The organism is Enterobacter sp. 01-M-03-SI-ECC, from assembly GCF_047530215.1.
Taxonomy (GTDB): domain Bacteria; phylum Pseudomonadota; class Gammaproteobacteria; order Enterobacterales; family Enterobacteriaceae; genus Enterobacter; species Enterobacter chengduensis.
Map to the genome: position 1 here is coordinate 1 of NZ_JBLKDA010000008.1, position 56,861 is coordinate 56,861.

Below are 56,861 nucleotides of genomic sequence, written 5' to 3' on the forward strand. Positions count from 1 at the left end.
TTACAACGAATGGCATCCGCATAGTGCACTGGGGTATCGTTCGCCACGGGAATATCTGCGGCGACGAACCAGTCATGGGTTAAGTGATAAAAAGTGTATGGAAATATAGGGGCCAATCCAAGTGATTCGATGAATAATATCCACCACTAAGCTTTACATCAGATGCATCGTTAATATAAATAGCCGTTCCTGCAACAAGCTCAGGAGTTGCACGACCGGCTGAAGGCGGAAGCGTGGCGTGTAGATAAAATCGGGGAATTACCGACAAGGACGTTTGAGGAGTGTTGCATCAGGTGGATCCGGGAAAAGGAGCATAAGCGGTCACTGGATGACGACAAAACCAAAATCGAATATTTCCTTAAGCATTTCCCAGGCCGGGACGTTTCAACCATCACGGCTGAGCAGGTTTACGATGCCGTCTCAAAAATGGTTAACCGCAAGCATATTCAGGTTTGGGAGTCGAGAAGGGATGCAGCTATAAGCAGAGGAAAGGAGCCGCCTCCGTATGTTGAAAAGCCAGTGAGTCAGGCAACAAAGAGCCAGCATCTGTCATTTATGAGGTCGCTATTAAAGACAGCAGCGAATGACTGGGGATGGATAAAAACGGCTCCGGTGATTAAGACCAATAAGCCAATCAGCAAGCGCATTCGATGGCTAACAAGAGACGAGGCAGAACGGCTTATCTCCTGTAGAGTCTATAAAGCCAGTCGTGATATTTGCGCTGGCAACCGGACTGCGCCGCTCCAACATCATTGATCTGGAGTGGCAGCAGGTCGATATGCAGAGAAAGGTTGCATGGGTAAATCCGGAGAACGCGAAGGCGGGCAAGGCTATCGGCGTGGCTCTGAATGATACCGCATGCAGGGTATTAAGGGATCAGATTGGAAAAAGTTCGAGGTGGGTATTCGTTCACACCAAACCGTCTACTCGACCAGATAAAACTGTCACTCCGGCGGTCCGGAAGATGCGCGTGGACGATAACAGCGCCTGGCGAATTGGTCTGGCAAAGGCGGGGATAGAGGACTTCCGTTTTCACGACCTACGGCATACCTGGGCGAGCTGGTTAATTCAGTCTGGCGTGCCACTTTCTGTTCTGCAGGAAATGGGCGGCTGGGAATCGATCGAAATGGTCCTTCGATACGCCCACCTGGCACCGAACCATTTAAGCGAGCATGCACGGAAAATAGATGCCATTTTTGGCAACCATGACACAAATACGACACAAGGAGAAAATCAGGCTGGTTTGAAACTGGCGTAACTTACTGATATTAAATGGCACGCCCTGTAGGATTCGAACCTACGACCTACGGCTTAGAAGGCCGTTGCTCTATCCAACTGAGCTAAGGGCGCACTGAGAAGAGTGAACTTCGCGGTGTGAAACGCGAGGAATTATACGGTCAATGGCAGGTGAGTCAATGCCTTTTCCGTTTTCAGGGGTAATTACCGCTAGCCGATTGTAAACAAGGCTATTTTCTCAACATTTCCTCCTGTTTCACCGTAAGATTTAGCGCTGCGAAAAGGCTTAGTTGCATTTAAGTAACGCCTGCTGTTTTCCTGAACGTCCGCTCGTCACACTAGAGCCAGGTATCCCAGCCGCCTGGAGGCTGACAGAAAACAGGATAATGGAGTGACTGCGCATAACCCGATCGATACGCCCCCCCGGTTACAGTACATTTCTCAGGACATCGTCGGCATTAAGCTTGAGCCCATCGTCTCCCTCACCTCCTTGCGCCAGGCTGGCGTGGAGGTACTGAGCGTTCTGTCCGACAGGCGGCACAGCGAGGACTTTTTTTGCGATCGGTCCGCCGACTGGTCGATAACGCTGCTTGAAGCACAGCTGGCCGCGCTAAAAAATACGCCGTACGCTCATAATCTTTTTATTAATCTGCCGATAACCGTCCTGACAGAGCCTGCTTCTTATCAGCGACTTATCCGGATGAAAGGCGCGCCGCTCAATATTGAGCTGGTCGACCTCGCCTCTTTTGCGGCGCAGCCCGTCGCGCAGAAGCAGCAGGTCGTTCAGAATCTGCAGCAGCTGAGCAGACAGGGACACGCAATCTGGCTGGATGACGTGGATGACGTCTTAGTGCGGTCGTTTTTATCCTGCCGACTCCCGTTAAGCGGCATCAAGATAGATAAGGAAGCATTCTGGCGTTTACGCGACACCCCTGCCCTGAGGCAACTGGTTTCCCTTTGCTTTCAGCTGGCGGGGAAAGTGCTTATCGAAGGTATTGAGACTGAACGCGATCGTACCTGGGCACTGCAGGCAGGCGCAGACCTCGGCCAGGGATATTACTGGCCGTCCTGGACATGGCCGGAGGATTAAAACGCCATTTCCAGGAGGGAGGCCATGCGAATGACAGTGCGCCGTTACCGGCGGCGGCGTACAGGAAGTGATGCACTGGGATTTACGCGCTCACCTTTTGCTCCCCCCTTTTTCGACCGGCTCGAATTTTTGAGCCAGTCCATCAGCCAGCCCCGCAAAACAGACGCCCCGTTTATCCTTCTGGTGACGGAAGATCACTACCTGCGCACCGGTTTTCTCAACGGGCAGTTTCCCCTGAGCAGCTGCTGCGACTACGCCACGCTGGACGACGCCCTTGTCGCGCAGGCGCAATGGCCCTCCGCCCGTCTGGTTGTGGATATTGAAAGCCGGTCTACGGGGCTTCTCGATAAACTGGATCAGCTGAGAAGGCATAGCCTGTTTCCTCCTTTTCTTACGCCCTGGCTGTTAGTCCGCGCCGATAACTACGACACCCGCCTCTTCTGCAAAGCGGCGGGCCCCTTCCATGTGCTCGAACGCCAGCTGAACGCCGCGGCGCTCCAGCACAGCCTTCTGGATACGCCTCCTCCACAGGGATCCGACAAAGACTGGTTCTCGCGTAATGAATGGCCGATCCTGCAGGAACTCTCCCGGGGCAAGACGTTACGTCAGATTGCCCTAATGCAGAATCGACCCTATAGCCGCATTATCTACCGTCTCAGCTGCATCCTGGTGAAGCTCGGGTTGAGTCATCGGCAGGAATTGCTCCACCTTCTTAACAACCTCTCTGACTGCACATTTTCACTCACGTCCTAACCCCTTATTTCCTAAAGCGCTTTAGGAATTTACTTACCATTCGCGTTTCAAAAATGTTAATTTTTAACAAAAAACTCGAATTTATAACTATTCCTAATTTACGGGCTCGAACCTTGTGAAATGCCACGAATTGAACAAACGGCAGCACTTTCCTCCATCCGTTAAGTGAATGCAGAGAGCGTTAATAAGATGATAATGATGTAAAAACAAGCAGCTTAGCGACATCTCCCGGGAGGAAAAAACGAAGCGGATAGCATCTTCTCCTGTACGGAAGACGCGGACCTCCGGGTCAACTCGTGCGCTTTCAGATGAAGGTATGACGGCCTGCGAGGGCAATTGTTAACCTCATCAGCGTGGGTTTATCCCGCCAAATGATACGTATTTTTGTTAACAATTGATCAACATACAGAGATATCTGTTATTTTTTGTTATTACATAAAGATGAAAATATGCGGTAAATGAGATAACAGGATATTTCCGCTAAAATTAAAAAAATAGCGATTCAGATCCAGAAGATAATACAAACACATAAGCGGATATTAATTTACAGGGTTTTCGGAAAAAACTTACCCTGTATAATAAGAAGCGTACCAAATCTGAATAAGAAAAATCTTTTTGCCAACACCAGCCAAATGAGATGACCGCGCTGAGGCATAGTTCTTTTCATTACGTAAACAAGGATGCTTTCGCTCTTTCCAGGGAAATACTACGGTATAGGGATCTGCACTTTATATCCTTCCGGCATTTCGAGAGTTTTACAAACTCTGCATAACGCTTTTAACAATCTGAGGCATTAAAAATGAAACCGGCATCCGTTATCATTATGGACGAACATCCTATCGTCAGAATGTCGATAGAAGTCCTGCTACAGAAAAATAAGAATATCACAGTCAAACTTAAGTCTGGCGATAGCCATGAAGTCCTTGACTGTATCCGCAATCACCCTATCGATCTGGTGATCCTTGACATTGAACTCACGGGCACGGATGCATTCTCTTTACTCAAGAGAATCAGAAACTTAAACAAAGACATTAAGGTTCTGTTCCTCTCGTCTAAATCAGAGTTATTTTACGCGGGTCGCGCCATTCGCGCCGGGGCAAATGGCTTCGTCAGTAAACGAAAAGATTTGGGTGAGATCTACAACGCCGTAGAAATGATCCTGATGGGCTATTCCTTTTTCCCGTCGGAAACGCTGAACTTTATAAACCATTTGGGTTCAGGGAAAGGGATGGGTGTCGATATGCCATTATCGAATCGCGAGGTCACGGTATTACGTTACCTGGCGAATGGATTATCCAATAAGGAAATTGCTGAACAGCTGCTATTAAGCAACAAAACCATTAGCGCGCATAAATCCAATATTTATTCCAAGCTGGGTGTGCAAAGCATCGTGGAATTAATTGATTACGCTAAAGCGCACGAACTGCTATAACCTGAATTCACTCCCTGCAGCTTATCTGAGCTGCAGGGAGTGCGGTCAGCGCTAATTATAGTTAATCATGAAGGTGGCATCTGCATCGGCCCGTCCGGGCTGAGGGTTATCGGCAGTGGCAATATAATTGGCATAAAACGACAATGTTGCATTCCCCTGCGCATCCACCGGGACCGCTTGGCTGGCCTGCTGGAGAGCCAGACGCGTTTTATCCGCATCCCTGATCTCAACGGCGACATGCGTTGCCGTACTGGCGTCATTTAGCGCCAGCAACCCGCTATTGCTCCCATCAGCTTTCCCCGAAAACGTAATGGACGCCGCGCCCGGCGGACAGCCGGTCAGCTTTAGCGTAAACGGCATAGGCTGCGTACGGCTCCCGGTGGTACCGAGCTGTTTCGTGGGCCAGGTGCCCAGCGTGACGGTTTTATCGCTGTCGCTGCCCTCGGCAACGCAGGTAAAATCGACAATATTGCCGTAGAGACGAATGTTAATCTCGCCCAACGCGGTGTCCGCCTGAGCCTGGGTGCAAAGCGCAAAGAGCGCCACGGTAATAAAACGGATCCCGTTTCGCATACTGGCTCCTTAGTCGTAATCCACGCGCAGATAACCGCGCGAGGTGAAGCGCCCTTCCGCGGGCTTATTGCCCGTCACGCTCACCGGCCAGACCCGAATGCCCACCTGCGCCTGCGCGCTGTCGTCGAGGCGGAACGGTATTTTGCTCGTCAGGTTGTTGGGCGTGAGCGGCGCGCCGCTCTCGTTGGCAATGATGAACCCTACGTCCGGGTTATCCGACACCAGCGCATTACTCGAGACCTTTTCAGCCTCAACGCGCATCGTCAACATGGCGTTCGCCTCTACGTTGGTGCATTTAATCGCGATGGTTTTACTCTGCGATGAAACCCCTTCCGGCTTGTTGCCCGCGCCCGCCTTGCTGAACAGGGAGGCGCCAATGTCTCCGAAATCAAACTCCACCACGTTACCGGCGTTAATAGCGCAGCTTTGCGGCACCTGGATGGTTCCGCTGTAGCTGATGGTGTAGACCGGTGTGGTTAACGGGTCAGAGGCGGTGGTGGTCACGTAAACGCGGAACATCGTGGCGCGCGGGATCACCACCATGTTAATAAAGCGCCGGGTCACCTTAAGGCGGAAGACGAGGCTGGAATCCTGCACGCCAAACGGTTTGTTTTTGGAAACGTTGGGATGGCTCCCCATCTGGATATAGTTTTTGGGCGGGTAAAACACGCCAGCATAGCTGTCCGTGATTTTCATGGCCCCGTCCAGATAGTCGTTAAGCTTCAGATACTGATAGCCGTCGCTCGTTCCCGTCACCGGGTAATCGGTCACATAGCTACGCCTGGTGGTATTCCCGGTCGTGCCCTTCGGGCAGACGGCATTCACCCCTACCCACTGCGACTTCTCGCTGAGCGTCACGACCTGTCCGACCTGGTTATTCGAGCTATTAAATTTATCCGTCAGGTCGTAATGCACTTCGGTCGGCACGCCTTTTTCATTGACGCACACGGTCGCTAATGCGTTTGTCGCGGGCAGGAGCGCCAGAAGCGACAAGGCAAGAATGTGGATTTTATTCACAGCGAATCCCCTTCAGTGTGATTGCCTGCTGCAGGCTCTGTTCAGACAAGCTGTATGGCGCACGACACTGGGACTGCGCCCCGTCGCCCCACTGGATCAGCAGCTCGCCTTCCAGCGGCAGCCCGCTCAGGTAAATTTGCCCGTCATCCCCCACCATGCTGGTGACGCCGCTTTTGATCTCCCGAACTACCGCGCCGAACGGCACGGGCTGGCTGCCGCGCGTCACCGTCAGCAGGGCACGCACGCCAATGCGGGTATCGAAGCTGGCGCGCACCAGCGCGCCTTTGGTCGGCACCACGCTGCTCACGTTGTTTTCGATATCGGTGTTGTTGCTCATGGTGTTGGTATCCAGCGCCACGCGGTTGTACCGGTAGACGGTGGCATACGGCATCACCGCGTAGCCCCGCCAGTCGGTCTTCACGCCGGTCTGGTTTTCAATGCTGACGCCCGATGCCCCCGGGGCTTTGATCAGCACGTTGGTGTCGCCCAGCGGCTGGCTGAAGGTCACGCCGTCAGCATGGCCAACCACGCCGCCGGAGAGCTGCCAGTTGAGGTCGTGCTGGTCGCGGGAATAGTTGTACCCCACGCCCAGCGTGCCGTAGGTCGCCTGCCAGTTGGCGCTGGCGCTTCCGCTTGAGCCGTTGGTGCTGGCATGCCCCTGGGTCACGCTGTAGTTGAGGTTGCGGTCCTCCAGCAGCGTGCCGCTGACGCCGGTTTGCCAGCTGGTGTCGCCATCGCTGTTTCGGCTGGCGGATGCCGTGGCGTAGGCGCGGTCAATCGCGCTGTCCCGACGGTAGCCCTGAGGGGTAAAGATACTGAACGGCACGGAGACGTTAAACGAAGCGATTCGGTCGGTGCCGTCGATCCCGACGGATTTGTTCCACGACCACGAAACGGAGTAGTTAATTCCCTTCACGCCACCCGCGTAGCCCAGCTGGTACCAGAGGTTCGTCTCGTCGGTTCCCCAGTAGGTCTGCTCGCTACCGGAGATGTAGACCGAGCCGTAATCCCCCAGCGACTGCGACACGTTGAGCTGGAAGCGGCCTTTTTTATTCCACGTCAGGTTGTGATAACTCTGCACGTCCGGCACATCGTTATCGTTCTGGCTATCGGCATACTGATAGCCTTCCATTGTGCGCCAGGCCACGTCGTCGAGGGTGTAAAACCCTTTTGTCGAGTAGCGGTAGCCCAGCAGCTGGAAGTTGGTGCCGAAACCGTTAAGGGACTTGGCGTAGAGGAAGCGCAGCGACTGCCCTTCGTGCTTGCTGTCGTCCGCGAGCTGGCTGCGGGCGTGGGTGATATCAAGCGAGACCGCCCCCCAGTCGCCCAGGTTTTTTCCGGCCCCGACGGCCACCGCGGTATAGCGTGACGCCAGCTGCGTCCCGCCGTAGAGCGTATAACCGTTGGCAAGACCGGTAATCAGGGTGCCCTGGGTGAAGAACGGCGTGTCCTGATCGCTGTTGCCGCTGCGGTAATCCCCCGCGACGAGGTCGTACTTCCAGCGCCCCTCACGCTGCAGGAGCGGCACGGTGGAGTAAGGGACGGTATAGCGCTGCTGGCTGCCGTCCTTCTCTTCCACCGTCACGTCCAGGTCACCGCTTGAGGAAGTTGGGTTGAGATCGGTAATCGCAAAGGCGCCCGGCTGGACATAGCTTTGATAGATAACGTAGCCATTCTGACGCACCACCACTTTGGCGGGCGTCCGGGCGATCCCGCGCACGGTCGGCGCGTAGCCCTGCAGGCTGTCCGGGTACATGCTGTCGGACGAGAAGAGCCGCCCGCCGCGGAACCCCATGCTGTCGAAGACGTCATTCCCGGTATTGCTGTCGCCCAGCACCAGCTCGCTTTTCAGCGGGATAACGGTGCGCTGCGCCCAGGTGCCAATATTCTGCCACTCGCTGCGCCGCTGCCCGTTCGTCTGCGTGTAGCGCCATGCGCCGTTGTTACGCAAGCGCCACGCGCCATAGTTCAGCCCGCTTTGCAGGTTGAGGTAATAGCTGTCGTCTTCGCTTCCCCGGTTACCGGTGAAGCTGTAGTTCACCAGCGCGGCGGGGATGCCTTCATCCCACTGTTCAGGCGGAATATAGCCCCGGGCGCTGTTTTGCAACGCCACCTGCGGCAGGCTGACGTCCAGACGCTGTGAGGCAAAGTTGAATACCGTTTCGCTGCCGGGTATGGCCGTGGTTAACGGCACGCAGGTTTCGCCCTGCACCTTAGCCAGCTCGGGAAACGCCGCCACGTTGACGCCAAAGCGATCGAGCATCGCGCGCGTAACGCACGGTGATAGCCCGCCCGCTACCGGCGGCGTGTTTTCGGCCTGCTCAAAACGCACGTCCTGGGTACCGATAAACTCATCGTTACGCCAGATATCCACGCGATAAACGCCGGGCGCCTGCTGGTGTCCTTGTTCAAAACGCGACAAATCCGCCACGCTGGCGGTGTCGTCGGACAAGAAGGCCGGGTTGAAATAACTTTCGCTCCAGCCAGCCTGCGGCCAGAGCGCAGCCATCAGCGCCAGCGCAACCGGGCAGTAACGTCTCTGGTGGTTTTTCATCGCCCTGACTCTGCTCACAGGTTGACGCTACGCGCCGGGGTGATGGCGCCGTAGTCATTCACGCTCTGCCAGGAAAGCGAACCGCCGGCACCGGCCGGCAACACCTGCTGTGCCGAGCTTTTCGGCGCCACCATCAGGTTTTCCAGCTTCTGGCCGCCCAGCGTCAGATTGACGAGAGTGATGTAATACGGCGACGCGTTGCTGACTTTGAGATGATTACCCGCGCGTTCAAACCGCAGCTGGGAAAGCGCCTCTTCTGGCTGCATCGCCAGGTTGTTTGGGCGCACAAACAGCTTGATGCGGGACAGGATCGCCAGCTGCAGCACGTTATTGTTTTCCGTTTTCGCTTTGTTCACCGACGGGATGGCCTTCACGTTCATGTAAAACAGCGATTCGCGATCGGCAGGCAGCGCGGGCCCGGCGTAAATAATACGCAGCGTGTTTTCACTGTTTGGTTCGCTAACAAACAGGGGCGGGGTGACGGCAAAGGTCTTTTCTTTTTGCCCGCTCGCATTTTCAATCCACGCGTTAATTAAATAGCGTTCCTGCTTGTTGCTGTTGGTGATCGCCAGCGACGTTTGCTTTGCCTCTGCGGGATAAATAACGCGCGTGGCTCCCAGCGCAATACCGCCGGATGCATTAGCGCAGGTAGAAACCATCATCAAAATAAACGATAAAAACAATCCTGGTTTAATTAGGGTATTCATCACTACCGTACCTTTAATAATGTGTTCGCAGGTGTTATGGATAAATCAACGTAAACCAGACATCCGACTGAATTTTGCCTGGCTCGAGGTGTTCGGAAATAGCCCGATAGCGGGCGCTAAAATGGAACGCGAGCTCGGGGGTATCGATCGGCAGCCAGCTGACGGCCGTGGCGTTTGGGATAATCTGACGTTGCTGTTCGTCAAAGAGCGCCAGCCCTACGCCGCTGCTGACGGGTGCTTCACCCGGGCGCGATGTCGCCAGAAAAACCTGCGGATCTTCTGCGGGCGTGACGCCCTGAAACTGGATCCCCACGGTGCGCGATACATCAACGCTGCAGTCCAGCAGCCGCACGGTAAAAGGCACATTCACCGTGGAAAAGCTGCCCACGCCGGAAAATGAGTTGGTTCGGTACTGCCCCATGTCGATGCGCATATTCTGGCTGTCGGGCGCCACGGCGCAGCCGCCGTTCACCAGTTCACCTCTGAGATGAACCTTGCCGCCCTCGATCACCACGGTATGCGCCGATGCCGGGCAAGCCATCGCAAGGGTTAACAGCAGTAGTGTTCCAGTCCTTGTCATCCTTCGTTCCTGGCAATAGCGTATGACGGGCCTCGTCCCTGAGGCCTGAACATCCCTGTGCGGAGGAATTATTCGTATTTCATTACGAAGGTGGCGTCAGCGTTCGCCTGGCCTGGCGCGGTAGTGGCAGCCGTTGATTTATAGCGCGCGGTGAACTTCAGGGTGTTTGTCCCTTCGATCAGCGTCTGCGCAGCAGAGAAGGTTGCACCGTCTGGGGTCAGCACGCTGGATTTGCTGTCGAGGATCTCAATGCCCACGCCTTTCGCGGTGTTGTCGTTGTTACCGGAAGTGACGGCCAGCAGGGTTTTGTCCGTTGGGTCGATCTGACCGGTGAACGCAACCGCTGCCGTTTGAGCAACCTGCGGATCGCAGTCATTCAGTTCAATGTTGAATGGAATATTCGAGGTGGTGTCGCCCACTTTGGTAAATTTCGCGGTACGATATTGACCCAGATTAACGGTCTGCTCGGAAGAATCAGTATTTACTGAACAAGCAGCATTAACCAGCTCCCCTTTAAAATGTACGGTACCGCCATTGACGGAAACCGCATCTGCATGAGCGGCACCCGCGACCAGGGCCAAAGTTGCAATAACAGTAGAAGCAATGTTGCTGAGTTTCATGTCTATTCCTTTAAAATGTAAATAACCCTTCCCGCCAATAATCGGGAATAAGAAATACGTTCAATTGAAAAATTGAAAGCTTATTTCGGAGGAGACAAAGTAGCTCAGGAATAAACGTTTAAATATGTCAAAACGCTGCCATTTCGCCAGGTCACATCCTAATACTGCCTAAGAAATTGACCATCCCCTAAGAAGGGTTTTTGCGCCTCGCTGATAAAAACGCGTAAAGGGTGACTGACAGCGACGCTCGCTTCTGACAAAATACAGGCCATCCCCCCTTTCAAACGTTACAGACGGAATCTTCTCTCTGATGGCAGCAAAGATTATTGACGGTAAAACGATTGCGCAGCAGGTGCGCTCTGAGGTCGCGGAAAAAGTGAAGGCGCGTAAAGCGGCCGGAAAACGCGCCCCCGGGCTCGCCGTTGTGCTGGTTGGCAGCAACCCGGCATCGCAGATTTATGTCGGCAGCAAGCGCAAAGCGTGTGAAGAGGTCGGCTTCGTCTCCCGCTCTTACGATTTGCCGGAAACCACCAGCGAAGCAGAACTGCTGGAACTGATTGACACCCTGAATGCCGATAAAGAGATCGACGGTATTCTGGTTCAGCTGCCGCTGCCAGCCGGTATCGACAACGTGAAGGTGCTGGAGCGTATTGCGCCGGATAAAGACGTGGACGGTTTCCACCCGTACAACGTGGGTCGCCTGTGCCAGCGCGCGCCGCGCCTGCGTCCGTGCACGCCGCGCGGTATCGTGACGCTGCTGGAGCGCTATAACATCGACACCTACGGCCTGAACGCCGTGGTTATCGGCGCGTCCAACATCGTGGGCCGCCCGATGAGCATGGAGCTGCTGCTGGCCGGCTGCACCACCACCGTCACCCACCGCTTCACCAAAAACCTGCGCCACCACGTCGAGAACGCCGATCTGCTGATCGTCGCGGTCGGCAAGCCGGGCTTTATCCCAGGCGAGTGGATCAAAGAAGGTGCAATTGTCGTGGACGTCGGGATTAACCGTCTTGAAAGCGGCAAAGTGGTCGGCGACGTGGTGTATGAAGACGCCGCCGCGCGCGCGTCTTACATTACCCCAGTACCGGGCGGCGTAGGCCCGATGACCGTAGCCACGCTGATTCAGAATACCCTGCAGGCGTGCGAAGAATATCACGACGTAGAGGACGCGTAAGATGGCGACTTTTTCATTAGGAAAACACCCGCACGTTGAGCTGTGCGATCTGCTCAAGCTGGAAGGCTGGAGCGAAAGCGGCGCGCAGGCGAAAATCGCCATTGCCGACGGGCTTGTCAAAGTGGACGGTGCGGTGGAAACCCGCAAGCGCTGCAAGATTGTCGCGGGCCAGACCGTGAGCTTTGAAGGTCAGAGCGTGACGGTTACGGCCTGAGCCGTTTGATGCCCGGTGGCGCTGCGCTTACCGGGCCTACGTACTCTCTCCGCCACCCGGCAATTTCTCTCCCCCTCCCCTCACACCCATTAAGCTTATTTATCGATCCACTTCAAATAATCACTATTTCATCTGTTGAAACGTGAAAATTCAGTTGCGCGTTTTTCACTCTTTGCCCACGATAAGTAGAACGTTCTACTAAAACGTTCTACTTACAATAACAGCGCCTAAAAAAGCGCTACTCGGGGGAAATCAGCATGAGTCTGATATCAGGGTTTGTTAAATCGCTGTCTAAGTTATCGATGATTGGTCGCGCCTTAATGCTGCCAATTTCACTGCTTCCCGCTGCGGGCCTGCTGCTGGCCTTCGGCGATAAGTTCCATCTGCCGCTGATGATGAACGCGGGCGGGGTGATCTTTGATAACCTGCCGATGCTGTTTGCCATTGGCTCTGCCGTAGGCCTGGCGTCGGAATCCGGCATTGCTGCGCTCTCTGCAGCGGTCTCGGTGTTTGTCACCAATATCACCATCAGCACCGTGCTGAGCATCACGCCGGAAATGGCCTCCCAGGGCGGGAAATACGCCATGGTGGTCGGCATTCCGACGCTGCAGATGGGCGTCTTTGGCGGCCTGATCTGCGGTATCCTCGCGGCCTGGTGCTATAACCGTTTCCACACCATGCAGCTGCCGGAGTTCCTCGGCTTCTTCTCCGGAAAGCGCTTCGTGGCGATTGCAACGGCGTTTCTGTCGTTCCTGATGGGGCTGCTGCTGCCGTACGTCTGGCAGCATATTCAGGCCGGTATCGACGCGCTCTCCGTGGTGGTTAACGGCGATAATCAGGCGGCGTCGACCTTTATCTTTGGCCTGGTGGAGCGCGCGCTGATCCCGCTCGGTCTGCACCATATCTGGTATCCGTCGTTCTGGTATTCGTTCGGGGATTACACCACCCAGGCGGGCCAGGTGATCCACGGCGACCAGACCATCTGGTTCAAGATGCTGGAAGAAGGGGTGAAATCCTTCAGCAGCGATACCTACCAGAACGCCGGTAAGTTCATGCAGGGTGAATTCCCGCTGATGCTGTTCGCGCTGCCCGCAGCATGCCTGGCGATGTACCACGAAGCCCACACGAAGAATAAGAAAATCGCGGCCGGTATTCTGTTCTCCGCGGCGCTCACCTGCTTCCTGACGGGGATCACCGAACCGGTCGAGTTCACTTTTATCTTCGTGGCGCCGATTCTGTACGTCTTTAACGCCATCATGGCGGGCCTGGCCTACATGACCATGTACCTGCTGCATGCGCATATCGCCAAGTCGTTCTCGGCGGGCTTTATCGACTACCTGTCGTTCGGGATCCTGCCGTCGTTTAACGGTTACCAGACCCACTTCCTGAGCGCCATTATCATCGGCATTCCAATGGGCCTGATCTACTACTTCACGTTCCGCTTCGTGATCCGTCGCTTCGACGTGAAGACGCCGGGCCGCACGGAAGTGACCGCCAACGCGGATGAGAAATCGGACTCCGAACTCGCGACCGAGATCATCACCCTGCTGGGCGGGGCGCATAACATCGACTCCGTTGGTGCCTGCATCACCCGCCTTCGCCTGGAAGTGTCAAAAAGTGAGGCGGTCGATAAAGACGGTCTGAACGGGCTCGGCGCGCGCGGCGTGGTCTTCGTCGGCGACAACGGTATTCAGGTGATTTTCGGTGCCAGAGCACAGTTTATCGCCCAGACCATGTCCACCATGATCGGCAAATAATAAGATGCCTGAACGACACGTCTCCTGTACGCTGGGAGACGTGTTTTATCTGGCTGATAATCGGCAATTTCAGGGAGCGGTTTTGAAGAAAGTCAGCATTATTGATGTCGCAAAGCACGCGGGCGTGTCGGTTTCCACCGTCTCGCTGGTGCTGCGCCAGAAAGGGAAAATCTCAGAGGCAACGATCGGGAAGGTCAACGCTGCCATCAATACGCTGGGCTATGTTCATAACGTCGCCGCTGCCAACCTTCGCGCCAACACCTCTAATTTAATCGGCCTGATCCTGCGGGACTTCAGCGACAGCTTCTCTATCAAAGTGATGGCGAGCATTGTTCAGGAGCTGGAGAAGCAGGGTTATATGGTGTTTCTCGGTCAGCCCCTGAACGACCGTGACCATCTCGAACGCACCCTGCTCTCGTTTAAGCAGCAGGGCGTGGCGGGGGTCATCTATCTGGCGTCAGACACCCGCACCTCAACGCTGCCGGAGCACATTCGCCGCTGCCCGCTGCCGCTGGTGGTGGTTTCCCAGTCGCTGCTGGATGAAAAATGTAATCTGGTGATGCGCGATAACCGCCAGGCCGCTAACCTGGCCGCGCGCTATCTTATTGAGCGCGGACACCGCAATATCGCCTATATTGGCGGGCGCGACGGCTGTCTTATCCGCGAGCAACGCCTGCTCGGTTTTCGCAGCGCCATGACGCAAAGCGGGCTGGTCTGGCGTGACGAATCGTCTCCCGCCTGCACCGACGATACGCAGGCGGCGGCGATGGCAACGCGGCAGCTGCTTGAGAAAAACAACACCATCACCGCCCTGCTCTGCCACTCGCCGGATGCCATGATCGGTTCGATCTCCGGTATTCATCAGGTGGGGCGTACGGTGGGAAAGGATGTGTTTCTGACCCAGCAGGTCGCGCTGGTCGGTTTTGAAGATATGCTCCACGTTAACCTCACCTCCCCGTCGTTTACCTACGTCTCTTCAGCGAGCGACGAAACCGGGCGTCAGGCGGCGGGGCTGATTATCCGCAAGCTGAAAGAGCCGGATCTGCAAACCCAGCGCATTACCCTTTCCGGGCAGCTTATCGCACGCGAGTCGGCGTAAAATCAGAATTTAGCACCCGTCTGCTGGCGCGGGATTACTGCTATATTTCCATGATTTGCCATGGATAATGACAATGCCTACCGTAATTACGCACGCTGCCGTTCCGCTTTGCCTGGGCTTAGGCCTGGGAACCAAAGTCATTCCTCCCCGCCTGCTGTTTGCCGGGATTGTCCTCGCCATGCTGCCGGACGCCGACGTGCTGGCCTTTAAGTTCGGCGTGGCCTACGGCAACGTTTTCGGCCATCGCGGGTTTACCCACTCCCTGCTGTTTGCCTTTGTGGTGCCGATACTGTGCGTGCTGATTGGCCGACGATGGTTCAGGGCCAGCCTGACGCGCTGCTGGCTGTTTTTAACCGTGTCACTGCTCTCGCACAGCCTGCTGGATTCCGTGACGACCGGCGGGAAAGGCGTCGGCTGGCTGTGGCCGTGGTCTGATGAGCGCTTCTTTGCGCCGTGGCAGGTGATTAAGGTCGCGCCGTTTGCGCTGTCGCGCTATACCACGCCGTACGGGCATGAGGTCATTATCTCGGAACTGCTGTGGGTGTGGCTGCCGGGAGTCGTGCTGATGGGCTTGCTGTGGTGGAAAAGAAGGTAAAAAAAGCCGGGTGGCGGCTACGCCTTACCCGGCCTACTTTCACCTGTAGGCCCGGTAAGCGTCAGCGCCACCGGGCTTTACGAACTTACTTACGACGCCAGGTGGTGCCCTGCGGGCCGTCTTCCAGAATAATACCCATCTCGGTCAGACGGTTACGCGCCGCGTCTGCCGCCGCCCAGTCTTTCGCCTGACGCGCTTCCAGACGCGCCTTGATCAACGCTTCAATCTCCGCCACTTCGCCGTCGTCCGCCTGCGCACCGCTCTGCAGGAACACGTCCGGCTCCTGCTCCAGCAGGCCGAGCACGGAGGAGAGCTTACGCAGATGGGACGCCAGCGCATTCGCCGCGGCCATATCTTCTGACTTCAGGCGGTTCACTTCGCGCGCCATGTCAAACAGCACGGAGTACGCTTCCGGGGTGTTGAAGTCGTCGTTCATCACCTCAATAAAGCGCGCTTCGAACGCCTCGCCGCCTGCCGCAGGAACAGATTTGTCGGTACCGCGCAGCGCGGTGTACAGACGCTCCAGCGCCGAGCGGGCCTGCTTCAGGTTCTCTTCGCTGTAGTTCAGCTGGCTGCGATAGTGGCCGGACATCAGGAAGTAGCGCACGGTTTCCGCGTCGTAATATTTCAGCACGTCGCGCACGGTGAAGAAGTTACCCAGCGATTTCGACATCTTCTCGCGGTCAACCATCACCATTCCGGAGTGCATCCAGTAGTTCACGTACTCGCCGCCGTGGGCGCAGGTGGACTGGGCGATTTCGTTTTCGTGGTGCGGGAACATCAGGTCTGAACCGCCGCCGTGAATGTCGAAGTGTTTGCCCAGCTGTTTGCAGTTCATGGCGGAACATTCAATGTGCCAGCCCGGACGGCCTTCGCCCCACGGGGATGGCCAGCTTGGTTCATCCTCTTTCGACATTTTCCACAGTACGAAGTCCATCGGGTTACGCTTCACGTCAACCACGTCAACGCGCGCGCCGGCCTGGAGCTGGTCCAGATCCTGACGGGAAAGCGCGCCGTAGGTTGGGTCCGTCGGCACCGAGAACATCACGTCACCGTTGTCCGCAACGTAGGCGTGACCGCGTGCGATCAGCTTTTCGGTGATCTCAATAATTTCGTGAATATGGTGGGTTGCGCGCGGCTCGCTGTCCGGACGCTGAATATTCAGGGCGTCAAAATCTTTGTGCATTTCGACGATCATACGATCCACCAGCGCAACGAAGCTTTCGCCGTTTTCATTCGCGCGCTTGATGATTTTATCGTCGATGTCGGTGATATTACGCACGTATTTCAGGGTATAGCCCAAAAAACGCAGGTAGCGTGACACCACGTCGAAGGCGACAAAGGTACGGCCATGGCCAATGTGACAGAGATCGTAAACCGTAATACCACACACGTACATGCCGACTTCCCCGGCATGGATAGGTTTAAATTCCTCTTTTTGGCGCGTCATTGTATTAAAGATTTTTAACATCGAAGATTCCATGTAAACACGTGTGTGGTTGAAAACCGGCTATTCTACCCGTAATTCAAACCCGAAGCAGCACACAATGCAAGGTGATCGCATCCTGTGGTTATGCTATAACAGGCCCCTATAGATGACCCGAACGCGGGTCGACGTACCACAATAACGGAACAGGATGCAAAAATGGTTACTTTCCACACTAATCATGGCGATATCGTAATCAAAACCTTTGATGACAAAGCGCCTGAAACAGTTAAAAACTTCCTGGACTACTGCCGCGAAGGTTTCTACAACAACACCATTTTCCACCGCGTGATCAACGGTTTTATGATCCAGGGCGGCGGTTTCGAACCTGGCATGAACCAGAAAGCGACCAAAGAAGCGATCAAAAACGAAGCCAACAACGGCCTGAAAAACACCCGTGGTACCCTGGCGATGGCCCGTACTCAGGCGCCTCACTCAGCGACCGCGCAGTTCTTCATCAACGTGGCTGACAACGACTTCCTGAACTTCTCCGGCGAAAGCCTGCAGGGTTGGGGCTACTGCGTATTCGCAGAAGTGGTTGAAGGTATGGACGTGGTCGACAAGATCAAAGCCGTCTCTACCGGCCGCAGCGGTATGCATCAGGACGTTCCTAAAGAAGACGTTGTGATTACAAGCGTGACCGTCAGCGAGTAATTCGTGGCGACACTCTTTATTGCGGATCTGCATCTGCAAACAGAAGAACCGGCGATTACCGCCGGTTTTCTGCGTTTTTTACGCGGTGAAGCGAAAAGCGCCGACGCGCTGTACATCCTCGGCGACCTCTTTGAAGCCTGGATTGGCGATGACGACCCTGACCCGCTGCACCGTGAAATGGCCTCGGCCATTAGAGCGCTGGCCGAGTCCGGCGTTCCCTGCTACTTCATTCACGGCAACCGCGATTTACTGATCGGCAGGCGCTACGCCCGCGAAAGCGGCATGACGCTGCTACCGGAAGAGCAGGTGCTCGACCTCTATGGCCGCAAGGTGCTGATCATGCACGGCGACACGCTCTGCACTGACGATACCGGCTACCAGGCGTTTCGCGCCAAAGTCCACACCCCGTGGATCCAGAAGGTGTTCCTTGCCCTGCCGCTGTTTATTCGCAACCGTATCGCCGCCAGAATGCGCGCGGGCAGTAAAGCCGCCAACAGCAGCAAATCCATGACCATCATGGACGTGAACCCGCAGGCCGTGGTGAACATCATGGAAAAGCATAGCGTTCAGTGGCTGATCCACGGTCATACCCATCGTCCTGACGTACATACCCTTATCGCCAACGGCCAGCCCGCACACCGAGTGGTATTAGGCGCGTGGCACAGCGAGGGATCGATGGTGAAAGTCACGCCCGACGGCGTCGAACTTATCGCTTTTCCGTTCTGATTATCCGCGCGATTTTGCGGCGTCTTTACCCGCGCAACCGTTTTCCTTGCCGATATTCCATGCTATTCTCTGTGCCCTCGAAAGCAGTGTGTTTCGCACCACAGGAGTTTTAAGACGCATGTCTTCCCGCAATAATCCGGCGCGTGTCGCCATCGTAATGGGGTCCAAAAGCGACTGGGCCACCATGCAGTTCGCCGCCGAAATCTTTGAAATCCTGAATGTTCCGCACCACGTAGAAGTGGTCTCCGCGCACCGTACCCCGGACAAACTGTTCAGCTTCGCCGAAAGCGCCGAAGAGAACGGCTATGAGGTGATCGTTGCCGGTGCGGGCGGCGCAGCACATCTGCCCGGCATGATTGCCGCAAAAACCCTGGTGCCGGTTCTGGGCGTCCCGGTCCAAAGCGCCGCGTTAAGCGGTGTGGATAGCCTCTACTCCATCGTCCAGATGCCGCGCGGTATTCCCGTCGGCACGCTGGCGATTGGTAAAGCGGGTGCGGCAAACGCAGCCCTGCTGGCGGCGCAGATTCTGGCGACGCACGATAAAGCGTTACATCAGCGTCTGGCGGACTGGCGTAAAGCCCAGACCGACGAGGTGCTGGACAACCCGGACCCGCGAGGTGCGGCATGAAGCAGGTTTGCGTCCTCGGTAACGGCCAGCTAGGCCGCATGCTGCGCCAGGCCGGCGAGCCGCTGGGTATTGCCGTCTGGCCCGTCGGGCTGGATGCCGAGCCTGAAGCCGTACCGTTCCACCAGAGCGTGATCACCGCCGAGATCGAACGCTGGCCGGAAACCGCCCTGACGCGCGAGCTGGCGCGTCATAACGCCTTCGTTAACCGCGACGTGTTCCCGATTATTGCCGACCGTCTGACGCAGAAGCAGCTGTTTGACAAGCTCGGCCTGCCGACCGCGCCGTGGCAGCTCCTGGCCGACAAGCGCGAGTGGGACGACGTCTTCGCCATGCTGGGCGAGCTGGCAATCGTGAAGCGCCGCGTAGGCGGTTACGACGGGCGCGGCCAGTGGCGTCTGCGCGAGAACGACACCGCTGAGCTGCCGGACGACTGCTACGGCGAGTGCATCGTTGAGCAGGGCATTAACTTCAGCGGCGAAGTGTCGCTGGTTGGCGCGCGCGGGCACGACGGGCACACCGTCTTTTATCCGCTGACGCATAACCTGCATCAGGACGGCATTCTGCGCACCAGCGTCGCCTTCCCGCACGCCAATGCTGACCAGCAGGCGCAGGCGGAAGATATGCTCTCGGCCATCATGCACGAGCTGGGCTACGTGGGCGTGATGGCGATGGAGTGTTTCGTTACGCCGTCCGGCCTGCTGATTAACGAGCTGGCACCGCGCGTGCACAACAGCGGCCACTGGACGCAAAACGGCGCGTCCATCAGCCAGTTCGAACTGCATCTGCGCGCCATTACGGACCTGCCGCTGCCGCAGCCGGTGGTGAACAGCCCGTCGGTGATGATCAACCTGATCGGGACCGATCTGAACTACGACTGGCTGAAGCTGCCGCTGGTGCATCTGCACTGGTATGACAAAGAGGTGCGCGCGGGTCGTAAGGTCGGCCACCTGAACCTGAACGACAGCGACACGGGCCGCCTGAGCGCCACGCTGGAAGCGATGGTCCCGCTCCTGCCGCCGGAATACGCGAGCGGCATCGTCTGGGCACAATCAAAGCTTAAGTAAGACATCTGCGCCGGGGAGTTGACCTTCCCCTTCCCCGGAGTACAATCCCCGCCCATTGCTGCTGAGTTTTCTTCTGGAATAACCATGAACGATGGAACGGACTATCGCGCGATCCTCGCGTCTGATACCCCTTTAATCGACGTTCGCGCGCCGATCGAATTTGCCCAGGGCGCGATGCCCGCCGCCCTTAACCTGCCGTTAATGAACGACGACGAACGCGCCGCCGTCGGCACCTGCTATAAACGTCAGGGCCCCGAGGCCGCGCTGGCGCTCGGCCACCGTCTGGTGAGCGGCGAGACGCGCGAGGCACGCATCAACGCCTGGCGGGACGCCAGCCTGGCCCATCCTGAGGGCTTTCTCTGCTGCGCGCGCGGCGGTCAGCGCTCGCATATCTCGCAGGCCTGGCTAAAAGCGGCGGGTGTCGACTACCCGCTCATCCGCGGCGGCTATAAGGCCCTGCGCCAGACGGCGATTCAGGTGACGATTGAGCAGTCGCAAAAGCCGATGGTGCTTATCGGCGGCTGTACCGGAAACGGGAAAACCCTGCTGGTAAAGCAGCACGCGCAGGGTATCGATCTGGAAGGGCTGGCGCACCACCGCGGTTCGTCGTTTGGCCGCACGCTCACGCCGCAGCTCTCCCAGGCCAGCTTTGAAAATCACCTTGCCGTCGAGCTGCTGAAGAAAGATGCCGCGCGCTGGGTGCTGGAAGACGAGGGCCGGATGATTGGCTCCAACCACCTGCCGGAGTGCCTGCGCGACCGCATGGTTGAAGCCCCTATCGTTGTGGTCGACGATCCGTTTGACGTCCGTCTTGAGCGCCTGCGCGAAGAGTATTTCGACCATATGTGGGCGGACTTTTCTGCGGCCTACGGGGAAGAGGCGGGCTGGAAGGAGTACAGCGCGTACCTGCACCACGGCCTGTTCGCCATTCGGCGCCGTCTGGGGCTGCAGCGTTTTGCGGAATTTACCGCTTTATTGGATTCCGCGCTGCTGGAACAACAGCGTTCCGGAAGCACTGAGGCGCACTTCAGCTGGCTTGTGCCGCTGCTGAACGACTATTACGACCCGATGTACGGCTATCAGCTGGAGAAAAAGGCGGAGAAGATTGTGTATCGCGGGACGTACGGCGAGGTTGCTGACTGGCTTAATAACTAAAAGAAAGCCAGGTGGCGGCTATGCCTTACCCGGCCTACGCGTGCTTTTGTAGCCCCGGTAAGCGCAGCGCCACCGGGGAACAGACGGCTTAGAAGTCGTAACGCAGACGCACCAGGTTCATGTCGCCCAGGTTGTCGGTGCTGGAGGTGAACACGTGTTCGTAATCCACGCGGAAACCGTAATCCAGCTGGAAGCTGATACCCACGCCGTTGTCGATGCGCTGGTAGTTACGGCCATTTACGTACTGAATGCGGTCACCCATGAAGTAAGGCTGGATGGATTTCACCGCGTACTGACCGATTGGGAATTTGTACCCTGCGAAGTACTCAATGCCCCACGCGTCGCCCGCGAAGTAGTCGTTAACAGACACTTTTTTGGTGGTCAGGAAGTTCTGGTACCAGCCGCCGCCTGCGGAGAAGGTCCAGTTGTCCGGCGTCCAGCTCAGCGCGGTACCGAGGATGTTCTGGTCGTAGGTTTTGCTGTCGCCGTTGTCCGGGTTACGCATGTCGGCGCGGGTGTAGTTCCACGCGGCGCCCCAGGTCAGATCGGTGGTCAGGTGGTAGTCCAGACCCAGCGAGCCGCCGCCTTTACGCTTGTAGCGCAGGCCGTTACCCGGCAGGTATTCGCTGTCTTCAAACAGGTAGGATGCATAGATGTCGGCATCGCCCACGGTTTTCTTGTATTTCAGCATCTGGCGTGAACGGTAAGAACCGTCGTAGTCGCCGTTGATCCCGTTACCCGGTGCCTGAGCGATCATGTCGTAGTCCCAGATATCGGTTTTCGCGCCCACCACATCATAGTACACGCTGTTCTGTTGACCGAAGGTCAGCGTACCCCAGGTGTCGCTCTTCAGACCGGTGTAGAGCATACGACGCGTGGTGTCGTGAGCGCCGTTGGCATAGTGGTTATCCCAGTTGAACACCGCAGGGATGTTCACACCCAGCTCGTAGTAGCTTATCCAGCTGATGTCATCAAACAGGTAGTAATCGGCTGCGAAACGGAAGCGGGTGCCGCCGTCAAAGCCGTTACGCTTGTAGCTGTTTTTACCGTCGTTGCCGGTCATGTTCTGGAACTGAGGACGAATACTGCCGCCAACGGTGAAGTTCAGGCGGCTCAGCGGGTTACCCGCCTGCGGATCCTGCTTAAGAACGGTGATTTCCGCCTGAGAAGCGAAGGTAGTCAATGCCACTGCCGCGCCGATCGTTGCCGCCAGCGCTGATTTTTTTATAGTCATTATTTTTCCTTAATAGACACGCTGCTAAATATTTAGCGGGTGAATATTAACTGGAAATAATCGGGCTGTGTGGTCGGGTTTTTAATGTTTTGTGCTACTAAATGAGTGGGTATTATCACTTTGTGCCATTTAAACATGACGCACCGGCAGGTCTATCCGGTGCGTCATTATCACTACATCGAATCAATTCACAAACTGACGGAACAGGGCTTTGCCCTTCAGCAGCCGCGTACCGAGCCAGCCGCCGCAGAGAGAAAGCAGCCCCGCGCCGCACAGAGGCAGGGTCAGCCAGAGACGCCAGTCAGGTTCCCACGGGAAGTCGAAGACCTTTGTCTGCAGCACCGCCAGCGCCGTCTCGGCACCAATGGCCGCCACTAAACCCGCCACCAGCCCCAGCAGGGCAAACTCGCTCCAGAGCGTCATTCGCAGCAGCCGCTTTCCGGCCCCCAGCGTGCGGTAAACTATCAGCTCCTGATGGCGCTGGCGCATGCCTACCTGCACCTGGGCCAGCAGCAACAGCACGCCGCAGATCGTCACCAGCACCACCATCACCTCCAGCGCCCGGCTCACCTGCTCCAGCACCTGCCCCACCTGCTTCAGGATCGCGCCGATATCCAGCAGGCTGACCGTGGGGAATTCCCGGTTTAGCTGGGTCAGCATGCCGTTGCCGTTTTCCCAGCGGAAGCTGGTCAGCCAGCTCTGCGGCTGTCCGTCCAGCGCGCCCGGCGGGAAGATAAAGAAGAAGTTGGGCCGCAGGCTTTCCCAGTCGACTTTACGCAGGCTGGTGACTTTGGCGGTAAAATCCTGGGTATCGCCGGTAAAGGTGACGCTGTCTCCCAGCTTCACGTTCAGGCGCGTCGCCAGCCCCTCTTCCATCGACACTTCCCCCGCTTTCGGCGGCCAGGTGCCCGCGGCGATCGGGTTGTGGTCAGGGCGTTTCTCCTGCCAGGTCAGGTTAAGCTCGCGGTTAAGCGACTCGTCCTTGCTCCCCTCCGTTGGCTGACCGTCGATCTGCGTCAGACGCGCGCGAACGATGGGATAGAACGACTCAGGGATGATGTGATGCTCAGAGAGGAAGCCCTTCAGCGGCGCGACCTGCTCAGGCGCGATGTTGATCAGGAAATAGTTCGGGCTTTCCGGCGGCAGCTGCTGCTGCCAGCGGTCGAGCAGATCGCCGCGCAACACCAGCAGCAGCGCCAGCAGCATAAACGACAGCGAAAAGGCCGACAGCTGGCTGAGCGTAGACCAGGGCTGGTGCAGCAGGCGGTTGATCGCCAGGCGCACGGGCAGGGATTTCACGGTCAGGCGTTTCAGGACGTTGAGCAGTATCCAGCCCAGCACGCCGCACAGCAGCGCCAGCACAACCGCCCCGGCCAGCACCGCCCACAGCAGCGTGCTGCCGCCCATCAGCCAGGCCAGCAGCCCTACCGCCACCGCGATAATCACCGGCAGGTAGAACCTCAGCGGCCAGACGTTCGCCACCACGTCGTTGCGAAGCACGCGCAGCGGCTGCGTGGCAAGCAGCAGGCGGTAAGGCCGTAGCCCCACCAGCAGCGAAATCACCGTCATCGCGCCCATCGCCCACAGCCACGGCCAGAGGCTGGCGGGGGGCAACGCGGCCGGGAGCACCGGCTTCAGCATTACCATCAGCAGTTTTTCGAACAGCAGCCCCATTATTCCGCCGGTCAGCGCCGACAGGGCCAGCAGCATCAGCCACTGGCCAACAATCAGCTTGCGCAGCTGCGCCCTGCCCGCGCCCAGGGTTTTGAGGATCGCCACCAGGTCGTAACGGCTGCGGCAGTAGTGCCCCATCGCCACGGCCACCGCCGCCACCGCCAGCAGCAGGGTTAAGAGTGCCGACAGCAGCAGGAACTGCTGAGAACGTTCGAGAGATTTACCCAGCGCCCCTTCGTCCTGCTCCAGCCCGTACCAGCGATGCTCCGGTTTTAGCTGCGGCAGCAGCCATTTCTCATACGCGTCCAGCTGGGCAGGCGTGCCGCCAAACTTATAGCGCCAGGTGACGCGGCTGCCCGGCTGTACGGCGTGGGTAGCCGCAACGTCTGCCGTGTTCATCAGCAGACGCGGCGCGAGCTGGAACGGATTAAACCCGGAGTCAGGCTCCTGCACCACCTCCCCGGCGATTTTCAGCGTGGCATCGCCGACGTCAATACTGTCACCGGGTTTCAGGTTCAGCAGCGCCATCAGACGCGATGCCAGCAGCACCGTGCCGGGCGCGGGTTTTAGCCCCGGCGGGCTGGTTTGCAGTTCGCCGTACATCGGGTAGACGTCATCCACGGCCTTGACGCTCGCCAGCTGCGGCGTGTCGCCCGCAAACGTCATGGTCTGGAAGGTAATCTGCTCGCCTACCTTCAGCCCTTCTTTACGCGCTTCTTCAATCCAGCCCGGCGGCACGGGACGGGAGCTTTGCAGGGTCCGATCCCCGGCCATAAACTCCCGGCTCTGCTGGCTGAGTCCTTTTTCCATGCGGTCGCTGACGCTGCCGAGCGCCAGCACGCAGGCCACCGCCAGGCTTAGCGCCAGCCAGACAATCAGCAGCGAGGGGGAGCGCCACTCGCGCCAGAACCAGCGGGTAATCATGCCTCCTCCTGAAGCGTACCGTTGACCAGCCGCAGTCGGCGGTCGCAGCGTGCGGCCAGCTGCGGATCGTGGGTCACGAGGATAAGCGTGGTGCCGTGCTCGCGGTTGAGCGAAAACAGCAGGTCGGCAATCCGGTCTCCGGTTTTACGGTCAAGGTTGCCGGTGGGCTCATCGGCAAACAGCACTTCCGGGCGGCCGTTAAAGGCCCGCGCCAGCGCCACGCGCTGCTGCTCGCCGCCGGAGAGCTGGGCGGGAAGATGGTCAAGACGTTTACCCAGGCCGAGCTGTTCCAGCAGCGCCTTCGCGTGAGCGCGGCTTTCACGGCTGCTTTCACCGCGCAGCAGCGCCGGGAGCTCGACGTTTTCCAGCGCGTTCAGGGTCGGGATCAGCATAAAGGACTGAAAGACAAAACCAACGTGACGCGCGCGCAGCGCGGCCCGCGCTTCTTCATCAAGCTGGTGCAGCGGCTGCCCGACAAGGTGGACCTCGCCGCTGCTGCCGTCGTCGAGGCCAGCAAGAATCGCCAGCAGCGTGGACTTGCCGGAACCGGACTCGCCAATCAGCGCGAGGGTTTCAGCGCGTTTGACAACGAGTTCAACTCCGGTAAGGATGGAAAGCTCGTGTTCCCCCTGACCGACGGACTTCTTAAGATGATGAACTTCAACACTGTTTTCCGCTGGCATTTGCCCTTCCTGTTTTTGATTCTGATGACTTTCCGCGCGGCGGCAGCGGACACGTTACTGGTTCTCGGCGATAGCCTGAGCGCGGGCTATCGCATGGCGGCCAGCGCGGCCTGGCCCGCTCTGCTCAACGACAAATGGCAGAGCAAAACGACGGTAGTCAACGCCAGCATCAGCGGCGATACCTCGCAGCAGGGCCTGTCGCGCCTGCCTGCGCTGCTCAAACAGCACCAGCCGCGCTGGGTGCTGGTGGAGCTTGGCGGCAATGATGGATTGCGCGGTTTCCAGCCTCAGCAGACGGAACAGACGCTGCGCACCATTTTGCAGGACATCAAGGCGGCAAACGCCCAGCCGCTGCTGATGCAAATTCGCCTGCCCGCCAACTACGGTCGTCGGTATAATGAAGCCTTTAGCGCGATCTACCCTAAGCTTGCCAAAGAGTTTGATATTCCGCTGCTGCCATTTTTCATGGAAGAGGTCTATCTCAAACCCCAGTGGATGCAAGACGACGGGATCCACCCCAATCGCGATGCTCAGCCGTTTATTGCCGACTGGATGGCAACGCGGCTGGCTCCTTTAGTTAAACATGACTCCTGATTAAGCGGAGATCCTGACAGGTAAAGTTATGCAAAAATCGGTCTTAATTACAGGATGTTCCAGCGGAATCGGCCTGGAAAGCGCGCTCGAACTGAAGCGTCAGGGGTTTCGGGTGCTGGCGGCCTGCCGCAAACCCGACGATGTCGAACGCATGAACGGGCTGGGCTTTACCGGCGTGCTGCTGGATATGGACTCGCCGGAGAGCGTTGAGCGCGCCGCCGATGAGGTGATCGCCCTGACCGGCAACCGTCTGTACGGGCTTTTTAATAACGCCGGCTACGGCGTGTATGGCCCGCTGGATACCCTCTCCCGCGACACGCTGGAGAAGCAGTTTTCGACCAACTTCTTCGGCGTCCATCAGCTCACCATGCGCCTGCTCCCCGCGATGCTGCCCCACGGTGAAGGGCGCATCGTGATGACGTCGTCGGTGATGGGGCTGATTTCCACCCCGGGCCGCGGCGCCTATGCCGCCAGCAAATATGCGCTGGAGGCCTGGTCCGACGCCCTGCGCATGGAGCTACGCCACAGCGGCATCAAGGTCAGCCTGATTGAACCCGGCCCGATCCGCACCCGCTTTACCGAAAACGTGAACCAGACGCAGGCGGACAAACCGGTCGAGAACCCCGGCATTGCCGCACGCTTTACCCTCGGGCCCGAAGCGGTGGTGGCCAAAGTGCGCCATGCTTTTGAGAGTGAACATCCTAAAATGCGCTATCCGGTGACGCTGGTCACCCATGCCGTAGGCTGGTTAAAACGCCTGCTGCCGGGCCGGATAATGGACAAAATTTTACACGGCTGAGTTGAAGCGACGACGCGCATCCCCATGTAAAGAACAAACCGACAAAAGAGAAAGCCGCATGTCCGTACAGAATATCGTCAATATCACTGAAGCAAACCTGCAACAGACCCTTGAACAGTCGATGACCAAACCGGTCCTGTTCTACTTCTGGTCAGAACGCAGCCAGCACTGTCTGCAGCTGACGCCGGTGCTGGAAAGCCTTGCTGCCCAGTACAACGGTCAGTTCATTCTCGCGAAGCTGGACTGCGACGCCGAGCCGATGGTGGCGTCTCAGTTTGGTCTGCGCGCCATCCCAACCGTCTATCTGTTCCAGAACGGTCAGCCTGTTGACGGCTTCCAGGGGCCGCAGCCGGAAGAGGCTATCCGCGCCCTGCTGGATAAAGTGCTGCCGCGCGAAGAAGAGCTGAAAGCGCAGGAAGGCATGGCGCTGATGCAGGAAGGCAAATACGACGAGGCGCTGCCGTTGCTGAAAGAGGCGTGGCAGCTGTCGAATCAGAACAGCCAGATTGGCCTGCTGCTGGCGGAGACGCAGATCGCCCTGCACCGTTCAGAAGACGCGGAAGCCGTACTCAAGACGGTTCCGCTGCAGGATCAGGACACCCGCTATCAGGGTCTGGTTGCCCAGATTGAGCTGCTGAAGCAGGCGGCGGACACCCCGGAAATTCAGCAGCTGCAGCAGCAGGTTGCCGACAACCCGGCGGACGCCGCGCTGGCAAGCCAGCTGGCGCTGCAGCTCCACCAGGTGGGGCGTAACGAAGAGGCGCTTGAGCTGCTGTTCAGCCATCTGCAAAAAGATTTAGCCGCCGCAGACGGCCAGGCGCGCAAAATGTTCCAGGAGATTCTGGCCGCGCTGGGCACCGGGGACGCGCTGGCGTCGAAGTATCGGCGTCAGCTGTACGCGCTGTTATATTGATGCACTTTGCCCGGTGGCGGCTTCGCCTTACCGGGCCTACAAAAGCACGAATCGTAGGCCGGGCAAACGCAGTGCCGCCCGGCACAATCAGCGCGCGTTTTTCAACTGCGTCACCACCAGCTGGTGGCGCGCGTTGTAGAACTTCCGATAGGTCAGGTAGCAGGCAATGATGGTGGAGAGGCTTGCCGTAGAAAGCAGCATAAACGTCACCATGATCTGATACTTGATCGCTTTTACCGGATCGATACCGGCAAAAATCAGCCCCGACATCATGCCCGGCAGGCTCACCAGCCCCACCGTTTTGGCGGAATCGACCGTTGGGATCAGCGACGAGCGAATGCTCTCACGGATCAGCCGCGCGGAAGCCACTTTCGGGGTCGCCCCCAGGCTTAATTTCTCCTGCAGCTGCTGCTGTTCGCTGCTGAAACGCTGTCCGAGGTTGTTATAGCACAGCCCCACGGCCACCATGGCGTTGCCCGCTATCATCCCGGAGATAGGGATAACCTGCATCGGCGTAAACGCAATCGAGCCTGAGAACACCAGCACCGCCAGCGTGAGCGCCGTCCCGGTGGTAATGGCAATTAACGACGAGATAAACGCCTTATCAATGTATTTACTGCGTTTTTGCGCGTTCCACGCCGCGTTAAAGCAGATAAAGAGCACCATCAGCAGCGTCAGCACCGCGTGGTTGACGTTGAAAATATACTTCAGCACATAGCCGACGATGATGAGCTGAATCACCGCCCGGCAGATGCTCCACACGATATCTTTTTCCAGCCCCAGCTTTTCCCGGTAGCTGACCACAATCGCGATCAGCACCAGCACCATCGAAAACGCCAGAGATTCGTTCGTAATATTATGCTCACCCACGGTTGGCCTCCTGCATTTTTCCGCCGTGCGGCTGGAGCGCGATCGCGTCATCCGCATGGGTAATTTCGCTCGCGTCGTGCGTCACCCACAGCACGGCAATATTCTGCTCCCGGACGTAGCGATGGATTATCTCGTTGACGTTGCGCTTGTTGGCATCGTCGAGCGCGCTGGTAATTTCGTCCAGCAGTAAGACCTTCGGCAAAAACTGCAGGTTGCGGATCAGCGAGACCCGCTGCTTTTCACCGCCCGACAGTTCGGAAACGGACTTTGTCAGGGTGTCCGGCGGCAGATTAAAGCGCGCCAGATCGGCGGAAAACCGTTCAGGATCGGGCGTCTTGTGCCGGATTTGCCATGGGAAAATCAGGTTGTCATACACCGTGCTGTCGAACAGGCTCGGCGTTTGCACCGAATAAGAGACCTGCTGGCGGTAGGTCTCCGGTGAGAGCGTTGCAATATCCTTCCCTTCAAAGACGATTTTTCCCGACGTTGGCGTGAGCAGCGACGCAATGATTTTAAGCAGCGTACTTTTCCCGCAGCCCGAAGGGCCGGTAATCAGTCGAAACTCGCCCGGCAAGAGGCTAAAACTGACATTGTTCAAAATCGTGGTGCCGCCTGTGCGGTAGCCCACGTCCTCGAGGGTTAACACCGCGCTGTTATCCTTCATGTTATTTTCTGCCTTTATCCCAATAATGAGCAGTAGTTTACGGCGAGGAGTGATAGTAAAGCGACTTTCCTCGTATACTTAGGATCAACAAAAAGTGATTTCATTTCTGTCACAGCATGCAAAACAGGAGGTTTTTATGCTTATCGTTGTTCCCGTTCTTATTTTCGTCGCGCTGGTCATTGTGGGCGCAGGGGTCAAAATTGTCCCGCAGGGCTATCAGTGGACCGTTGAGCGCTTCGGTCGCTACACCAACACGCTCCAGCCGGGCTTAAGCCTGATTGTTCCGTTCATGGACCGCATTGGTCGCAAGATCAACATGATGGAACAGGTGCTGGACATTCCTTCCCAGGAGGTGATCTCCAAGGATGACGCCAACGTCACCATCGACGCGGTCTGCTTTATTCAGGTGATTGACGCGCCGAAAGCGGCCTATGAGGTCAGCAACCTGGAGCTGGCGATCGTTAACCTGACGATGACCAACATCCGAACCGTGCTCGGCTCGATGGAGCTGGACGAGATGCTTTCCCAGCGCGACAGCATCAACACCCGCCTGCTGCACATTGTCGATGAGGCCACCAACCCGTGGGGGATCAAAGTTACCCGTATTGAGATCCGCGACGTGCGCCCGCCTGCGGAGCTGATCGCCTCCATGAACGCCCAGATGAAGGCCGAGCGAACCAAGCGCGCCTATATTCTGGAGGCCGAGGGGGTGCGTCAGGCTGAAATCCTCAAAGCCGAGGGGGAAAAACAGTCGCAGATCCTCAAAGCAGAAGGCGATCGTCAGTCCGCCTTCCTGCAGGCAGAAGCGCGTGAACGCTCCGCAGAGGCGGAAGCCCGCGCCACCCAGATGGTTTCCGAAGCCATTGCCGCCGGTGATATTCAGGCCGTGAACTACTTCGTCGCGCAAAAATATACCGACGCGCTGAAGCAGATTGGCTCCGCGAACAACAGCAAAGTGGTGATGATGCCGCTGGATGCCAGCAGCCTGATGGGCTCTATCGCCGGTATTGCCGAACTGATTAAAGACAGCGGAAACGAGCGTAAAAAATGATTGAGCTGATTGTTGCACATCCCCATGCCTTCTGGATAAGCCTCGGTGGCTTACTGCTGGCGGCGGAGATGCTGGGCGGCAATGGCTACCTGCTCTGGAGCGGTGTCGCCGCGGTCATTACGGGTATTCTGGTCTGGATCCTTCCGCTGGACTGGGCGTGGCAGGGCGCGCTGTTTGCCGTGCTGACGCTGGTGGCCGCGTGGCTGTGGTGGCGCTGGCTTAACCGACGGGTTAACGAGCAGAAACCGGTCGACGCCCACCTCAACCAGCGCGGGCAGCAGATTGTCGGCAAGCGTTTTACGCTCGACAGCGCGCTGGTGAACGGGCGCGGTCACATGCGCGTGGGCGACAGCTCGTGGCCGGTGGTGGCCGACGACGACCTCAGCGCCGGCACGCGGGTTGAGGTCATTGCGGTGGAAGGCATTACCCTGCGGGTGAAAGCCTGCTAGGCGTGGGTTTTGCGGTGGCAGCAGCCGGCAAGATTGTCGATAATCGGGCAGTCGGCGCTGTCATCCCCCGGACAGGACTCCGCGAGCTGCAGCAGCTGTTCGCGCATCGCCTGTAGCTCGACGATGTGGCGTTCAATTTCGGCCACCTTTTCCAGCGTGCGTTTTTTGACGTCGGCGCTGTGGCGCTTTGGATCGTTAAACAGGTTAACCAGCTCGCCGCACTCTTCCAGATTAAACCCGACCTGCCTGGCCTGGCGCAGCAGCGTCAGCTCATCAATGTGCAGTTTCGTATAGCTGCGGTAGCCGTTTTCGCTGCGCAGCGGCGGCGTAACCAGCCCCTTCTCTTCATAAAAGCGAATCGCCTTGCTGGTTAAGCCGGTTTTTTTTGCCACGTCACTGATATTCACAATTCCCCCTTGACCTTCCCCTTGATGGAAGGTTTAACCTTCATAACAGTTAGCGAAAAGCGTTACTCCGGTCAACTACTGACCAGTTCATTATACGGGAGTTTTGTTATGTCTCACACTATTGACCTGACGCTGGACGGCCTCTCCTGCGGCCACTGCGTCAAACGCGTTAAAGAAAGCCTGGAACAGCGTCCTGATGTTGAAAGCGCTGACGTGACGATCGACCATGCCGCCGTCACCGGCAGCGCCAGCGCGGATGCGCTGATCGATACCATTAAACAAGCGGGTTATGGGGCGGAGCTAAGCCACCCAAAGGCTAAACCGCTGGCAGAGTCATCGTCCCCGTCGGAAGCACTGACAGCGGCCACTCCTGAGCTTCCGGCAGCGGATGATATTGATGACAGCCAACAGCTGCTGATCAACGGCATGAGCTGCGCCAGCTGCGTCTCCCGGGTACAAAACGCCTTGCAGGCCGTACCGGGCGTCGCGCAGGCACGGGTCAATCTTGCGGAGCGTACTGCGCTGGTGATGGGCAGCGCCTCCGCCGCAGAATTAGTCCAGGCCGTTGAGAAAGCGGGCTACGGCGCGGAGGCCATCGAAGATGATGCCGAACGCCGCGAGCGCCAGCAGGAAACGGCTATCGCCACCATGAAGCGCTTCCGCTGGCAGGCGATTGTCGCCCTGCTGGTGGGGATTCCGGTGATGGTGTGGGGCATGCTCGGCGACAACATGATGGTCACCGACGACAACCGCACGCTGTGGCTGGTGATCGGCCTGATAACCCTCGCGGTGATGGTGTTCGCGGGCGGGCATTTCTATACCAGCGCCTGGAAGAGCCTGAAAAACCGCACCGCGACGATGGATACCCTGGTCGCCCTCGGTACCGGCGCGGCGTGGCTCTATTCGATGAGCGTCAACGTCTGGCCCCAGTGGTTCCCGATGGAGGCGCGCCATCTCTATTATGAAGCGAGCGCGATGATTATCGGCCTGATAAACCTGGGCCATATGCTGGAAGCCCGCGCCCGCCAGCGCTCCTCGAAGGCGCTGGAACGGTTACTGGATTTGACCCCGCCGACGGCCCGCGTGGTCACGGACGAGGGGGAAAAAAGCGTTCCGCTGGCGGAGGTTCAGCCCGGCATGACGCTGCGTCTGACCACCGGCGACCGCGTGCCCGTTGACGGAAAAATAACCCAGGGCGAGGCCTGGCTGGATGAAGCGATGCTGACCGGCGAGCCTATCCCCCAGCAGAAATCCGACGGCGACGCCGTCCATGCCGGTACGGTGGTACAGGACGGCAGCGTGCTGTTTACCGCCAGCGCCGTCGGCAGCCACACGACGCTGTCGCGTATTATCCGCATGGTGCGCCAGGCGCAGAGCAGCAAGCCGGAGATTGGCCAGCTTGCTGACAGGATCTCGGCCATTTTTGTGCCGGTGGTCGTCGGCATTGCCCTGCTGAGCGCGGCGATCTGGTACTTCTTCGGCCCCGCGCCGCAGATTGTTTACACCCTGGTGATCGCCACCACCGTATTGATCATCGCCTGTCCCTGCGCTCTTGGCCTGGCGACCCCGATGTCGATTATCTCCGGCGTCGGCCGCGCGGCTGAATTTGGCGTGCTGGTGCGGGATGCGGACGCGCTGCAGCGGGCCAGCACCCTCAACACGCTGGTGTTCGATAAAACCGGCACGCTGACCGAAGGCAAACCGCAGGTGGTGGCCGTTACGACCGTCGGTATTGCGGAAGCGGACGCGCTGCGCCTCGCCGCCGCGCTGGAGCAAGGCTCCAGCCACCCGCTGGCGCACGCCATCCTCGATAAAGCGCATGCGTCTGCCCTGCCGCCGGTGAGCAATTTCCGCACCCTGCGCGGGCTCGGCGTCAGCGGTGAAGCCGAAGGGCACGCGCTGCTGCTGGGCAACCAGGCATTGCTCCATGAAAACGGCATTGATACCGCCGCGCTGGCGAGCGAGCTGAAGGCGCAGGCGTCTCAGGGGGCCACCCCGGTTCTGCTGGCGGTAGATGGCAAAGCCGCCGCGCTGCTGGCCGTGCGCGATCCGCTTCGTCAGGACAGCGTGGACGCCCTGCGGCGCCTGCACCGTGCGGGCTACCGTCTGGTGATGCTGACCGGCGATAACCCGACGACGGCTAACGCCATCGCGAAAGAAGCCGGTATTGATGAGGTCATTGCGGGCGTCCTGCCGGACGGTAAGGCGGACGCCATCAAGACGCTGCAAAGCCAGGGCCGTCAGGTGGCGATGGTCGGCGACGGCATCAACGATGCCCCGGCCCTGGCCCAGGCGGACGTGGGGATTGCGATGGGTGGCGGGAGCGATGTCGCCATTGAAACCGCGGCCATCACGCTGATGCGCCACAGCCTGATGGGCGTCGCCGACGCGCTGGCCATTTCGAAAGCCACATTGCGCAACATGAAGCAGAACCTGCTCGGGGCGTTTATCTATAACTCGCTCGGCATCCCGATTGCGGCCGGTATTTTGTGGCCGCTCACCGGCACGCTGCTTAATCCGGTGGTCGCGGGTGCGGCGATGGCGCTCTCCTCCATCACCGTGGTCAGCAACGCCAACCGGCTGCTGCGGTTTACACCGAAGGATTGAACCTTGTACCCGTACGCGCTAGCATGAACCTTTCCGTTCATGGAGCGCGTATGGGCCTGTTTAATCGTATAAAAACCTCGTTTCGCGCCCTCTTTCCTCGCCGTTACGCCTGGCCCGGCCTGGATATCTCGCTTCCCGGCGGGCAGCACCTGCACCTGGTCGGCAGCATTCATATGGGTACGCAGGATATGTCTCCCCTGCCGCCCGGCCTGATTAAACTGCTGAAACACGCCGACGCGCTGGTCGTTGAGGCGGACATTTCGGGCCACGAGTCGCCGTTTGCCGGGCTTGAGAGCGATCTCCCGCTGGCGGAACGTCTGGACGAAGCCCGTCTGGCGGAACTGACGCGCGTCGCCGACGAAACCGGCGTCTCGCTCTCCATGATTGACGCCCTGCCGCTCTGGCAAATTGCGATGGTGCTGCAGGCCACGCAGGCGCAGCGTCTGGGCCTGCGCGGTGACTACGGCATTGATTATCAGTTGCTGAACGTGGCAAGGGCGCGCAGCCTGCCGATCGTCGAGCTGGAAGGAACGGACAGCCAGATTGCGCTCCTGCGGCAGCTTCCCGACGACGGTCTGATGCTGCTGGATGACACCCTAACCCACTGGCACACCAACGCGCGGCTGCTGCAGACCATGATTGGCTGGTGGCTGGATGCGCCGCCTGAAGACGGTAAGCTGATCTTGCCGTCGACGTTCAGCGAATCGCTGTATGATGTGCTGATGAACGCGCGCAACAAAGCCTGGCGGGAGACGCTGCACGCGTTACCTGCGGGGCGTTACGTGGTGGCGGTCGGGGCGCTACATTTGTACGGAGAAGGGAATTTGCCGTCGCTGCTGAAATAAAAAAATGGCCAATATTTCTATTGGCCCGTCAAAGAGGAATTTCATCGTTTTTATTATGCCGAAGGAGACCTTCGGTTGAGCCGATTGTCGCTCAAAGTGACCATCACTGCCAATACTATTGCGCAAGATGGTGCTATTTTTTAGACAAACGTCAGGCGTATGCTGTTGGCATGATTGGTCTGTCGTAAGAAGGATAGCTATGACTCCCGCCGTTAAATTACTCGAAAAAAACAACATTTCTTTCCGGATCCACACCTACGATCACGATCCAAATGAAACCAACTTTGGTGATGAAGTGGTGCGCAAGCTGGGGCTGAACGCTGACCAGGTTTATAAAACGCTGCTGGTCGCGGTGAATGGCGACATGAAACATCTCGCCGTGGCGGTGACCCCGGTGGCGGGACAGCTGGATCTGAAGAAAGTCGCCAAAGCGCTGGGGGCGAAGAAGGTGGATATGGCGGATCCGATGGTGGCGCAACGCACCACGGGATACCTGGTGGGCGGGATCAGCCCGCTCGGGCAGAAAAAACGCCTGCCGACGCTGATCGATGCCCCTTCCCAGGAATTTGACACCATCTTTATATCCGGCGGCAAACGCGGGCTGGATATTGAGCTGGCCGCAGGCGATCTGGCAAAAATGCTGGACGCGAAGTTTGCGGATATTGCGCGCCGGGATTGAGAAAATTGCCCGGTGGCGCTGCGCTTACCGGGCCTACGATTCGAATGTAGGCCGGGTAAGGCGTAGCCGCCACCCGGCAACAGCCCCCCACTACTGCCAGCTCACCTCACCCTTCGGCTCATACGCGTTCACGTCAATTGGCGAATTTTGCTCGATAAACTGCTTCAGCACTTCCGCGTCGATAAAGCCGGTATTCACGTAGCCCGGTTTGTTATCAATATGAGGATAGCCGTCGCCGCCGGTGGCGTTAAAGCTTAAGGTCGCCAGACGATAGGTTTTGGCCGGATCGACCGGTTCGCCTTTGATCTTAAGATCGTTAAGCTTGCCGTCTTTCGCCACGAAGCTGACGTTGGCAAACTGCGGATAGGCCCCGGAATCCGGCTTCATCTGCGCCACTGCGGTCAGGTAGTCAATGGCCTCTTTCCCGCTCATGTCGGCATAGACCACCAGGTTACCAAACGGCTGCACCTTCAGGACGTCCTTATAGGTAATGTTTCCGCCTTCGATGGAGTCACGAATGCCGCCCCCGCTCATTACGCCAAAATCCGCGCCGGTGCGCGCCATCTGCGCTGCCAGCACCAGATGACCCATGTTGGTCTGCACGAAGCGAACCTTACTGCGGTCCCCCTCCAGACGACCGTTCAGCGTGCCGATTTTCACGTCCAGCTGCGCCTTGCCTTTGTTCTGGAACGGCGTTAGCAGGGAGAGCATCTGCTGGTTTTCAGCGATCTCAGGCGTGTAAAGTACGCGCTCACTTTTCCCGTCCGGGTAGGTGACTTTCTTCTTCAGGTTGACCGGAATGAGCTGATAGCGCACCAGCTTCATCTCGCCGTTACGGAACTCAAAGTCCGCCCGGCCCACGTATTTGCCCCACTCGTGCGCCTGCACAATCCAGATACCGTTCTGACGGTCCGGCGCGCAAGGCGTGCCCGGCACGTAGTCCACCTGCTTTTTGTTCTCCGAGGCCATGCAGACCGGATCCTGTGAGTGACCACCCACAATCATCGCCAGCGAGCCCGCAGGCAGGCTGCGCGCCATCTCCACGTCGCCGGGCGCGTTAGAGCCGTGCTCGCCGTTGTCGTAGTGCCCCATGTGCGTGGTGGCGATAATCACGTCCGGCTTCTCATTCTGCTGCAATTCCTGAATCACCAGCTTCGCTTCGTCTGCCGGCTTGCGGAATTCGATATCGGTGAAGAACTCAGGGTTGCCGATTTTCGCCGTATCGTCGGTGGTTAAGCCAATCACCGCGATCTTCAGATCCTGACGCTTAAACAGCGCCCACGGCTTAAACAGGCGTTCACCGGTGCTTTTCTGGTAAATATTGGCGGAAAGGAACGGGAATTTAGCCCATTTCTCCTGCTGACGCAGCACGGTCAGCGGGTTATCAAACTCGTGGTTACCCACGGCCATCGCGTCGTAGCCAATCAGGTTCATGCCGCGAAAGTCCGGCTCCGCGTCCTGCAGGTCAGATTCCGGCACGCCGGTATTGATATCGCCCCCCGACAGCAGCAGCACGCTGCCGCCCTGAGCAGCCACTTCTTTGCGAATGCCGTCCACCAGCGTTTTTTGCGCCGACAGGCCATATTCGCCGTATTCACTGCGCCAGAAATGGCCGTGGTGGTCGTTGGTATGCAGAATGGTGATTTTATAGGTTTTGTCTTTTTCATACGCCTGCGCGGGCAGGCTTACCAGCCCCCACGCCGCAATGAGCGCCAGCGCGACGCCCCGCTTCATTAACTTCATCTTCTCTCTCCCTGACCCATAGACAAAGGCAGAAATTACAGTGACTCACAATAATAAACAAATAAGTTTTCATAATTGCGACTTTCTTCAAATGTCGCAGGCGGGTATGTTAGTCGGATAATAATTACACCCTGCATCGCTAATAACTACAGACGTGGTACTTCTCTCTATGGCAATCAGTGAATCAACCCAGCCCGTTCCGGGCGCACCGGCGTCGCGCACCTCCTTTAAAGTATTAGGCGCAATCAGTCTTTCGCACCTGCTCAACGACATGATCCAGTCGTTGATTCTGGCTATTTATCCGCTGCTGCAATCCGAGTTTTCGTTAACCTTTGTGCAGATCGGGATGATCACCCTGACCTTCCAGCTGGCTTCCTCGCTGCTGCAGCCGGTGGTGGGCTACTGGACGGATAAATACCCGATGCCGTGGTCATTGCCAATCGGCATGTGCTTTACCCTAAGCGGGCTGGTGCTGCTGTCCATGGCCGGAAGTTTTGAAGCCGTGCTGATCGCCGCCGCGCTGGTGGGCACCGGCTCGTCCGTCTTCCACCCTGAGTCCTCCCGCGTGGCGCGTATGGCCTCCGGTGGCCGTCACGGGCTGGCGCAGTCGCTTTTCCAGGTGGGCGGTAACTTCGGCAGCTCCCTCGGCCCGCTGCTGGCGGCGGTGATTATCGCCCCGTACGGCAAAGGCAACGTGGCGTGGTTTGTGCTGGCCGCGCTGCTGGCGATTATCGTGCTGGCGCAGATCAGCCGCTGGTACGCCGCGCAGCATCGGGTAAATAAAGGGAAACCTAAAGCGAAGGTTATCAATCCCCTCCCGCGCAATAAGGTTATTCTGGCCGTTTCCGTGCTGCTGGTGCTGATTTTCTCGAAATACTTCTATATGGCGAGCATCAGCAGCTATTACACCTTTTATCTGATGCAAAAATTCGGATTATCGGTACAAAACGCGCAGATCCACCTGTTTGCCTTCCTGTTCGCCGTCGCCGCCGGTACGGTCATTGGCGGGCCTGTGGGGGATAAGATTGGGCGTAAATATGTTATTTGGGGCTCTATCCTCGGCGTGGCGCCCTTTACCCTCATTTTGCCGTACGCCAGCCTTGAATGGACGGGAATTTTAACCGTTATTATTGGTTTTATCCTCGCCTCCGCGTTTTCCGCCATTCTGGTCTATGCCCAGGAGCTGCTGCCGGGCCGTATCGGTATGGTTTCCGGGCTGTTTTTCGGTTTCGCCTTCGGCATGGGCGGGCTGGGTGCAGCGGTGTTAGGTATGGTTGCGGATCACACCAGCATCTTCCTGGTTTATAAAATCTGCGCTTTCCTGCCACTTCTTGGGATGTTGACCATATTCCTGCCTGATAACCGCCACAAAGCGTAAATTACGGGCAGCCAAAGTGTGACTTTGGCTGCCTGACACCCTTATGCCATAAGGGTTTCTTCTTTCCCCTCTCGCTGAATTTATCAAAATGCGCTTTTTTACGCGCATATTGCCGTTTTATTCAAACTTCAACAATTATTCATAAACATAAGGGGAAAAATTGTCATAAACTATTACTCGGTTTTTTGGTTTTTCACCAAAAAGGAACACCCACAACGAAAGGAGACGGAATGCACCACGCCACACCGCTTATCACCACCATTGTTGGTGGACTTGTGCTCGCTTTTATCCTCGGCATGATTGCCAATAAACTGCGTATTTCTCCTCTTGTCGGCTATCTGCTGGCAGGTGTGCTGGCGGGACCGTTCACGCCAGGCTTCGTCGCGGATACCAAACTGGCCCCTGAGCTGGCGGAATTGGGCGTGATTCTGCTGATGTTTGGCGTCGGCCTGCATTTTTCCCTGAAGGATTTGATGGCGGTAAAGTCGATTGCCATACCGGGAGCGATCGCCCAGATTGGGGTGGCGACGCTGCTGGGAATGGCGCTTTCGGCGGTGCTGGGCTGGTCGTTAATGACCGGTATCGTATTTGGGCTGTGTCTCTCAACCGCCAGTACCGTGGTGCTGCTGCGCGCGCTTGAGGAGAGACAGCTGATAGACAGCCAGCGCGGGCAAATTGCGATTGGCTGGCTGATTGTTGAAGACCTGGTCATGGTCCTGACGCTGGTGCTGCTGCCGGCCGTCGCCGGGATGATGGAAAAAGACAACGTCGGCTTCGCCTCGCTGGCGCTGGATATGAGCATCACCATCGGTAAGGTGGTGGCGTTTATCGCCATCATGATGCTGGTAGGACGCCGCCTGGTGCCGTGGATCATGTCCCGCAGCGCGGCGACCGGCTCCCGCGAGCTGTTTACCCTCTCCGTGCTGGCGCTGGCGCTGGGCATCGCGTTTGGTGCCGTTGAGCTGTTTGACGTTTCCTTTGCCCTGGGCGCCTTCTTTGCCGGGATGGTGCTGAACGAATCCGAGCTGAGCCACCGCGCGGCGCACGACACGCTGCCGCTGCGCGATGCGTTTGCCGTGCTGTTCTTCGTCTCCGTCGGGATGCTGTTCGATCCGCTGGTGCTGATCCAGCAGCCGCTGGCCGTGATGGGCACGCTGGCGATCATCATTTTTGGTAAGTCGCTCGCTGCCTTCTTCCTGGTACGCATGTTTGGCCACTCCCCGCGTACGGCGCTGACCATCGCTGCCAGCCTGGCGCAGATTGGCGAATTCGCCTTTATTCTGGCCGGTCTGGGTATGGCCCTGAACCTGCTGCCTCAGGCGGGGCAAAACCTGGTGCTGGCGGGGGCCATCCTGTCGATTATGCTGAACCCGGTGCTGTTTGCCCTGCTGGAAAAATACCTCGATAAAACCGAAACGCTGGAAGAACAGACCCTCGAAGAGGCCATCGAAGAAGAGAAGCAGATCCCGGTCGATATTTGCAACCATGCCCTGCTGGTGGGCTTTGGGCGCGTCGGTAGCCTCCTCGGCGAGAAGCTGATGGCGCAGGGGATTCCGCTGGTGGTGATTGAGACCTCACGCACCCGCGTCGACGAGCTGCGCGAGCGCGGTATCCGCGCGGTGCTGGGCAACGCGGCGAACGAAGAGATCATGAACCTGGCGCATCTGGACTGTGCCCGCTGGCTGCTGCTGACCATACCGAACGGCTATGAGGCGGGTGAGATTGTGGCTTCCGCGCGCGCGAAGTGCCCAACGATTGAGATTATCGCCCGGGCGCACTATGACGACGAGGTGGAGTACATTACCGAGCGCGGCGCGGATAAGGTGGTGATGGGCGAACGCGAGATTGCGAATACGATGCTGACGCTGCTGGAGAAACCGCCGGTTGAAGAGGCGGTGACGGGGTAAAAAAAGCCTGCTGGCGCTACGCTTAGCAGGCCTACAGGTAGCCCCGGTAAGCGTAGCGCCACCGGGGTTTTCTTTTAGCAATCAACGATCCCAGTACGCCTCTTCGAGGCTGTCTTCCCGTTCCGGCAGACCACGCGTTAAGCGCGGGGAGTGCTGGTTCAGCACCTGATAGCTCACGCGGTTCGCGTACTTACACACCTGCGCCAGCGACGAATAGGTCAGCCAGCTGAACTTGTGCTTGCTGGAGTTCGGCACGTTGGTTTTGTGGTAGGCGTTCGCGGTGATGTCGTGCAGCAGCGCGGCCAGCGCGCCGTCGCCCGCGCCGTTGGTGTTCATGATCTTCTCTGGGCCACCCATGTATGGCGCAATGTGAGAGTAGATCCGCAGCGGATTCACGCAATCTTTGTAACGCATCCCGCGGCTGAACTCGTACTGGTTGAACTCGGCGATCGCGCCCGGCAGCAGCGGGTGCTGGGTTTTGCGTTTACTCTCTTCTTCCGTGAAGCCTGCCATATACAGCCCAACCGGACCCGCGGTGCAGAGCACCAGATCTACCCAGTCCAGCGCTTTGTCAGACGCCAGCAGCGGATCGCTTTCGCCGGTCAGCGCTTCGGCCTCTTCTTCGTTCATCGCCAGAATCGAGACGTGCTCTTTCAGGAAGGCCTGCCACCATTCTGGGTTATCGGCAATCACGAATTTGGTGCCCAGCGTGAGTACCACCGGCACATCGTACTTTTTGGCGTACTCAATCGCCTTCATGGTCGCTTCCGGCATCGGCTCGCCGGGCTTGCAGCGCACCAGGTAGGAGGTCAATACCAGCGCCGAGGCGCCCGCGATGACCTCTTCCGGAATACTCTCGGCGCGCAGCTTGTTCATGTGACCCGGGCTGATGGCAAAGGTACGCTCGCCGGATTCTCCGATCAGCGTAAAGCAGCGGCCAATCGGCCCGTCAACGCCCTGGAGGTAGTTAAGATCGGTACGGCTGGAGGTGTTGCAGAGATAGCGGTAGGCATAGCCGCCGATTTCAATGTTGCTGCACATCACGCCGAGCAGCACCGAGCGGTCGTCTGCCAGCACGGAGTAGTTATGCATGGTATTGCCGATGGTTCCCCCGGCAAACTGATGGGTAATCAGGTTTTCACGCACCAGCTCCTGGTACAGCGCTTCGGCAACGTCATCCTCAATCACCAGCGAGTGCCCGGCGCTCAGACCGTAGCGGGCGACAAACGCGTCATCCACTTTCGCCTCAATGTCCACCAGCGTCTGGTCGATACCGACGACCCAGGCCGCGCTGGTTTCATTTTCTGGCTGGATTTGCTGCAGGAGCGGATCGCGGGCATCGACGGGGAAGTAGTGTTTGGATTTGCGTTTACCGGGAAATTTCATGGTCTGAACTGTGCGAAGAATATGGGCCGGGAATGGTAGCACAAACCCGGCCCGGAGTGCGATCAGCGGCTGTTCGTGACCAGCGAGACCATCATGTCGATATGTTCGGGCGAGTCGTTAAGCGCCGGAATGTACTCGTACTTTTCGCCGCCAGCCTCAAGGAAAAATTCCCGGTTTTGCACCGCAATCTCCTCCAGCGTTTCCAGACAGTCTGCCGAGAAGCCCGGCGACATCACCTGAATGTGCTTCACGCCCTTCTCACCGAGCATTTTGAGGGTTTCATCGGTGTACGGCGTCAGCCACGGCTCGCGGCCGAAGCGCGACTGGAAGGTCATCATCACCTTCTCCGGCGGCAGGCCAAGGGCGGAAACCAGCTCGCGCGTGGTATCGCGGCAGCGCTGCGGATAATCATCCCCTTCATTGGCGAAACGCTGCGGGATCCCATGATAGGAGAGCAGCAGCAGATCCGGCTCGCCGTGCTTTTCAAACGACGCGCGCGCGCTGTTGGCAAGCGCCTGGATGTAAAGATCGTTATCGGCGTAATCACGAATAAAGGTCACGCCCGGAATGCGCCGACGGGTCGCCAGAATGCGCGCCAGCTCGTCCCAGACGGCGGCCACCGTGGAGCAGGAGTACTGCGGGTAGAGCGCCAGCACGACGATATGGTCCACAGCCTGCGCCAGCAAGGATTCTACCGCACTTTCCAGGGACGGTTTGCCGTAGCTCATGCCCAGTGCGACGGGCATATCCGGCAGGCGGGCGGCCAGCGCTTTTTCCTGGCGACGGCTGTAGACCATCAGCGGCGAGCCCTCCTCCATCCAGACGGACTGATAGAGTTTGGCGACGCGCGGCGAACGAATCGGCAGAATGACGCCACGCAGCAGCGGCCACCACAGCAGCCGTGGAAAATCCACGACGCGCGTGTCGCTTAAAAATTGTCGCAGGTAGCGTTTTACCGCGTCTGATGTAGGTGCTTCTGGAGTGCCCAGATTGGCAAGCAGGATGCCGGTTTTCGCCTGACTCATTCACGCCTCTTAACCATTTGATAGGTTGTCAATTGTAGCGGAAATGCGTTTAAACGAAACCCATTGCTGTAATAGGTAAGATGAGAATATTTCTCACCCGGGGACCCGGGTGAGAGGCGCGCAATTAGCCGAGGATTTTTTCCAGCTCTGCACGTACGTCAGCCACGGCTTTGGTACCGTCGACTTTGGCGTATTTGGTGTTACCCGCCTGCGCTTCTTTGGTGTAGTAGCCGATCAGCGGTGCGGTCATCTGATGGTATTCCACCAGGCGCTTGCGCACGGTCTCTTCCTGATCGTCTTTACGGGTGGTCAGCTCTTCGCCAGTCACGTCGTCTTTGCCTTCAACCTTAGGCGGGTTGAATTTGATGTGGTAAACGCGGCCAGAAGCAGCGTGTACGCGACGGCCAACGATGCGGTCAACGATCAGCTCGTCCGGTACGTCGAATTCCAGAACGTAATCCACGTTGATGCCCGCTTCCTTCATGGCGTCAGCCTGAGGAATGGTGCGTGGGAAGCCGTCCAGCAGGAAACCGTTACGGCAGTCTTCCTGAGCAATGCGCTCTTTGACAAGAGCAATCACCAGCTCGTCGGTTACCAGCTTGCCTGCGTCCATGATGTCTTTCGCCTGTTTACCCAGCTCGGAGCCAGATTTCACAGCGGCGCGCAGCATATCACCGGTGGAGATTTGCGGAATACCGTATTTCTCCATGATGAACTGAGCCTGAGTTCCTTTACCCGCGCCCGGAGCGCCAAGCAGAATAATACGCATTGCGAAAATCCCCTCAAATGTCGTTTCAATTTTTCAAAAGCGCTAAACAATACCACCAGAACGGGCATCGCTCAAGGAAGGCAGGAAGGCTGAAACGGTTAACGGGGGGAGATAATTTGAGGCAGTGCGGTTGATTCCCCCTCACCCTAACCCTCTCCCCTTTGGGGAGAGGGCAGGGTGAGGGGCAGGTGTTTAGTTACGCCAGCAGCAGCGCATTCACACGTTTAATGAACAGGTTAGGATCTTCCAGCGTGCCGCGTTCGGCCAGCAGGGACTGATCCAGCAGCAGTTCGACCCACTCGGCAAAGCGGGCGTCGTCCTGGGTATCCGCCGCGCGTTTCACCAGCGGATGATCCGGATTAAGCTCAAAGATATATTTCACTTCCGGCATCGCCTGGCCCGCGGCGGCGAACAGCTTCGCCATCTGGGTGCTCATTTCGTCAGCATCGGTGGTGACAATCGCCGGGGTATCCGTCAGGCGGTGCGTGAAGCGCACCTCTTTCACGCGATCGCCCAGCAGGGTTTTCACGCGCTCAACAAACGGCTCCAGCGCCTTCTCGGCTTCTTTCGCGCTTTCGTCCACTTCATCCGCCAGCTTGTCGATGGATTCGTCCGCTTTGGCTACGGACTGGAACGCCTTACCGTCGAACTCGGTCAGGTAGTTCATCATCCACTCGTCGATGCGGTCAGACAGCAGCAGCACTTCGATGCCTTTCTTGCGCAGCAGCTCCAGGTGCGGACTGCTCTTCGCCGCGGCGTAGCTGTCGGCGGTGATGTAGTAGATCTTCTCCTGCCCTTCCTTCATGCGGGAGACGTACTCTTCCAGCGACACGGTCTGCGCGGAGGAGTCGGCGTGCGTAGAGGCGAAGCGCAGCAGTTTGGCGATCGTTTCCACGTTCGCGGTGTCTTCCGCCGGACCTTCCTTCAGCACCAGGCCGAACTGTTTCCAGAAGGTCTGATATTTTTCCGCATCGTCCTTCGCCAGTTTTTCCAGCATCTGCAGCGCACGTTTGGTCAGGGCGTTGCGCAGGTTACGGGTGACGGAGCTGTCCTGCAGAATTTCACGCGAGACGTTCAGCGGCAGATCGTTGGAGTCTATCAGACCACGCACGAAGCGCAGGTAGTTCGGCATGAACTGCTCGGCGTCGTCCATGATGAAGACGCGCTGCACGTACAGCTTCAGGCCGTGCTTGTGATCGCGGTTCCACATGTCCCACGGCGCCTGTGCCGGGATATACAGCAGGCTGGTGTACTCCTGCTTCCCTTCCACACGGTTGTGGCTCCAGGTCAGCGGGTCGGTAAAGTCGTGGGCGATGTGCTTGTAGAACTCGCTGTATTCGTCGTCTTTAATTTCAGACTTGTTGCGCGTCCACAGCGCCTGCGCCTTGTTGATTTTTTCCCAGGAAACGACGGTTTCACCGTCTTTCTCTTCCTGTTTTTCAATCTCAACCGGCAGGGCGATGTGGTCGGAGTATTTGCTGATGATGGAGCGCACGCGCCAGTCGTTCAGGAAATCGTCTTCGCCCTCACGCAGGTGGAGAGTGATTTCGGTGCCGCGATCCGCCTTGGTGATGTCGTCAACGGTGTATTCGCCTTCCCCTTTGGATTCCCACAGCACGCCGTTCTCCGCGCTGTCACCCGCCGCGCGGGTGCGCACGGTGACTTTGTCCGCCACGATGAACGCCGAGTAGAAGCCGACGCCGAACTGGCCGATGAGCTGGCTGTCTTTCGCCTGGTCAGAGCCCATGGACTCGAGGAACGCCTTGGTGCCGGATTTGGCGATGGTCCCGAGGTGGTCGATCACCTCGTCGCGGTTCATCCCGATGCCGTTATCGGCGATGGTCAGAGTGCGGTTCTCTTTGTTGAACGAGACGCGCACGCGCAGCTCGCCGTCGCCTTCGTACAGATCCGGGTTAGACAGCGCGCGGAAGCGCAGCTTGTCCGCCGCATCCGAGGCGTTGGAAATCAGCTCACGCAGGAAAATTTCTTTGTTGGAATACAGGGAATGGATCATCAGGTGCAGAAGCTGTTTTACTTCTGACTGGAAACCACGGGTTTCTTGTCCTTTCATCTAAGTCGACCTCAACAATGCCATTTAATGGGGTTGTAAAACGTTGAGTGAGAGATGGGGATAAGGGGGGAAATTTTCAAGCGGAGGCCGCGCGCGCAGCCTCCGTTTGGTCAGAAAATAATCTTGTGACGCCCGGCCAGGGAGTGTGACAGCGTGGTGCCGTCTACCATCTCCAGCTCGCCGCCGACCGGCACGCCGTGAGCGATGCGGCTGGCGTCAACGCCATACTGCGCGCACAGCTCGGCGATGTAGTTGGCGGTTGCCTCCCCTTCCACCGTCGGATTGGTGGCGAGGATCACCTCCTTGATGGTTTCGGACTCAAGACGCTGTTCAAGGCGGTCAAGACCGATATCATCCGGGCCAATACCGTCGAGCGGAGAGAGATGCCCCATCAGCACGAAGTAGCGACCGGAAAACTGCCCGGTTTGTTCGATGGCGTAGATGTCCGCAGGACTCTCCACCACGCAAATCTGGCCGTTTTCCTGACGACGCGGGTTCGTACAGATGTTGCACACGTCCTGCTCGGTGAAGGTGCGGCAATCCGCACAGTGACCAATTTCCGACATGGCGCGGGTCAAAGCCTGCGCCAGGCGCATCCCGCCGCTGCGGTCGCGCTGCAATAGCGTAAACGCCATGCGCTGCGCCGACTTCGGGCCAACGCCCGGCAGGCAGCGCAGTGCTTCCATTAACTGCGTGAGCAGCGGACTGGTTTGCATCAGAACGGCATCTTGAAGCCAGGCGGCAGCTGCATGCCGCTGGAAACGGAGGCCATTTTCTCTTTCTGGGTTTCGTCGATACGGCGAGCGGCATCGTTAAACGCGGCAGCAACCAGATCTTCCAGCATCTCTTTGTCGTCTTCGAGCAGGCTCGGGTCGATTTCCACGCGACGGCAGTTGTGCGCACCGTTGATGGTCACCTTGACCAGACCGGCACCGGACTCACCCGTGACTTCCAGCTGAGCGATCTCTTCCTGCATCTTCTGCATTTTTTCCTGCATCTGCTGAGCCTGCTTCATCAGGCCACCCAGACCGCCTTTTCCACCAAACATAGGCTTCTCTCTTCTTTCACATTTAAGGATTACAACCGTAAGTCAGACTCACGATCAAATGGGGCGGATACTCTCTTCATCCAGATCGGCGTCGAAGAACCGGCGCAGGGTCTGAATGTTGTTATCCGCAATAATCGCCTCGCGCGCCTGCGCGAGCTTCTCTTCATAAATGGCCTGGCGCCACTCGAGCGGCGTTTTCACTGACGGATTATCATCTTCAATGATAGTCAATTCAACCGGCGCCCCCTGCAATGTGGCGAGCGCCTCGGCCAGCGCCTTTTGCGCGCCAGGGGAATTGAGGTGACGCTGGCCCGGACGCAGGTGCAGACGCACCTGATTGCCGTCCTGCTCTTTCCAGGCGTTCAGCGCAACCTGCTCGACCAGCTTCGGCAGCTGGAGTTTGCTGACCTCGGCGGCCCAGGCGTCGCGCGCAATGGACTCTTCGGCAAGCTTCGCGGAAAGCTCCGGCGTTTTTTCATGCTCCAGCGCCTTTTTCAGCGCTTTTGGCGTGGCAACCTCTTCCTTCACCGTGTCAACAACGGTGGTCGCCTTCCAGCGGTAAGCCTCTTCTTTCACCGGGGCTTTCTGCTCGAGCGCGGACGGTGCCGGACGCGACTGCACGCGCTCCGTTACCGAGGCCAGTCGTTCAAGCGCGGCGTTGTTCACCGGCCGCGCTCTTCCTGGCGCTGCCGGTTCACTCTTTTTTGGTTTGGTTACTCCCTGCGCACGCTGCAGCTGGCTGCGCGCGGCAAGCACCGAACTGGTGGCATCCGACAGCGGCACGTTCTGCTGCGGTGGCGGCGTCGGCTGCTGAGGCACCTGCTGCGGTGACATCACCGCCGTCGGGGCGACCGGGGCAAATGACTGGCGCGGCACGTCCGGCTCCGGGAGCGGCATGCGCGGGTGGAACGCCAGCGCGCGCAGCAGCGTCATTTCTACGCCCATACGCGGATCCGGCGCAAACGGCAGCTCTTTGCGACCAATCAGCAGCGTCTGGTAGTAAAGCTGCACGTCGGCAGGCGGTACGGTGCGGGCAAGTTCACGCATCCGCTTTTCAATGGCGGCCATATCCGCGCCAATCGCCGACGGAGAAAGCTGGAGCATCGCCACGCGGTGCAGCAGGCTGAGCATTTCCACCAGCAGCCCTTCCCACTCAATACCCCGGGCAGCGGCCGCGTTCACCTGCGACATCACGCGTTCGCCGTTGGCGGCAATCATGGCTTCAATAAGCGACAGCGCCTGATCGTCATCCAGCGTGCCGAGCATGGTGCTGACCGCCTCGGTGGAGAGCTTGCCGTCACCGCTGGCAATCGCCTGATCGGTCAGGCTGAGCGCATCACGCAGGCTGCCGTCCGCCGCGCGGGCCAGCAGCTGCAGGGCGCGCGGTTCGTGGACAATCTTCTCTTCATCAAGAATGTGCTCAAGCTGCGCGCGGATCTGTTCGACATCCAGCGCCTTCAGATGGAACTGCAGGCAGCGTGACAGAATGGTGACCGGCAGCTTTTGCGGATCGGTGGTCGCCAGCAGGAACTTCACGTGCGCGGGCGGCTCTTCCAGCGTTTTCAGCAGGGCGTTGAAGCTGTGGCGCGACAGCATGTGCACTTCATCGATCAGGTAGACCTTGAAGCGGCCGCGCGCCGGGGCGTACTGCACGTTATCGAGCAGATCGCGGGTATCTTCCACTTTGGTGCGCGAGGCGGCGTCGATCTCGATCAGATCGACAAAACGCCCCTGCTCGATTTCCCGGCAGTTATCGCACACGCCGCACGGCGTGGCGGTGATCCCGGTTTCGCAGTTGAGACCTTTTGCCAGCAGGCGGGCAATAGAGGTCTTACCGACGCCGCGGGTACCGGAGAAAAGATAGGCGTGATGGATGCGACCTAGCGACAAGCCGTTCGCCAGGGCCGTCAGCACATGTTCCTGACCGACAACGTCAGCAAAGGTTTGTGGTCGCCATTTACGGGCTAACACCTGATAACTCATGGGCAGGCTCTGCAACGCTGGAAGGTGAATTTATGGAGGGGAATGCTATCACAACCTCACCCATTGAGCGAGGTTGTGAAAACCGGGATTAGTGACCCGGGAAAGGCACCAGGCTGTAGCTGGTAATACCCTGTTTTTCCAGGCGCTGTTCACCGCCGAGATCGAACAGGTTGATGATGAAGGCCGCGTCGGTCACTTCCCCACCCAGACGGCGGATCAGCTTCACGGTCGCTTCAATGGTGCCGCCGGTTGCCAGCAGATCGTCCACCACCAGCACTTTGTCGCCAGGCTTGATCGCGTCAACGTGGATCTCCAGCTGATCGGTGCCGTACTCCAGCTCGTAGCTTTCTGCGATGGTTTCGCGCGGCAGCTTGCGCGGCTTACGCACCGGCACAAACCCCACGCCCATCGCCAGCGCAACCGGTGCGCCGAACAGGAAGCCACGGGCTTCGGTACCTACTACTTTGGTGATCCCGGCGTTTTTATAACGCTCGACCAGCAGTTCAATGCTGAGCGCGTACGCTTTCGGGTCTTCCAGCAAGCTGGTGACATCACGGAAAAGAATGCCAGGCTTTGGATAGTCCTGGATGCTTTTGATGCTGTTTTTCAGATATTCAAGCTGCTGTGCAGTTGCGGTCATCGGTTTGTGCCTAAATGAAACAGTGTTACTCACGGCGCGCAACGCGTGGGCAAAGGTAACAATCGTTTAACCTTTAACCAGGCGCGCCTGTGCTCGAAAACGGTCGAATTTACTGGCTGTACGCAATAATTGCAACAGCCATTATGAGGCTTCAGTGCTTTTGTTGCTTTTCATCAACCACGGGGATCCGCCACATGAAGATAAGCAGGCAGGTCAGGATGACCAGCAGCAGGATCCGCACCCACATCATTTTCACCAGCCATAATGAAATGGCGAAGGTGATGAGGATCACCGCGATCGCGCGCGGCTTCGCCCCGGGCGGCATGGCCCGATGCTGTTGCCAGTGCCGCAGATAGCCGCCAAACCATGAGCGATAGAGCAGCCAGTGGTGAAAGCGCGGTGACGATCGGGCGAAGCACCAGGCCGCCAGCAGGATAAACGGCGTGGTCGGCAGCAGGGGTAAAACCACGCCCAGCGTGCCAAGCACTACCGCGAGCCAGCCAATGATGATTAAAATAGTACGCTGCATAATGCGAATCGTTATCAAACTGAACGGCTACTTTACCACTGGAGAGCGTCTTGAAAACAGCACTGCTTCTTGAGAAGCTGCAAAATCAGCTGATTGCTCTGCGGGAGCAGGCCACGCCGCTGATGGGGCACGCCACGCTGAAACCGCGCTTTGACCGGCAGCTTTTTCGCACCCGCAGCACCGTATTTCAGGATTACCTTGCCGAAGCGCAGACCAACCTCGACGAGCTTCGCCATGCGGTTGAGAATAAACAGCAGGAACAGGTGGCGTGGCTTGCCGAGCATCTCACCGAGCAGATCATCGCGCTGCATCGCGAAATCGCCGCCTGGCCGCTGCGCGCCTGGGACAGCGCCTCCCCCGGGCTCGGCAAATGGCAGCGCAAGCGGCTGGAGAACCAGGAGTTCGAGCGCCGCCTGTTTGAGATGAAGCGCGAGCGCGAAGTGCGGCTGAACAACAGCGAAACGCTGGAAGAACAGCAATTACTGATGCGCGAGATTAGCGCGCTGGAAGGACGCATTGTGCGCTGCCGTCAGGCGCTGGACGAGATTGAACGCGTCATTGAACGTTTGACCCGCTAACAGGAGCCACACCCATGTCACTGGAAAATGCACCCGATGAGGTCAAGCTGGCCGTCGATTTAATTATGCTGCTGGAGAATCATGATATTCCCGCCGAAACGGTGCTGAAAGCGCTGGAGATAGTGAGAAAGGATTTTGAGGGTAAATTACCCTCCCCCCTCACCCCGGCCCTCTCCCCAAAGGGGAGAGGGGGAAAAGCAGACTAGTGACAATCATTCAGCCCGCACCCAACTGTTCCCTCTCCCTTCAAGGGAGAGGGTTAGGGTGAGGGTTAGAGTTGTCATCACCCTTAATCTCGCGCTTCACTTCCGTATGCTCGTCACCTTTCTCATTGTGCAGGTGAACCTCAAGCTGGTTGAAGGCGATATTAATGTCGTTTTCACGGCACAGGCGATCGATAGCGCGATTAAGCTCATCAACGGTGTAGCTGCGATCGCGGAGCTCGCGAACGTATAAGCGCAGCTCGTGATCCAGCGTGCTTGCACCAAAGGTGGTGAAGAACACCGACGGCGCCGGATCGTGCATCACTTTCGGATGGTCGTTCGCCGCTTTCAGCAGTACCTCTTTCACCTTGTCCAGATCGGAACCGTAGGCCACGCCGAGGCGGATCACCACGCGCGTCGTGGTATCAGAGAGTGACCAGTTGATCAGACGCTCGGTCACGAACGCTTTGTTCGGGATGATCACCTCTTTGCGATCGAAGTCGGTAATGGTGGTCGCGCGAATACGGATCTTGCTGACGGTCCCGGAGAAGGTGCCGATGGTGACGGTATCGCCGATACGTACCGGACGTTCAAACAGAATGATCAGGCCAGAAACGAAGTTACCGAAGATCTCCTGCAGGCCAAAACCGAGGCCGACCGACAGCGCGGCAGCAAGCCACTGCAGTTTATCCCACGATACGCCCAGCGAGCCAAAGACCGTCGTCGCGCCGACGATAATGATCACGTAGTTGAGGATCGTGGTAATCGCATATGACGCCCCCTGCCGCAGATTCAGGCGGGACAGCACCAGCACTTCCAGCAGGCCGGGAAGGTTGCGGATCAGCGCCCAGGCCACCACCGACGACACCAGCGCAAACAGCAGGCTGCCCATGGTCACGCTTTTCATGACCGCCGCGCCCGCTTCGGTTCCGTTGTATTGCCAGAGGGTAATACTGTCGAGATAGGCGAAAACGGTAATAAGATCGGACCAGATAGCCCAGAACATCACGGCAAACAGGGCGATCATCACCAGCATGGTGATGCGCAGCGTCTGCTGGTTAACCTGTTCCAGCGCGATGGTCGGCTCTTCCTGCGGCTCCGCGCCTTCGGCTCCCTCTTTCACCTGGTGCTGACGACGCGCGATAGCGCGGCGATAGGCAATACGGCGGGCCGCCACGCTCAGGCCGCGCAGCACGGTCTGATAGAGCAGGTTCCAGACGATCACCAGATAGACCGTTTCAATCCAGCGTCCGGACAGGCGCAGCGTGGTATAGAAGTAGCCCGTTGCCGTCAGCACCATCAGCGCCAGCGGAATGATCGCCAGCACCGTCACGGTCGCCAGGCGAATATTGTGGGACTCTTTATCACGCCAGCTGTCGCGGCACATCGGCCACATCAGGATCGCAATCAGCAGCAGGTTCAGCAGGATGACCAGCTGGCCCAGCACGTCATCCATCAGATGCAGCGGAGAAAGCTCAGAGACAACCGACCAGAAGTGCAGCGGCAGCAGCGCCAGGCTGATGCGCACGATCTGGCGACGCCAGTGGCTGGTCAGCTGCGCCGGCATGTTGAAATGACGCACCGCCACGCCGTCTTTTTCCAGCACCTTCCAGCACAGCCCAAACACCAGCCAGAACAGCGCCAGTTTTTTACTGAACGCCCACAGCAGATCGCTGACGTTGAGCTGCATGGTGAGCAGAATCAGGCCCACGGCCAGAATAATCAGGCACACCGGCAGGGCGCGAATGAGATCGATCAGAATCGCTTTAGGCGTATGGAGCTGGCTGTCGTTGCGCAGCTGCCCCACTTCGGAGGCCAGCTTCGCCTGGTATTTTTTCAGCCATTTCAAACGCCAGCGAATCAGCCCCGCGATGAGAAGCAGCGGTAAACCCGCCAGCAAGGCAATCGTCACCGCAGGCCAGGCTTTCTCCCAGTTCACGGTGATCTTCATGCTCTTGATCTGCGTTTTCAGCGTCTCAGGGAAGGATTTAATCCAGTCCCAGTCCATCGGCTTGTTGCTGTTTACCCAGAAAATCTGCTGGGTCAGGATCTCCTGCAGGCTTTTCGAGACGCTCACCAGCTGCTGCTGGTTGATCTGCAGGTTGATGGCCATCATCAGCTGGTTACCCAGCTGTTTGTTGAGCTGGTCCAGCAGTTCGCGACGCATATCGACAACCTGGAGCAGCGCGTCGTGCACTTCCGGGTTCACGTCGCTGGAATGCCCTTCTTCAATTTTGGCGACAAAGGTATCGCTCTGGAAAAGGGCATCGCGCTGCTGGTTGACGTCAAACTGTTCCAGACGTAAATCCGCAATGCGGTTGGTCATGTCCTCCAGCTCATCGGCGGACGGGAGCGTCTGCTGCTGCTGGTAGAGAATACGCGACAGCAGGAGGCTGCCCTTCAGGACCGCGATCTGCTCTTTGATGTTGCGTTCCGCCTGCAGCGCGCGATCCAGCCAGTTCTTCACTTTAATATTTTGCTGAACCAGCGAGTTGCCGTTTTCCGTGGCCAGTATCAGGCGCTGGCTAAGCTGGTGATTGGCCTCAAGCTCCTGCTTCACCAGCGGGTTGGCCTGAATGCGGGCGGTTTCGTCAGGGGATACGGCCTCCTGGGCGGTTTTTTCCGTTAGCGTCAGGCGCTTGCTGTTGACCGCTTCCTGCAGCAGCTGAAGCTGGTGTTCCAGACGGTTAATGTTCGCGGTGACGTAATCACGCTGCTTCTGCAGCGTATCCTGCAGCACCGTATTCCCTTCCAGGCTTTTACGCTGCTGATCAATCTGCGCGTTGAGCAATGCCTGCTGAACCAGCAGCAGGGTTTGCTGCGTCGGACGCAGCGTACCTTCGCCCACCGTGGTTCCGTTGAGGCGGTTGCGGATCTGCTGCAGCTGCTGAGACGCGGCGTACATCGCGTTTTGCACGCGCTCGGGCTGGGTCTGCAGGGAGACAAGCTGGCTATTATAGGTGGCGAGATCGGACTGCGCCGTTTGCAGGTCATCGAGCAACTGGGCGACGCGCGTCTCAAGCTGACGCAAGGAGAGCGTGGCGAGCGTTTTGCGCGTTTCGTCGTCGTTATCAACGTCACTCAGGGCATTTAGCGATTCCGTCGCTTTACGCATGTTCTCAGGCGCCTGCGCCACCTTCTGGCGCAGCTGGGCGGTTTCAGCTTTGACGCGTTCAATTTTATCCAGCGTTTCCAGCGTTTCCGTCAGGTCCTGCTGGGTGAGTTTCTCCTGCGGAGAGAGCTCTTTTTGCTTGTTCAGCGTGTCGAGCTGAGACTGAACATCAGCGCGCGAGGGAATATCATTGCTGTTATCGGCGCGGGCCCAGGTCAGCGGCGCCGTGGCAAAGAAAAACAGCACCGCAAGGAGCAATGCAAAAACAGGATGTTGCGAGCGATTGATGGGCAGCATAGTTGTGAATGATGTCAGAAGATGACCGAAAATAGTCCGGCGTGAAGAATATCACGCTCGCCGAAAGCAGAATAGCGCGAACGTTATCCTCTGAGATAAATCCTGGAAAGGATCAGGCCGTTAGCGAAGGCGCGTCGTTGCGCAGCGTCGGGCAGAGCTGAAGCATTTCCAGTAAAATCGCGACGTAGCTGCGGGCTTCCTCTTTGAGATCAAAGGATTGTGGCGAAAAAAGCCAGTTTTCCATCAGGCCCGAGATGTAGCTGCGCATCAGGATGGCCGCCCGACGGGTCAGGAGGTTGGCCGGCAGCAGTTTGGCCTGCATGCACTGGTTGAGGTTCTGTTCGATACGGTCATAGCTTTCCAGGCTGAGGCTGCGTTGCGCCTGCTGCACCACCGCCATTTCTCCCACGAACTCGCATTTATGATAAATAATTTCCATCATTAATCTGCGACGTTCTTCAACTACCGTTGCTTCAAGGATATATACTAATATTTCTCTTAATACTGAGAGTGGATCGTCAGGGAATTTTGCCCGATACTCACTCTCGAGATCGCTAATGCTGGACTCTGAAAGCTCCCAGATTTCGCTGAACAGATCTGACTTGTCCTTAAAATGCCAGTAAATCGCTCCCCGCGTCACACCGGCAGCCTGAGCAATTTGTGCCAGCGAGGTAGAAGAAACACCCTGCTGCGAGAACAAACGTATTGCCACATCAAGGATGTGTTGTCGGGTTTCAAGCGCTTGTTGTTTAGTTTTTCGTGCCATAGGTGGGTGAATTTACAGGAGTCAGATTTACATACATTTGTGAATGTATGTACCATAGCATGACGATAATATAAACGCAGCAATGGGTTTTAGACTCAGGACCCTTGATCAATTTGAAATCGGACACTCGAGGTTTACATATGAACAAAAACAGAGGGTTAACGCCTCTGGCGGTCGTTCTGATGCTTTCAGGCAGCTTAGCGCTAACAGGATGTGACGACAAACCGGCTCAACAAGGAGCTCAGCAGGCGCCAGAAGTAGGCGTCGTGACGCTCAAATCTGAACCTCTACAAATCACCACCGAATTACCAGGCCGGACAAGTGCTTACCGTATTGCGGAAGTGCGTCCTCAGGTGAGCGGCATTATTCTGAAGCGTAACTTCACCGAAGGCGGTGATGTGAAAGCCGGTGAGTCTCTGTATCAGATTGATCCAGCAACCTATCAGGCATCGTATGAAAGCGCGAAAGGCGACCTGGCAAAAGCGCAAGCCGCAGCCAAAATCGCCCAGGTGACGCTGAACCGCTATCAAAAACTGCTCGGCACTAAGTACATCAGCCAACAGGATTACGATACCGCCCTGGCAGATGCACAGCAGGCTAACGCAGCCGTTGTGGCAGCGAAAGCAGCCGTCGAAACCGCGCGCATTAACCTGGCCTATACCAAAGTGACCTCACCTATTAGCGGTCGCATTGGTAAGTCTTCCGTCACGGAAGGTGCTCTGGTGCAGAACGGCCAGACCACTGCCCTGGCGACCGTGCAGCAGCTCGATCCGATTTACGTTGACGTGACGCAGTCCAGCAATGATTTCCTGCGCCTGAAACAGGAGCTGGCAAACGGCACCCTGAAACAGGAAAACGGCAAAGCCAAAGTGGAGCTGGTGACCAACGACGGCATCAAGTTCCCGCAGGAAGGTACGCTGGAATTCTCTGACGTGACGGTTGACCAGACCACCGGTTCCATCACCTTACGCGCGATTTTCCCGAACCCTGACAAAAATCTGCTGCCGGGTATGTTTGTTCGCGCGCGTCTGGAAGAAGGTACCAACCCAACCGCACTTCTGGTTCCACAGCAGGGTGTGACCCGTACGCCACGCGGCGATGCGAGCGCGCTGGTTGTGGGAGCTGATGACAAAGTCGAAACGCGCAATATCACCGCTACCCAGGCGATTGGCGATAAGTGGCTGGTGACGGAAGGTCTGAAAGATGGCGATCGCGTGATTGTTTCTGGTTTGCAAAAAGTTCGTCCTGGCGCGCAGGTTAAAGCACAGGAAGTGAAGTCTGACGATAAACAACAGGCTTCGGCCGCTGGCCAGTCAGAACAAACCAAGTCTTAACTTAAACAGGAGCCGTTAAGACATGCCTAATTTCTTTATCGATCGCCCCATATTTGCGTGGGTGATCGCCATTATTATCATGCTGGCCGGGGGACTTGCGATCCTGAAGCTGCCTGTCGCGCAATATCCAACGATTGCGCCACCGGCGGTGACCATCTCCGCAACCTACCCGGGAGCTGATGCGAAAACGGTGCAGGACACCGTCACCCAGGTTATCGAACAGAACATGAACGGTATCGATAACCTGATGTACATGTCCTCAAACAGTGACTCCACCGGTACAGTGCAGATCACCCTGACCTTCCAGTCAGGTACGGATGCTGACATTGCGCAGGTTCAGGTGCAGAACAAACTGCAGCTGGCGATGCCTTTACTGCCGCAGGAAGTACAACAGCAGGGCGTGAGCGTCGAGAAATCGTCCAGCAGCTTCCTGATGGTTGTCGGCGTTATCAACACCAACGGCACCATGACGCAGGAGGATATTTCCGACTACGTGGGTGCCAACATGAAGGACGCCATCAGCCGTACTGCCGGTGTGGGTGACGTGCAGCTGTTCGGTTCCCAGTACGCGATGCGCATCTG

52 protein-coding genes, 1 tRNA gene, 1 pseudogene and 1 other annotated feature (1 of these 55 running past the window's edge) are annotated in these 56,861 nt (G+C 57.7%); of the genes and pseudogenes, 28 read left to right on the forward strand and 26 right to left on the reverse strand.

The window, feature by feature from the left end; all coding sequences use genetic code 11:
• Positions 1-192: 192 nt before the first annotated feature.
• Positions 193-1,258 (forward strand): annotated as a pseudogene (locus ACMWKK_RS09635) (tyrosine-type recombinase/integrase); the annotation flags it as partial.
• 15 nt (positions 1,259-1,273) lie between these two features.
• Here the strand turns inward: ACMWKK_RS09635 and ACMWKK_RS09640 are convergent.
• Positions 1,274-1,350 (reverse strand) — tRNA-Arg (locus ACMWKK_RS09640).
• A 277-nt stretch (positions 1,351-1,627) separates the two neighbouring features.
• On the opposite strand from ACMWKK_RS09640, the gene ACMWKK_RS09645 reads away from it, so the two are divergent.
• The 3 genes from ACMWKK_RS09645 to fimZ all read left to right on the forward strand — a co-directional run bounded on the left by ACMWKK_RS09645 (position 1,628) and on the right by fimZ (position 4,511).
• A complete protein-coding gene (locus tag ACMWKK_RS09645) occupies positions 1,628-2,326 on the forward strand; it encodes an EAL domain-containing protein (protein WP_045328461.1) in 699 nt (232 codons plus the stop codon).
• A 24-nt stretch (positions 2,327-2,350) separates the two neighbouring features.
• On the forward strand, positions 2,351-3,079 hold the full coding sequence (locus tag ACMWKK_RS09650; RefSeq protein ID WP_112781149.1) for a helix-turn-helix transcriptional regulator: 729 nt from the start codon (positions 2,351-2,353) through the stop codon (positions 3,077-3,079).
• Positions 3,080-3,878: 799 nt separating this feature from the next.
• Positions 3,879-4,511, forward strand: a complete 633-nt coding sequence (fimZ, locus tag ACMWKK_RS09655; protein WP_112781148.1) for a fimbria biosynthesis transcriptional regulator FimZ — start codon at positions 3,879-3,881, stop codon at positions 4,509-4,511.
• Positions 4,512-4,562: 51 nt separating this feature from the next.
• On the opposite strand, the gene sfmF is transcribed toward fimZ, so the two are convergent.
• From sfmF to fimA, 6 genes are all read right to left on the reverse strand, one after another.
• Complete coding sequence (gene sfmF / locus ACMWKK_RS09660; protein WP_112781147.1) at positions 4,563-5,084, reverse strand: fimbria assembly protein; 522 nt, start codon at positions 5,082-5,084, stop codon at positions 4,563-4,565.
• A gap of 9 nt (positions 5,085-5,093) precedes the next feature.
• The gene (fimH, locus tag ACMWKK_RS09665; protein ID WP_112781146.1) at positions 5,094-6,101 is read right to left on the reverse strand and encodes a type 1 fimbria D-mannose specific adhesin FimH; all 1,008 of its coding nucleotides are present in this window, start codon (positions 6,099-6,101) and stop codon (positions 5,094-5,096) included.
• Positions 6,094-8,655, reverse strand: coding sequence for a fimbrial biogenesis usher protein (locus ACMWKK_RS09670; protein WP_161656319.1), 2,562 nt, complete (start codon positions 8,653-8,655; stop codon positions 6,094-6,096). Before ACMWKK_RS09670 ends, fimH begins: the two co-directional genes overlap by 8 nt.
• Positions 8,656-8,669: 14 nt before the next feature.
• Positions 8,670-9,362 carry a type 1 fimbria chaperone FimC gene (fimC, locus tag ACMWKK_RS09675; protein WP_045328450.1) on the reverse strand — a complete coding sequence of 231 codons (693 nt, stop codon included), beginning with the start codon at positions 9,360-9,362 and terminating at the stop codon, positions 8,670-8,672.
• A 34-nt stretch (positions 9,363-9,396) separates the two neighbouring features.
• Positions 9,397-9,942, reverse strand: coding sequence for a type 1 fimbrial protein subunit FimI (gene fimI, locus ACMWKK_RS09680; RefSeq protein ID WP_045328448.1), 546 nt, complete (start codon positions 9,940-9,942; stop codon positions 9,397-9,399).
• Positions 9,943-10,010: 68 nt separating this feature from the next.
• Positions 10,011-10,562 (reverse strand): type 1 fimbrial major subunit FimA, encoded by a 552-nt coding sequence (gene fimA / locus ACMWKK_RS09685; RefSeq protein WP_045328447.1) that lies wholly within the window; start codon positions 10,560-10,562, stop codon positions 10,011-10,013.
• A gap of 310 nt (positions 10,563-10,872) precedes the next feature.
• On the opposite strand from fimA, the gene folD reads away from it, so the two are divergent.
• The 5 genes from folD to ACMWKK_RS09710 all read left to right on the forward strand — a co-directional run bounded on the left by folD (position 10,873) and on the right by ACMWKK_RS09710 (position 15,404).
• Positions 10,873-11,739, forward strand: a complete 867-nt coding sequence (gene folD / locus ACMWKK_RS09690; RefSeq protein ID WP_045328445.1) for a bifunctional methylenetetrahydrofolate dehydrogenase/methenyltetrahydrofolate cyclohydrolase FolD — start codon at positions 10,873-10,875, stop codon at positions 11,737-11,739.
• 1 nt (position 11,740) lies between these two features.
• A complete protein-coding gene (ybcJ, locus tag ACMWKK_RS09695; protein ID WP_004143016.1) occupies positions 11,741-11,953 on the forward strand; it encodes a ribosome-associated protein YbcJ in 213 nt (70 codons plus the stop codon).
• Between the two features lie 257 nt (positions 11,954-12,210).
• Positions 12,211-13,710, forward strand: coding sequence for a PTS transporter subunit EIIC (locus tag ACMWKK_RS09700; protein ID WP_112781144.1), 1,500 nt, complete (start codon positions 12,211-12,213; stop codon positions 13,708-13,710).
• An 82-nt stretch (positions 13,711-13,792) separates the two neighbouring features.
• The gene (gene malI / locus ACMWKK_RS09705; protein ID WP_045328441.1) at positions 13,793-14,809 is read left to right on the forward strand and encodes a Mal regulon transcriptional regulator MalI; all 1,017 of its coding nucleotides are present in this window, start codon (positions 13,793-13,795) and stop codon (positions 14,807-14,809) included.
• Positions 14,810-14,882: 73 nt separating this feature from the next.
• Positions 14,883-15,404: a metal-dependent hydrolase gene (locus tag ACMWKK_RS09710; protein WP_045328440.1), complete on the forward strand. Its 522-nt coding sequence runs from the start codon at positions 14,883-14,885 to the stop codon at positions 15,402-15,404.
• A gap of 85 nt (positions 15,405-15,489) precedes the next feature.
• On the opposite strand, the gene cysS is transcribed toward ACMWKK_RS09710, so the two are convergent.
• On the reverse strand, positions 15,490-16,875 hold the full coding sequence (cysS, locus tag ACMWKK_RS09715) for a cysteine--tRNA ligase (RefSeq protein ID WP_112781143.1): 1,386 nt from the start codon (positions 16,873-16,875) through the stop codon (positions 15,490-15,492).
• Between the two features lie 174 nt (positions 16,876-17,049).
• On the opposite strand from cysS, the gene ppiB reads away from it, so the two are divergent.
• The 5 genes from ppiB to mnmH all read left to right on the forward strand — a co-directional run bounded on the left by ppiB (position 17,050) and on the right by mnmH (position 21,117).
• The gene (ppiB, locus tag ACMWKK_RS09720; RefSeq protein ID WP_023334762.1) at positions 17,050-17,544 is read left to right on the forward strand and encodes a peptidylprolyl isomerase B; all 495 of its coding nucleotides are present in this window, start codon (positions 17,050-17,052) and stop codon (positions 17,542-17,544) included.
• A 3-nt stretch (positions 17,545-17,547) separates the two neighbouring features.
• The gene (gene lpxH, locus ACMWKK_RS09725) at positions 17,548-18,270 is read left to right on the forward strand and encodes a UDP-2,3-diacylglucosamine diphosphatase (protein ID WP_406542787.1); all 723 of its coding nucleotides are present in this window, start codon (positions 17,548-17,550) and stop codon (positions 18,268-18,270) included.
• A gap of 118 nt (positions 18,271-18,388) precedes the next feature.
• Entirely contained in the window at positions 18,389-18,898 is a 510-nt protein-coding gene (purE, locus tag ACMWKK_RS09730; protein ID WP_045328437.1) for a 5-(carboxyamino)imidazole ribonucleotide mutase, read from the forward strand.
• Complete coding sequence (purK, locus tag ACMWKK_RS09735) at positions 18,895-19,962, forward strand: 5-(carboxyamino)imidazole ribonucleotide synthase (protein ID WP_112781141.1); 1,068 nt, start codon at positions 18,895-18,897, stop codon at positions 19,960-19,962. The genes purE and purK overlap by 4 nt, the downstream gene beginning before the upstream one ends.
• A gap of 84 nt (positions 19,963-20,046) precedes the next feature.
• Positions 20,047-21,117, forward strand: coding sequence for a tRNA 2-selenouridine(34) synthase MnmH (mnmH, locus tag ACMWKK_RS09740; protein ID WP_112781140.1), 1,071 nt, complete (start codon positions 20,047-20,049; stop codon positions 21,115-21,117).
• A gap of 88 nt (positions 21,118-21,205) precedes the next feature.
• Here the strand turns inward: mnmH and ACMWKK_RS09745 are convergent, their stop codons facing one another.
• The 3 genes from ACMWKK_RS09745 to ybbA all read right to left on the reverse strand — a co-directional run bounded on the left by ACMWKK_RS09745 (position 21,206) and on the right by ybbA (position 25,632).
• Positions 21,206-22,351, reverse strand: a complete 1,146-nt coding sequence (locus ACMWKK_RS09745) for a porin (protein ID WP_112781139.1) — start codon at positions 22,349-22,351, stop codon at positions 21,206-21,208.
• 183 nt (positions 22,352-22,534) lie between these two features.
• A complete protein-coding gene (ybbP, locus tag ACMWKK_RS09750) occupies positions 22,535-24,949 on the reverse strand; it encodes a putative ABC transporter permease subunit YbbP (RefSeq protein WP_112781138.1) in 2,415 nt (804 codons plus the stop codon).
• A complete protein-coding gene (ybbA, locus tag ACMWKK_RS09755; protein WP_045328428.1) occupies positions 24,946-25,632 on the reverse strand; it encodes a putative ABC transporter ATP-binding protein YbbA in 687 nt (228 codons plus the stop codon). The genes ybbP and ybbA overlap by 4 nt, the downstream gene beginning before the upstream one ends.
• Between ybbA and tesA the strand changes: the two genes are divergently transcribed.
• The 3 genes from tesA to ACMWKK_RS09770 are packed head-to-tail and all read left to right on the forward strand — an operon-like array spanning position 25,603 to position 27,938.
• The gene (tesA, locus tag ACMWKK_RS09760) at positions 25,603-26,226 is read left to right on the forward strand and encodes a multifunctional acyl-CoA thioesterase I/protease I/lysophospholipase L1 (RefSeq protein ID WP_045328426.1); all 624 of its coding nucleotides are present in this window, start codon (positions 25,603-25,605) and stop codon (positions 26,224-26,226) included. The two genes, ybbA and tesA, sit on opposite strands and share 30 nt — an antisense overlap.
• A 28-nt stretch (positions 26,227-26,254) precedes the next feature.
• Positions 26,255-27,025, forward strand: coding sequence for an SDR family oxidoreductase (locus tag ACMWKK_RS09765; protein WP_045328423.1), 771 nt, complete (start codon positions 26,255-26,257; stop codon positions 27,023-27,025).
• A 58-nt stretch (positions 27,026-27,083) separates the two neighbouring features.
• Positions 27,084-27,938, forward strand: coding sequence for a co-chaperone YbbN (locus ACMWKK_RS09770; RefSeq protein ID WP_023310624.1), 855 nt, complete (start codon positions 27,084-27,086; stop codon positions 27,936-27,938).
• Positions 27,939-28,025: 87 nt separating this feature from the next.
• Here ACMWKK_RS09770 and fetB read toward each other — a convergent pair whose 3' ends face one another.
• The gene (fetB, locus tag ACMWKK_RS09775; protein WP_045328420.1) at positions 28,026-28,808 is read right to left on the reverse strand and encodes an iron efflux ABC transporter permease subunit FetB; all 783 of its coding nucleotides are present in this window, start codon (positions 28,806-28,808) and stop codon (positions 28,026-28,028) included.
• A complete protein-coding gene (fetA, locus tag ACMWKK_RS09780) occupies positions 28,801-29,472 on the reverse strand; it encodes an iron efflux ABC transporter ATP-binding subunit FetA (RefSeq protein WP_112781137.1) in 672 nt (223 codons plus the stop codon). Before fetA ends, fetB begins: the two co-directional genes overlap by 8 nt.
• A gap of 136 nt (positions 29,473-29,608) precedes the next feature.
• Here fetA and ACMWKK_RS09785 point away from each other — a divergent pair, with 136 nt between their 5' ends.
• Positions 29,609-30,523 carry an SPFH domain-containing protein gene (locus ACMWKK_RS09785; RefSeq protein WP_406542788.1) on the forward strand — a complete coding sequence of 305 codons (915 nt, stop codon included), beginning with the start codon at positions 29,609-29,611 and terminating at the stop codon, positions 30,521-30,523.
• Positions 30,520-30,972, forward strand: a complete 453-nt coding sequence (locus tag ACMWKK_RS09790) for an NfeD family protein (RefSeq protein ID WP_112781136.1) — start codon at positions 30,520-30,522, stop codon at positions 30,970-30,972. Before ACMWKK_RS09785 ends, ACMWKK_RS09790 begins: the two co-directional genes overlap by 4 nt.
• On the opposite strand, the gene cueR is transcribed toward ACMWKK_RS09790, so the two are convergent.
• Positions 30,969-31,379 carry a Cu(I)-responsive transcriptional regulator gene (gene cueR / locus ACMWKK_RS09795; RefSeq protein WP_112781135.1) on the reverse strand — a complete coding sequence of 137 codons (411 nt, stop codon included), beginning with the start codon at positions 31,377-31,379 and terminating at the stop codon, positions 30,969-30,971. The genes ACMWKK_RS09790 and cueR overlap by 4 nt on opposite strands.
• Positions 31,380-31,487: 108 nt before the next feature.
• Between cueR and copA the strand changes: the two genes are divergently transcribed.
• From copA to ybaK, 3 genes are all read left to right on the forward strand, one after another.
• Complete coding sequence (copA, locus tag ACMWKK_RS09800; protein ID WP_112781134.1) at positions 31,488-33,986, forward strand: copper-exporting P-type ATPase CopA; 2,499 nt, start codon at positions 31,488-31,490, stop codon at positions 33,984-33,986.
• Between the two features lie 50 nt (positions 33,987-34,036).
• Positions 34,037-34,831: a TraB/GumN family protein gene (locus tag ACMWKK_RS09805; protein ID WP_112781133.1), complete on the forward strand. Its 795-nt coding sequence runs from the start codon at positions 34,037-34,039 to the stop codon at positions 34,829-34,831.
• A 199-nt stretch (positions 34,832-35,030) separates the two neighbouring features.
• Positions 35,031-35,510 carry a Cys-tRNA(Pro)/Cys-tRNA(Cys) deacylase YbaK gene (ybaK, locus tag ACMWKK_RS09810; protein ID WP_023343509.1) on the forward strand — a complete coding sequence of 160 codons (480 nt, stop codon included), beginning with the start codon at positions 35,031-35,033 and terminating at the stop codon, positions 35,508-35,510.
• A 90-nt stretch (positions 35,511-35,600) separates the two neighbouring features.
• Here the strand turns inward: ybaK and ushA are convergent, their stop codons facing one another.
• Positions 35,601-37,253: a bifunctional UDP-sugar hydrolase/5'-nucleotidase UshA gene (gene ushA / locus ACMWKK_RS09815; protein WP_045328409.1), complete on the reverse strand. Its 1,653-nt coding sequence runs from the start codon at positions 37,251-37,253 to the stop codon at positions 35,601-35,603.
• Positions 37,254-37,422: 169 nt separating this feature from the next.
• On the opposite strand from ushA, the gene ACMWKK_RS09820 reads away from it, so the two are divergent.
• The gene (locus ACMWKK_RS09820; RefSeq protein WP_045328407.1) at positions 37,423-38,631 is read left to right on the forward strand and encodes an MFS transporter; all 1,209 of its coding nucleotides are present in this window, start codon (positions 37,423-37,425) and stop codon (positions 38,629-38,631) included.
• 230 nt (positions 38,632-38,861) lie between these two features.
• Positions 38,862-40,538, forward strand: coding sequence for a YbaL family putative K(+) efflux transporter (gene ybaL / locus ACMWKK_RS09825; RefSeq protein WP_045328405.1), 1,677 nt, complete (start codon positions 38,862-38,864; stop codon positions 40,536-40,538).
• Positions 40,539-40,619: 81 nt separating this feature from the next.
• Here the strand turns inward: ybaL and ACMWKK_RS09830 are convergent, their stop codons facing one another.
• The 9 genes from ACMWKK_RS09830 to ACMWKK_RS09870 form a co-directional block, all read right to left on the reverse strand.
• On the reverse strand, positions 40,620-41,924 hold the full coding sequence (locus tag ACMWKK_RS09830) for an inosine/guanosine kinase (protein WP_047716279.1): 1,305 nt from the start codon (positions 41,922-41,924) through the stop codon (positions 40,620-40,622).
• Positions 41,925-41,986: 62 nt separating this feature from the next.
• Positions 41,987-42,949, reverse strand: a complete 963-nt coding sequence (hemH, locus tag ACMWKK_RS09835) for a ferrochelatase (protein WP_112781131.1) — start codon at positions 42,947-42,949, stop codon at positions 41,987-41,989.
• A gap of 124 nt (positions 42,950-43,073) precedes the next feature.
• Positions 43,074-43,718: an adenylate kinase gene (adk, locus tag ACMWKK_RS09840; RefSeq protein WP_006809841.1), complete on the reverse strand. Its 645-nt coding sequence runs from the start codon at positions 43,716-43,718 to the stop codon at positions 43,074-43,076.
• Positions 43,719-43,914: 196 nt separating this feature from the next.
• A complete protein-coding gene (gene htpG, locus ACMWKK_RS09845) occupies positions 43,915-45,789 on the reverse strand; it encodes a molecular chaperone HtpG (protein WP_112781130.1) in 1,875 nt (624 codons plus the stop codon).
• A 110-nt stretch (positions 45,790-45,899) separates the two neighbouring features.
• The gene (recR, locus tag ACMWKK_RS09850; protein ID WP_006809843.1) at positions 45,900-46,505 is read right to left on the reverse strand and encodes a recombination mediator RecR; all 606 of its coding nucleotides are present in this window, start codon (positions 46,503-46,505) and stop codon (positions 45,900-45,902) included.
• Positions 46,505-46,837, reverse strand: a complete 333-nt coding sequence (locus ACMWKK_RS09855; RefSeq protein ID WP_003858972.1) for a YbaB/EbfC family nucleoid-associated protein — start codon at positions 46,835-46,837, stop codon at positions 46,505-46,507. Before ACMWKK_RS09855 ends, recR begins: the two co-directional genes overlap by 1 nt.
• 54 nt (positions 46,838-46,891) lie before the next feature.
• Positions 46,892-48,820: a DNA polymerase III subunit gamma/tau gene (dnaX, locus tag ACMWKK_RS09860; RefSeq protein WP_112781129.1), complete on the reverse strand. Its 1,929-nt coding sequence runs from the start codon at positions 48,818-48,820 to the stop codon at positions 46,892-46,894.
• Positions 47,498-47,562, reverse strand: a sequence feature (DnaX frameshifting element). It overlaps the preceding gene by 65 nt.
• 88 nt (positions 48,821-48,908) lie before the next feature.
• The gene (gene apt / locus ACMWKK_RS09865) at positions 48,909-49,460 is read right to left on the reverse strand and encodes an adenine phosphoribosyltransferase (RefSeq protein WP_000127359.1); all 552 of its coding nucleotides are present in this window, start codon (positions 49,458-49,460) and stop codon (positions 48,909-48,911) included.
• Positions 49,461-49,611: 151 nt separating this feature from the next.
• Positions 49,612-49,989 carry a DUF454 family protein gene (locus ACMWKK_RS09870; protein ID WP_032638552.1) on the reverse strand — a complete coding sequence of 126 codons (378 nt, stop codon included), beginning with the start codon at positions 49,987-49,989 and terminating at the stop codon, positions 49,612-49,614.
• 50 nt (positions 49,990-50,039) lie between these two features.
• Here ACMWKK_RS09870 and priC point away from each other — a divergent pair, with 50 nt between their 5' ends.
• Both priC and rsmS read left to right on the forward strand, forming a co-directional pair.
• Entirely contained in the window at positions 50,040-50,567 is a 528-nt protein-coding gene (gene priC / locus ACMWKK_RS09875) for a primosomal replication protein N'' (protein ID WP_045328400.1), read from the forward strand.
• A 14-nt stretch (positions 50,568-50,581) separates the two neighbouring features.
• A complete protein-coding gene (rsmS, locus tag ACMWKK_RS09880) occupies positions 50,582-50,773 on the forward strand; it encodes a pleiotropic regulatory protein RsmS (RefSeq protein WP_406542789.1) in 192 nt (63 codons plus the stop codon).
• Positions 50,774-50,813: 40 nt separating this feature from the next.
• On the opposite strand, the gene mscK is transcribed toward rsmS, so the two are convergent.
• Positions 50,814-54,179 (reverse strand): mechanosensitive channel MscK, encoded by a 3,366-nt coding sequence (mscK, locus tag ACMWKK_RS09885; protein WP_112781127.1) that lies wholly within the window; start codon positions 54,177-54,179, stop codon positions 50,814-50,816.
• Positions 54,180-54,291: 112 nt separating this feature from the next.
• Positions 54,292-54,945 carry a multidrug efflux transporter transcriptional repressor AcrR gene (gene acrR, locus ACMWKK_RS09890; RefSeq protein ID WP_161656322.1) on the reverse strand — a complete coding sequence of 218 codons (654 nt, stop codon included), beginning with the start codon at positions 54,943-54,945 and terminating at the stop codon, positions 54,292-54,294.
• Positions 54,946-55,085: 140 nt separating this feature from the next.
• On the opposite strand from acrR, the gene acrA reads away from it, so the two are divergent.
• Both acrA and acrB read left to right on the forward strand, forming a co-directional pair.
• Entirely contained in the window at positions 55,086-56,279 is a 1,194-nt protein-coding gene (gene acrA, locus ACMWKK_RS09895) for a multidrug efflux RND transporter periplasmic adaptor subunit AcrA (RefSeq protein ID WP_045328396.1), read from the forward strand.
• A 22-nt stretch (positions 56,280-56,301) separates the two neighbouring features.
• Positions 56,302-56,861 carry the 5' end (the start) of a multidrug efflux RND transporter permease subunit AcrB gene (gene acrB, locus ACMWKK_RS09900; RefSeq protein WP_112781126.1) on the forward strand. It continues 2,587 nt past the right edge of the window, so only the first 560 of its 3,147 coding nucleotides appear in the window; its start codon is at positions 56,302-56,304; its stop codon lies off the right edge, out of view.

Excerpts from the sequence above, each read along its gene's own strand:
- ACMWKK_RS09650 (WP_112781149.1), top strand. The coding sequence starts at position 2,351 with ATGCGAATGACAGTGCGCCGTTACCGGCGGCGGCGTACAGGAAGTGAT.
- fimZ (WP_112781148.1), top strand. The coding sequence starts at position 3,879 with ATGAAACCGGCATCCGTTATCATTATGGACGAACATCCTATCGTCAGA.
- sfmF (WP_112781147.1), bottom strand. The coding sequence starts at position 5,084 with ATGCGAAACGGGATCCGTTTTATTACCGTGGCGCTCTTTGCGCTTTGC.
- ACMWKK_RS09670 (WP_161656319.1), bottom strand. The coding sequence starts at position 8,655 with ATGAAAAACCACCAGAGACGTTACTGCCCGGTTGCGCTGGCGCTGATG.
- fimC (WP_045328450.1), bottom strand. The coding sequence starts at position 9,362 with ATGAATACCCTAATTAAACCAGGATTGTTTTTATCGTTTATTTTGATG.
- fimI (WP_045328448.1), bottom strand. The coding sequence starts at position 9,942 with ATGACAAGGACTGGAACACTACTGCTGTTAACCCTTGCGATGGCTTGC.
- fimA (WP_045328447.1), bottom strand. The coding sequence starts at position 10,562 with ATGAAACTCAGCAACATTGCTTCTACTGTTATTGCAACTTTGGCCCTG.
- folD (WP_045328445.1), top strand. The coding sequence starts at position 10,873 with ATGGCAGCAAAGATTATTGACGGTAAAACGATTGCGCAGCAGGTGCGC.
- ybcJ (WP_004143016.1), top strand. The coding sequence starts at position 11,741 with ATGGCGACTTTTTCATTAGGAAAACACCCGCACGTTGAGCTGTGCGAT.
- ACMWKK_RS09700 (WP_112781144.1), top strand. The coding sequence starts at position 12,211 with ATGAGTCTGATATCAGGGTTTGTTAAATCGCTGTCTAAGTTATCGATG.
- ACMWKK_RS09710 (WP_045328440.1), top strand. The coding sequence starts at position 14,883 with ATGCCTACCGTAATTACGCACGCTGCCGTTCCGCTTTGCCTGGGCTTA.
- cysS (WP_112781143.1), bottom strand. The coding sequence starts at position 16,875 with ATGTTAAAAATCTTTAATACAATGACGCGCCAAAAAGAGGAATTTAAA.
- ppiB (WP_023334762.1), top strand. The coding sequence starts at position 17,050 with ATGGTTACTTTCCACACTAATCATGGCGATATCGTAATCAAAACCTTT.
- purE (WP_045328437.1), top strand. The coding sequence starts at position 18,389 with ATGTCTTCCCGCAATAATCCGGCGCGTGTCGCCATCGTAATGGGGTCC.
- purK (WP_112781141.1), top strand. The coding sequence starts at position 18,895 with ATGAAGCAGGTTTGCGTCCTCGGTAACGGCCAGCTAGGCCGCATGCTG.
- mnmH (WP_112781140.1), top strand. The coding sequence starts at position 20,047 with ATGAACGATGGAACGGACTATCGCGCGATCCTCGCGTCTGATACCCCT.
- ACMWKK_RS09745 (WP_112781139.1), bottom strand. The coding sequence starts at position 22,351 with ATGACTATAAAAAAATCAGCGCTGGCGGCAACGATCGGCGCGGCAGTG.
- ybbP (WP_112781138.1), bottom strand. The coding sequence starts at position 24,949 with ATGATTACCCGCTGGTTCTGGCGCGAGTGGCGCTCCCCCTCGCTGCTG.
- tesA (WP_045328426.1), top strand. The coding sequence starts at position 25,603 with ATGAACTTCAACACTGTTTTCCGCTGGCATTTGCCCTTCCTGTTTTTG.
- ybbA (WP_045328428.1), bottom strand. The coding sequence starts at position 25,632 with ATGCCAGCGGAAAACAGTGTTGAAGTTCATCATCTTAAGAAGTCCGTC.
- ACMWKK_RS09765 (WP_045328423.1), top strand. The coding sequence starts at position 26,255 with ATGCAAAAATCGGTCTTAATTACAGGATGTTCCAGCGGAATCGGCCTG.
- ACMWKK_RS09770 (WP_023310624.1), top strand. The coding sequence starts at position 27,084 with ATGTCCGTACAGAATATCGTCAATATCACTGAAGCAAACCTGCAACAG.
- fetA (WP_112781137.1), bottom strand. The coding sequence starts at position 29,472 with ATGAAGGATAACAGCGCGGTGTTAACCCTCGAGGACGTGGGCTACCGC.
- ACMWKK_RS09785 (WP_406542788.1), top strand. The coding sequence starts at position 29,609 with ATGCTTATCGTTGTTCCCGTTCTTATTTTCGTCGCGCTGGTCATTGTG.
- ACMWKK_RS09790 (WP_112781136.1), top strand. The coding sequence starts at position 30,520 with ATGATTGAGCTGATTGTTGCACATCCCCATGCCTTCTGGATAAGCCTC.
- copA (WP_112781134.1), top strand. The coding sequence starts at position 31,488 with ATGTCTCACACTATTGACCTGACGCTGGACGGCCTCTCCTGCGGCCAC.
- ACMWKK_RS09805 (WP_112781133.1), top strand. The coding sequence starts at position 34,037 with ATGGGCCTGTTTAATCGTATAAAAACCTCGTTTCGCGCCCTCTTTCCT.
- ybaK (WP_023343509.1), top strand. The coding sequence starts at position 35,031 with ATGACTCCCGCCGTTAAATTACTCGAAAAAAACAACATTTCTTTCCGG.
- ushA (WP_045328409.1), bottom strand. The coding sequence starts at position 37,253 with ATGAAGTTAATGAAGCGGGGCGTCGCGCTGGCGCTCATTGCGGCGTGG.
- ACMWKK_RS09820 (WP_045328407.1), top strand. The coding sequence starts at position 37,423 with ATGGCAATCAGTGAATCAACCCAGCCCGTTCCGGGCGCACCGGCGTCG.
- ybaL (WP_045328405.1), top strand. The coding sequence starts at position 38,862 with ATGCACCACGCCACACCGCTTATCACCACCATTGTTGGTGGACTTGTG.
- ACMWKK_RS09830 (WP_047716279.1), bottom strand. The coding sequence starts at position 41,924 with ATGAAATTTCCCGGTAAACGCAAATCCAAACACTACTTCCCCGTCGAT.
- hemH (WP_112781131.1), bottom strand. The coding sequence starts at position 42,949 with ATGAGTCAGGCGAAAACCGGCATCCTGCTTGCCAATCTGGGCACTCCA.
- adk (WP_006809841.1), bottom strand. The coding sequence starts at position 43,718 with ATGCGTATTATTCTGCTTGGCGCTCCGGGCGCGGGTAAAGGAACTCAG.
- htpG (WP_112781130.1), bottom strand. The coding sequence starts at position 45,789 with ATGAAAGGACAAGAAACCCGTGGTTTCCAGTCAGAAGTAAAACAGCTT.
- recR (WP_006809843.1), bottom strand. The coding sequence starts at position 46,505 with ATGCAAACCAGTCCGCTGCTCACGCAGTTAATGGAAGCACTGCGCTGC.
- ACMWKK_RS09855 (WP_003858972.1), bottom strand. The coding sequence starts at position 46,837 with ATGTTTGGTGGAAAAGGCGGTCTGGGTGGCCTGATGAAGCAGGCTCAG.
- dnaX (WP_112781129.1), bottom strand. The coding sequence starts at position 48,820 with ATGAGTTATCAGGTGTTAGCCCGTAAATGGCGACCACAAACCTTTGCT.
- apt (WP_000127359.1), bottom strand. The coding sequence starts at position 49,460 with ATGACCGCAACTGCACAGCAGCTTGAATATCTGAAAAACAGCATCAAA.
- ACMWKK_RS09870 (WP_032638552.1), bottom strand. The coding sequence starts at position 49,989 with ATGCAGCGTACTATTTTAATCATCATTGGCTGGCTCGCGGTAGTGCTT.
- rsmS (WP_406542789.1), top strand. The coding sequence starts at position 50,582 with ATGTCACTGGAAAATGCACCCGATGAGGTCAAGCTGGCCGTCGATTTA.
- mscK (WP_112781127.1), bottom strand. The coding sequence starts at position 54,179 with ATGCTGCCCATCAATCGCTCGCAACATCCTGTTTTTGCATTGCTCCTT.
- acrR (WP_161656322.1), bottom strand. The coding sequence starts at position 54,945 with ATGGCACGAAAAACTAAACAACAAGCGCTTGAAACCCGACAACACATC.
- acrA (WP_045328396.1), top strand. The coding sequence starts at position 55,086 with ATGAACAAAAACAGAGGGTTAACGCCTCTGGCGGTCGTTCTGATGCTT.